Source organism: Arthrobacter sp. UCD-GKA (assembly GCF_001863355.1).
Lineage (GTDB): Bacteria > Actinomycetota > Actinomycetes > Actinomycetales > Micrococcaceae > Paeniglutamicibacter.
On sequence record NZ_MOLR01000018.1, the window covers coordinates 1 to 48,777 of the forward strand.

Consider the following 48,777-nt stretch of genomic DNA (forward strand, 5'->3'; position numbering starts at 1 on the left):
TCAGGTCCATGATCTTTTCCAGGGCCTGGTCGCGGTCGGGGAACTTGAGCAGGTTCCAGTCGGCGTAGGGGACCAGGACGTATTCGGCCTGGCCGCCGACCCAGCCGCCCATGTCGACGTAGCCGTAGGCGCTTCCGGGGCGGTCGGGGTTCACGTTCAGGCAGATGCCGGTCTTGGCTTCCTTGCAGTTGCGGCAGCGGCCGCAGGAGATGTTGAAGGGGACCGAGACGATGTCCCCGACCTTGAGGAATTCGACGTCGGGTCCGGTTTCGATGACCTCGCCGGTGATTTCGTGGCCCAGGACCAGGCCGGCGGGGGCGGTGGTGCGGCCGCGGACCATGTGCTGGTCGGAGCCGCAGATGTTGGTGGCCACGGTGCGCAGGATGGCCCCGTGGGGGACCTTGCGCCCGATGTTGGACGGGTTCACCCCGGGTCCGTCCTGCAGTTCGAAGGTGGGGTAGGGGGTGTCGATGACCTCGACGATTCCCGGCGACTTGTAGGCGACGGCTTTGTTACCTGACATTGAATGGCTCCTATGTGTTGGCGGTCAAACCTTGGTCGTGATGCTTGTCACGCTAGACTACCTATGAAGATAGTTATTGTCAGTTTCCGTGAAGACTTTTGCGTCGGCTGCTGCTCGTTGCGCATTCATCCGAGGGTGGCATGAGGCGGCGAAGAGGGCCCGAAGAAGCGGATTGAGGCGAAAGCGGCAGGTGCGCCGGCGAACCCGCCGGGCCCGCAACGCCACCCGTGGCCGTCCCGGCCACGGACGTTCGTCCACAAGGTGAAACCAGGCCTGTGCGGTGGTTTGTGCGGACCTGCCCCGATCAACTGTCAGTGGCTAGGCGTCGATCACCATGTCGGTCAACGCCGTGGAGCAGCAGGGCAGGAACTTGCCGGCCTCGATCTCCCGTGACCGGATCCCGCCCTGGTGGTTCATCTCGATGTCCCCCGAAAGCTTCACGACCTTGCACGAACCGCACATGCCTTCCTGGCAATTCGCCCCGATCCTGACGCCTGCCTGCTTGGCCACGCCAAGGATCTTCTCCTCGGGATTGATCAGGACGTTGAGGCCCGTGCGAACAAAGGACAGGGTGAGGGTTCCCGTGCCGACGGTGTCGAATGCCGAAACGTCCGGGGCGGAGGGCTCCGCTGTTACTTCGGGTTCCGCTTCGGCCGCCGGGACCTCGGAATCGACGGGGTCCGGTTCGGCAAGGTCGGGATCCGCCGCCTCGAGCAGCAGCCCCGTGGCCTCCAGCGGACCCTCGTCGTCGTAGGCCGGTTCGTACATGCCCAAGGCGGAAGGCTGGCTTTCGTAGTACTCCTCCGCGGAATCGGCGATTTCCTCGGCGATTTCCTCCGCAATCTCCTCGGCCAACGCGACCTCTGCCTGGTATTCCAGGGTCGTCTCGCGGTCTCCTGAGAAGAACTCCATGTGGATGGAGGTGTCGTCGACCCCGACCGCGGCGAGCAGTTCGGACACGTTGTTCAGGTAGCCCTCGGGGCCACAGGCGTAGACCTGGCGTCCGTTGGCGTCCGGCGCCACCTCGTCCAGCATCGCGGTGGACAGCCGGCCGGTGAGGCCGGCCCAGTCCGCGGGCGCGCTGCGGTCGCCCAGGGAGAAATGGACGGTGACGCGCGAATCCACGGTGGCGATGTAGCCCAATTCCTGGTGGAATGCGAAGCCTCCGGGCTCGGCCCCGTGGTAGAGCACCACCACGTCGGCCTGTCCGGGCAGTGAGTGGATGGTCCGCAGCATGGACATGATGGGGGTGATGCCGGCTCCCGCGGCCAGCAGGAGGTAGCGTGCCCGCCGGTCGACGTCGGGCAAGTGGAATGCGCCGACGGGTCCGAGCATTTCAAGCACCGTGCCGGGTCCGATGTTCTCGTGCACCCACGGCGAGACCCGGCCCTTGGGATCGCGCTTCACCGTGATGTCGAAGGTCCAGGGTTTCGTGGGCGAGCTGGACAGGGAGTAGCTGCGGTCCATCGGGTCCCCGCCCTCGCCGTTCACGGGAAAGGCGATGTTCACGTATTGGCCCGGACGGAACGCCAGGGGCGCGCCGTCAAGGCGGCGGAACACGAAGGTCAGCATTCCGCCGACCTCCGGAACGATCTCGACGCATTCGGCCAGGAACTCCTGCGGATGCCAGGGGCCCAGGGCGCGCGCGGCACTGGCCGGTCCCTCGGTGCTGCCCAGCACCCGGTTCCACGGCATTTCCAGGCCGCGGATGCGCTGTGGCTCCTGGTGGGGCGCGGTAATGGTCGTGGTTGTGGACTCGGTCGTGATCTCGGTGGTTGTCGTGGGCTCGCTCATGGTCTCGGTCGCAGTCGTGGGCTCGGTCATGGTCATGGTCACGACAGGTGCTCCTGCACCCGCTGGACGTACCAATTGATGAAGGCCTCGACCTGGTATTCGCTCTTCATGTACGGGCCGGGCTCGTAGGCGGGGCTGTTTGCGCCCTTCTGGCACAGTTCGACGAACGCCTTGTCCTGCAGGTTGGTCTGCTTCCAGGTGTGGGTGAGCTTCTCCAGGTCGTAGTCGTCGCCTTCGACGGCGTCGTCGGCCACCAGCCAGGTGGTGCGCACCAGGGTCTGGTGCTCGGTGACGGGGAATACCGCGAATGTGACGACGTGGTCGCCGAGGAAGTGGAACCAGCTGTTGGGCTGCAGGTGCATCGAGCAGCGGCCCAGGCGGAAGTCGCGCAGGTCCCCGAGCAGCTTCTTGGAGAGCCGGTGGCCGTCGGGCGAGAACGACTCGCCGTCGCCGTCGAGGGATTCGCGGGAGATCCGGATTCCCGCCACGCGGGTGTCGAGCTCCTCGACGACCTTGTAGGGAATGCCGTAGCGCTCGCAGCGCTTTTCGAGCGCGGCCTGGGCCTCGGTGTTGCGGTCCCACACCTCCTCGAGGTGCGGCGGGATGAGGCCCTCCGTCAGGCCCCAGGTGGGGAAGAGGGAGCAGGCGAGTTCCGGGTGGCCGTCGCAGTGGTAGCACTCCCGGTTGTTCTCCATCACGAGCTTCCAGTTGGCCTCTTCGATGATGTTCTGCTGGTAGGCCACCCTCGTCTTGGCCAGGTCGTGCGGCGCCAGGTAGGGCTCGAAGATCTTGGCCGTTTCGTCGAAATCGGCCGGCGGCTCGTCCGCCATGCAGACAAAGATGAGTCCGGCGTATTCGCGGCCGTGGGCGCGTTTGAGGCCGAAGCAGCTCTTGTCGAACTTGGTTTCCCCGGGAGCTGAGGCATGGATCAGGTCGCCGCTGGGGGAGTAGGTCCAGGAGTGGTAGCCGCAGACCATGTTGCCGGTGCTCCCGGCCGATTCGGTCAGGACCCGGGCCCCGCGGTGGCGGCAGACGTTGTGCATGACATTCACGCCGCCCTCGTCGTTGCGCAGGACGATCAAGGAGTAGGGGCCGTAGTCGACGGTGACGTAGTCCCCCGGCTCGGGGAGCTCGGCAACACTTGCGGCGAAGATCCAGTGTTGGCCGAAAACGGCCTGCATGTCTAGCTTGAAAATCGCCGGATTGGTGTAGAACGGCGCGTCGAGGGAGTAGCCTTCCCGCCGCTGGTCGAAGAGTTCGGTGATTTCCGCCAGCTGCTCAGCTGGCAATGGCGAAGCGAGCTTGCCGCGTGAATTGATCGGCACGGTCACTGAAGCAGACATCTGTTTACTCCTCGAAGAGCTGGGTAGGCGTGGGATACGCGGGAACTTACGAGCTTTTTGGTGCGCCGGTGCTGTTGAAAGCGTTGTAGTCATGAGATTAGGGAGGAATGACCTGCAATAAAAGCGCAAGATTTCGCCGGGAATGGTGCAGGATGGGTGCATGATCGATTCACGGCTCACCACGCTCCGGGTGTTTGCCCGATGCGGCACCGTCGCTGCCACCGCGGAGCTCACCGGATACTCGCCTTCCGCCGTATCCGCGCAGCTGCGGGAACTGCAGCGCGTGCTCGGACTGCAGCTGTTGACGAAGGACGGACGGGGCCTGCGCTTGACCGCGACCGGACGATTTCTGGTGACGGGCTCGGATCCGATGATTGCCGAATGGGAGCGCCTGCGGGCCGCGGCGATGGAGGCCGGAGGCCAGATGCAGGCCCATTTTGGGCTGGGGGGCTTTTCCAGCGCCGCCGCCCAACTTCTGGCGCCGCTTGCCGCCACGCTCCGCTCGGTGCACCCCCTGGTCGAAGTCCAGGTGCTTGAGGCCAATCCGGCACGATGCTTCGACCTGCTGGTCGCCGAGCGCATAGACCTGGCCGTCATCGTGGCCATGCAGTCCGACATGCACGCCGACGAAGACCAGCGCTTCGAACAGACCACCTTGCTGAATGACCCCCTCGACGTGATCCTCCCGTCCGACCACCGGCTGGCCACTCGGGAAACGGTGACCCTCGAAGAGCTCGCAACGGACCCGTGGATCACCGAAGCCCCCGGATCCGCCTATCACGCCCTGTTTACGGCGGCGTTCACCGCTGTCGGGGTGACTCCGCGAATCGCCCACGAGGCTGTCGAGTGGGAAACCCAGATTGCCTTCGTAGGTGCCGGGTTGGGGGTCGGCCTGTTGCCGCGGCTGGCCACCCTGGGAAGCGCGGAGAACGTGACCCGACTGCCCATTTCGGGCAGGGGAAAACCCTCGCGCAGGATCGTTGCTGCCGTTCGCAAGGGCAGCATCGGCTCGCCGCTGATCAAGGATTCCCTGGCGATCCTGCAGGACCGGGCGAAGCGAATCCTCACCGAGCGCCTCGAGGACGAGCTGTAACGCCGCGTGTCCATCGACCCGTCGTTCGGCGGCACAGGCAGGCACTTCCCATAACCTCGCCTGCATCGCGAGCGCTTGCTACGCAGGCCGCCGCGCCGGTCCTCGAAACCGCGGGCCGATCACTGGTTCGAGAGGTCGCCATGCCCGTTTCCAGGCTTGCCTCCAAGCGGCGCGAGTTCACCGCCTTCGAACCACCTGCCCCGATTGCCCGGAGTCCCCGCCGCGTCAGGTGGGCGCGTGCCGGGGTTTTTGGGACGCTTGACTTTCCCTTGTGAGGTGCGCCACGATTGTTGCTCGTAGCGCTTGCTGTTGATCCATGTGAACCACTGTCCACCCGTTCCCAACAGAACCACAGTATGGAAAGGACCGGGTCTACGATGCGCTAGGCCGGCCCTGACCGAATAAGTCTTGCCGGCCAACCGCTGGGTCGAATGCCGACTGCGCATCTCGGATTCCACCCTGCGCACCTTCGGGGTAGGCCCTTCCACGGCCTATCCGCCAGCGCGCTCCGAGGCTGCCGCCATGATCCGCGGCGCCAGCAGGTCCGAAGGGCCCACGCAACCGCCACCACTTCAGTTGGGTGTCGGCCCCGTGGCATAACCGAGCAGGGCGGCGGGCACGCCGTCCGTGGTCCAACCACGCCCACAGCATCCCCCAGGCAAAGGAATATTCCATGGCTTTGAACACCCAAGAAGTCCTCTCCGATGAGCCGGAAGGGAGCCCGCTTGAGAGTCCGGTCGAGAGCCCGGGGGTGGAGTCCCGGCCCCCGGACGATTCCGCGATCCTGCAGGAGCTGAAGGACAGCGAATCGGAGCGAACGGCCACCCGGAGCATTACCCGCCTTCCCGCGGGGCTGGACAAGGTGACCTTCGGCGTTGCCGGTGTCTTCGCCGTGGCCTTCGTGGCCTGGGGCCTGGTCAACACCGCCTCGCTCTCGTCTGCCTCCACCGCGGCCCTGTCCTGGGTCACCGAGAACACCGGGTGGTTCTTTGTCTCGCTGGCCTCCTTCTTTGTGATCTTCGTGCTCTGGCTGGCACTGGGACGCTTCGGAAACATCCCGCTGGGGCGCGACGGGGAAAAGCCCGAATTCCGCACCGTCTCCTGGATCTCGATGATGTTCAGCGCCGGAATGGGGATCGGCCTGGTCTTCTATGGCGTGGCCGAGCCGCTCTACCACTATGTTTCTCCGCCCCCGGGAACGGTTGACGGGAGCACTCCCGAGGCCATCCAAACGGCCATGGCCACCTCCATCTTCCACTGGAGCCTCCACCCTTGGGCCATGTTCGCAGTGGTGGGCATCGCGATGGCATATTCGACCTTCCGGTTGGGGCGCCGCCAGCTCATCTCCTCGGCTTTCACCTCCTTGTTTGGTCCGCGCGTCGACGGGCCCGTCGGCAAGATCGTGAACATCCTGGCCATCTTCGCCACGCTCTTCGGCACCGCCGCCTCCCTGGGTCTCGGTGCCATGCAGATTGCCAGCGGCATCGAATTCAACGGCTGGGTCGGCCATGTGGCCTCCCCGGTGCTGGTCGTGGTGATCGCGGTGCTGACCATCTGCTTCGTGCTCTCCGCGGTCTCGGGGATCTCCCGGGGCATCCAGTGGCTCTCCAACATCAACATGGTCCTGGCCCTGCTGCTGGCCGTGATCGTCTTCGTGCTGGGCCCCACCTTGTTGATCCTCAATCTGGTGCCCTCGGCCATCGGCGACTTCGTACGCGACCTGCCCTCGATGGCCTCGCGCACCGAGGCTGCCGGCGACGAAGCGGTGCGCGAGTGGATGTCGAGCTGGACCATCTTCTACTGGGCCTGGTGGGTGTCCTGGGCCCCGTTCGTGGGCATGTTCATCGCCCGGATCAGCCGCGGGCGCACCATCCGCCAGTTCGTCACCGGCGTGCTGCTGGTTCCGTCCCTGGTCTCCGTCATCTGGTTCTCGATCTTCGGCGGGGCCGCCTTCAACGTCCAGCTCAAGGCGGAAGCCTCCAACGGGGCCACCGGTTCGATGGTCGAAATGGTCAACGGGGAACCGTCCATCGACTTCGAGGGCGCGATGTTCGACTTGATCCAGCACCTGGGCACCTCCCCGGGCATCACCCTGGCCATTGCCATCCTGGCCATGGTGCTGGTGGGCATCTTCTTCGTGACCGGGGCCGACTCCGCCTCGATCGTGATGGGCTCGCTGAGCACCAACGGGCACATGCACCCCTCCAAGCGCGTGGTCGTCTTTTGGGGAGTGCTCACCGGGGCGGTGGCGGCGACCATGCTGCTGGCCGGGGGGAACAACCCCGGGCAGGCGCTGAACGGGCTGAAGAACATCACCATCGTCTCCGCGCTGCCCTTCGCGGTCGTCATGTTCATCCTGTGCATTGCCTTGGTCAAGGACCTGCGCCGCGACCCGCTGGCGCTGCGCAAGAAGCTGGCCGACTCGGTGGTCGAGAGGGCCATCCGCACCGCCGTGGACGAACACGGCGGGGTGCCCTTCGAGCTGGTGACCAAGCACGACTGCACCGACGCCTGTGAATCCGAGGACCGCTGTCCGGCCAAGTGCGCCGACGACTGAAGACCCGCAGCGGTCCGCGTGCCACGGGCCCGCGGCCCGCTGCCGCGCTAGGGTCGTTTCTCGGGCCCATGCCCCGGGACGTTCCTGCTGCCCCGAGCCATCCAGCACATGGCTTGGGGCAGACCCGTTTAAGCGGGGCATGTCAAGCGGCAGACCGATTCCATCAGTGCCGGGCTGCGCGGCCCATCACGCCGGTCCTGACGGTTCCAACCGGATGGAGTCCTACGCCGCGCTGGCCGGACCGTCGTTCATTCGGCGACCGGGTCCTTCCGGGCGCGTCGCTTCCCGCGTTCACCTTTGCTCCAAGGCCCGGAGCCGGAGGCCCGACGGGTTGGAACGTCGATTCCCCGGCCGGGCACCAATCCCGCGGCAGACCCCTTGTCCGGCCTGCGGCAAACTGATAAAGTTCATTTAGTGAACAAGCGTTCGCGATGCGAACATTTCAGATCAGGAAGCCAGGACCCCACACCATGAAGCAGGCGTACCTCTACGACGCGATCCGCACCCCCTTCGGCAAGATCGGCGGAAGCCTTTCCTCCCACCGCCCCGACGACCTGGCCGCGCACGTGGTCCGCGAACTCGTCGCCCGCGCACCGCAGCTGGATCCGGCCTCCATCGACGAATCGATCTTCGGCAACGCCAACGGTGCCGGCGAGGAAAACCGCAACGTGGCCCGCATGGCCACCCTGCTGGCCGGCCTGCCCACCTCGCTGCCCGGCACCACGATGAACCGCCTCTGCGGTTCCTCTCTGGATGCGGCCATCGCCGCCTCCCGCCAGGTCAACACGGACGACGCGGACCTCGTCCTGGTCGGCGGCGTCGAATCCATGAGCCGCGCCCCGTGGGTGCTGCCCAAGACCGAGCGCCCCTTCCCGATGGCCAACCTCGAACTGGCCAACACCACCCTGGGTTGGCGCCTGGTCAACCCGGCCATGCCCAAGGAATGGACCGTGTCCCTGGGCGAGGCCACCGAGCAGCTGCGCGAAAAGTACGAGGTCACCCGCGAAGACCAGGACGAGTTCGCCGCACTCTCGCACAAGCTCGCGGCCGAGGCCTGGGCCAATGGCAAGTACAACAACCTCGTGGTCGCGGTTCCCCCGGCCAACAAGCGCGGCACCGAGGTGACCATGGATGAAACCATCCGTCCCGGCACCACCGCCGAGACCCTCGCCGGGCTGCGCACCGTCTTCCGCGACGCCGCCACCGGAACCGTCACCGCCGGCAACGCCTCGCCGATGAACGACGGCGCCTCGGCGGCCTTCATCGGCTCCGAGCGCGGTGGCGAGCTGCTGGGAACCGCGCCGCTGGCCCGCATCGCCGGCCGCGCCTCCTCCGCCCTGGACCCGCAGTACTTCGGCTTCGCCCCGGTCGAGGCCGCCAACAAGGCGCTGGCCAAGGCCGGCATCTCCTGGTCGGACGTCGCCGCGGTCGAGCTCAACGAGGCCTTCGCCGCCCAGTCGCTGGCCTGCGTCCGCGCCTGGGGCATCGACGCTTCAATCGTCAACGCCTGGGGCGGCGCACTGTCCATCGGCCACCCGCTGGGCGCTTCCGGCCTGCGCATCCTGGGCACCCTGGCCCGCCGCCTGCAGGAGAACAACCAGCGCTGGGGCGTGGCGGCGATCTGCATCGGCGTCGGCCAGGGCCTGGCGGTCGTGCTGGAAAACCCGAACGCCACCGCCTAATCACCCTCGGGGGATTTGAACCCCCGGTGGTTTCGAAACCAGACTTAAGGAGAAACCCACGATGGCACCACGCATCGCCGCCACCGCTGCAGAAGCAGTGGCAAACATCCACGACGGGGCAACCGTCATGATCGGCGGCTTCGGCAACGCCGGCCAGCCGATGGAACTGATTGACGCGCTCATGGACTGCGGCGCCACCAACCTCACGGTCGTGAACAACAACGCCGGCCAGGCCGATGCCGGCCTGGCGCTGTTGATCAAGGAACGCCGCGTCGCGAAGGTCATCTGCTCCTTCCCGCGCCAATCCGACTCATGGCACTTCGACGAGGCCTACCGCGCCGGCGAGCTCGAGCTCGAGCTGGTCCCGCAGGGCAACCTGGCCGAGCGCATCCGTGCGGCCGGTGCCGGCATCGGCGGGTTCTTCACCCCCACCGGCTACGGAACCATGCTGGCCGAGGGCAAGGAGACCCGCGTGATCGACGGAAAGGGCTACGTGCTCGAGACCCCGATCAACGCCGACTTTGCACTGATCAAGGCGCTGCGCGCCGACGAACTGGGCAACCTCGTCTACCGCAAGACCGCACGGAACTTCGGTCCCATCATGGCCACCGCAGCCAAGCAGTCCATCGTGCAGGTTTCCGAGATCGTCTCCACCGGCTCGCTGGACCCGGAAAACGTCATCACCCCCGGTATCTTCGTCGATACCCTGGTCACCATCGGAGGCAACAACTAATGAGCACCGAAACCACCACCTTCACCACCACCGACGCCGCGTTGACCCGCGACGAGATGGCCAAGATCGTCGCCGCCGACATCCCGGCCGGCGCCTTCGTGAACCTGGGCATCGGCCAGCCGACCAACGTCTCCAACTTCCTCACCGCCGAACAGGGCGTCACCCTGCACACCGAGAACGGCATGCTGGGCATGGGCCCGGTCGCCACCGGCGATGACATCGACGAGGACCTGATCAACGCCGGCAAGATCCCGGTTACAGAACTGCCCGGAGCCAGCTACTTCCACCATGCGGACTCGTTCGCGATGATGCGCGGCGGACACCTGGACGTTTGTGTCCTGGGTGCCTTCCAGGTCTCCGGCGGCGGCGACCTGGCCAACTGGCACACCGGCGCCCCGGGCGCGATCCCGGCCGTGGGCGGGGCCATGGACCTGGCCATCGGCGCCAAGGCCACCTGGGTCATGATGGGCCTGTTCACCAAGACCGGCGAATCCAAGCTGGTCGAGGCCCTGACCTACCCGGTCACCGGGCTGGGCTGCGTCTCGCGCATCTACACCGAGTCGGCCATCTTCGAGCTGGCCGACGGCACCGTCACCGTGCGCTCCACGCACGGCATCACCTTCGAGGAGCTCGCCGAGCGCCTGCCGGTGGAATTGGTGAAGGCCGCCTAGGCAGTACATTGGTGGGTGCGGCTTGCGGGTTTTCCCGTCGGCCGCACCCCCGTCGCCCGCGCACATGCACGCGCGGGCACAGCTATTTATAGGCATAACCCCCGTAGGAGCAAGATCAGATGAGCCAGGAAACCGGCACCCCGTCCGCGGGCGGTTCGACCTCGGTCCAGTCCCTGGCCCGCGGCCTGGACGTCATCTGCGCCTTCGACGCCGAGCACCCCTCGATGACCCTGAGCGAGGTCGCCAAGCGCGTGAACCTCTCCCGGGCCACGGCCCGCCGCTTCCTGCTGACCCTGCAGGAACTGGGCTACGTGCGTTCGGACGGCAAGTTCTTCGAACTGACCTCCAAGGTCCTGCAGCTGGGCTACTCCTACCTCTCCAGTGCCACCCTGCCCCAGCTCATGGAACCTGTGCTCGAGGAACTTTCCTCGAAGGTCCACGAGTCGGCCTCAGCCTCGGTGCTCGAGGGCGCCCAGATCCTTTACATCGCCCGGGTGCACACCCGCTCGATCATGCGCGTGGGGATCTCGGTGGGCACCAGGTTCCCGGCGACCAACACCTCGATGGGCAGGGTGCTGCTGGCCTACCAGGCGCCCGGGGTGCTGGAACAACTGCTGGAAGGCGGCATGCCGAGCCCGACCGGGCACGGCATCGGCACCGTCGCAGAGCTGCGGGCCGAACTGGAACGGGTTCGGGCCCGGGGCTACGCGATCGTCGACCAGGAACTGGAGATCGGGCTGCGCTCGGTCGCCGTCCCGGTGTTCAGCCCCGACGGCAGCATCGCCGCGGCCATGAACGTGTCCATGAGCGTGGGCCCGGCGTCGCACACCGGCGCGCAGGAAGCCGCCGATGCGGTGCTTCCGGCGCTGCAGCAGGCCGCAGCGCAGGTCCAGGACGCGCTGGCCGCGAGCCGCTAGGAGGAACCGCCGGGGTTCCGGGCGAACTTCGCCGAGTCCATCCAGCCGCCCGGTGGCATTGTGCCGCGAATATTCCTGTGACTTGGGTCGGTTCGTCGGCGGCAACAAGGGCCGGAAGCATGCCGCCGGGTTGGCAACCTTCCTCGGAGGCGTGCGTTGCCGCACGAGCCATGTGCACAAACGGCTGCCCGAGATGCCAATGGAAGCCCTTCACGATTTCTGTGATCCGGGTCATACTCATGGGGTGATCGGCAGGCGGCAATTGCCCCAGGTGCCATCCATGGACCCCGGAGGTTGAAAGTGGCTTCATCCAACTCCAGCAGCACCAGCATTCAGGAACGCAAGGGACTCAAGCGCGTCGTTGTCGCCTCGATGGCCGGTACGGTCGTCGAGTGGTACGAATTCTTCTTGTATGCGACCGCGGCAACGCTGGTCTTCAACAAGATCTTCTTCCCCGAAGCGGCGAACGAGCTGGACAACATCATCAAGGCGTTCCTGACCTACGCCGTCGGCTTCATTGCCCGGCCCATCGGTGGCATCGTCTTTGGGCACTTCGGCGACAAGTACGGCCGCAAGCACCTGCTGCAGGTCGCCATCGTTCTGGTGGGTGTCACCACGTTCCTCATGGGCTGCCTGCCGACGTTCGATGCCATCGGCTATGCGGCACCGGTGCTACTGGTTATCCTGCGCTTCTTCCAGGGCTTCGCGGTCGGCGGCGAATGGGGTGGAGCTGTCCTCCTGGTTGCCGAACACGCGCCCGACAAGGAACGCGGGTTCTGGGCATCCTGGCCGCAGGCGGCGGTGCCGGCAGGCAACCTGCTCGCCACCATTGTGCTGTTGGTGCTTTCCTCGACGCTGTCCGAGGAGGCCTTCCTGGCCTGGGGCTGGCGCATTGGTTTCTGGCTCTCGGTGGTGATCGTCGCGGTGGGCTACTACGTGCGCACCCGGATTTCCGACGCCCCGATCTTCCAGGAGGCCAAGGCCGAGCTGGAGCAGAACGCGGAGGCCGGATACGGCGTGGCCGAGGTCTTCCGTCGCTACCCGCGCGGCGTGTTCACCGCCATGGGCCTGCGGCTGGGCGAGAACATCCTCTACTACATGGTGGTGACGTTCTCGATCACCTACCTGAAGACCCAGCTGAAGATGGACACCTCGACCATCCTGATGCTGATGTTGGTGGCGCACGCGATCCACTTTGCCGTGGTTCCGGTGATCGGCCGCTACACGGACAAGCTGGGCCGCCGGCCGGTGTACGCGCTGGGCGCCTCGCTGATGCTGGTCTGGGGCTTTGTGGCCTTCCCGCTGTTCAACACGCAGAACGACTTCGTGATCCTGCTGGTGGTCGTGGCGGGCCTGCTGGTCCACGGCCTGATGTACGCCGGGCAGCCGGCCATCATGGCCGAGATGTTCCCGACCCGCATGCGCTATTCCGGGGTCTCCCTGGGCTACCAGGTCACCTCGATCGTGGCCGGCTCGATGGCGCCGATCATCGCCACCTTCCTGCTGAGCATCTACGGGTCGTGGGTGCCGGTGGCCATCTACATCGGCATCGCGGCCATCATCACCCTGGCCGTCGTGTACTCGATGCGTGAAACCAATGGCATTTCCCTGCACGACATCGACGAGGCCGACCGGGCCCGGACGATCGTCATCAACACCGAGGCAACGGAGGCCGCCGCACGCGACAGCGTGAAGTAGCCGCGTGGCAACCATGCCCGGGGGAGCGGCGGTCGCCGGCCCCCCCGGGCATGTGCGTGCCCGGTGTCCTACGCTGCGGCCTCCGCCATTGCGGCAACGGCCGCCTGGACCGCGGGGTTGCGCAGTGCCTCCTCGCGTCCCACCACCCAGTAGGTGGCGGCGTGCGCGTAGTCGCCGGGCAACAGGCGTACCAGGTCGGGCTCGAGGTCGGCCAGGAAATCCGGCAGGATCCCGATCCCGGCTGCGGCCTTGGTCGCCGCGATGTGCGAGAACACGCTGGTGGAGGTGATGCCCCGGGGCATCGGCGGCAGCGACTCGGTCGCGCTGTCCAGCTCGTCGATGGTCAGTGCGGATTCCACGTAGTAGTTCAGCCGGTGCGACACGAGCTCGGCAATGGCCTGCGGTTCCCCGTGCAGTTCCAGGTACTCGAGGGAGGCGTAGAGCCCCAGGTGGTAGGTGAGCAGCTCGGTGGCCACCGCCTTGTGCACATGGGGCTTGCCCACGACCACTTCCAGGTCGACGCCCGAACGGGTCTGCCGGGCGCGCTGGGTGGCGCTCATGAGCTCGACGGCCAGCCGCGGGTGCCGGCGCTGCAGTGCAGCCATGGCCGGGGTCGCAAAATGCGCGGCGAAGGCGTCGGGCACGCCGATGCGGACGGTCCCGGCGAGCTCACCGCTGGTCCGCGTCTCGGTGAGTCCCGCGACCGCCCGTTCGATCTCCTCGGCCGCGCCCAGGGCCCGCCGGCCCAGGTCCGTGACCTCCCAGCCGGAAGGCGTGCGCGTGAGCACCCGGCCTCCCATGGCCTTCTCCAGAGCTGCAATGCGGCGCGAGACGGTCGAGTGGTTGACTCCCAGCACGTCGGCGGCCGCGGTGTAGCGCCCGAGCCGCGCCACCGAGAGAAAGGTGATTAGGGATTCCAGGTGGTGGTGGTCGATGCTGCGTTCCATGCACTCATTGTGCGTTGATGCACATGAATGGTGCAAACGTGGGTCCGTGATGTGCGTTGAACGCGAGGATATTCGCACCTAGTGTGGTGCCTATCACGGCCCGAGCGGGCAGGGAACGGCACAGGAGGAATCATGGCAGTTTACGGCTGGATCGGACTCGGGAACATGGGCGGTCCGATGACCGCGAATCTCGTGGCGGCCGGGCACCAGGTCAAGGGCTACGACCTGAACCCGGACGCCTGCATCGCGGCGAAGGAGCGCGGCGTCGAGATCGCCGGCAGTATCGCCGAGGCGGTGCAGGGATCCGACGCGGTCTTCACCATGCTGCCCAAGGGCGAACACGTCCGCGCCGTGTACGAGGGCGAGAACGGGATCTGGGCCCACGCCAGCGCCGACACCCTGCTGCTGGACAGCTCGACGGTCGACATCGAAACCTCGCGCTTCTGCCACGATGGCTCCAGTGCCCGCGGCCTGAAGTTCGTCGACGCCCCGGTCTCCGGCGGGATCTCCGGAGCCGCCGCGGCAACCCTGGCCTTCATGGTCGGGGGACTGGCCGAGCACACCGCCGAGGCCGTCGGGCACATCGAGCCCATGGCAGGAAAGACCATCGTCGCGGGCGCAGCGACGGCGGGCATCGCCGCGAAGATCTGCAACAACATGATGCTCTTCATCGACCTGATGGCCTCGGCCGAGGGTTCCCAGCTGGCCGAAAAGCTCGGGCTGGATCCGAAGGTCTTCTGGGAGATCGCCTCGGTCTCCTCCGGACGCTCTTGGGCGCAGCAGACCTGGTACCCGGTGCCGGGGGTCATCGACAGTGCGGCGGCCAACAACAACTTCGACGCCACCTTCCGGGTGGACCTCGCCCGCAAGGACGTGGGCCTGGCCCTGGACGCCGGGGAGATGACCGGGGTCAAGCTCCCCGCCGCGACCCTCGCGCGCGAGCACTTTGATGCGCTGATTGCCGAGGGGCTCGGGGAGAAGGACTGCTCGCTGATCGTCAAGAACGTTTCGCCCGACGGCACCGTTGCCGGCTACACCCAGGAGAAGAACTAACCCATGTCGCAGACCCTTGAACACCTGACCGTGTCCACCATCGGCCACCGCATCGGCGGCACGTCCGTCACCGACTCCGAACGCTTCGGCCCGGTCTACAACCCGGCAACCGGTGAGCAAACCGGCCAGGTCGCCCTGGCAAGCGCGCAGACCGTGCGCGATGCGGTGCAGACCGCTGCGGCCGCCCAGCGTGGCTGGCGCCGGCTCGGCCTGGCCAAGCGCAGCCAGATCCTCTTCAAGGTGCGCCAGCTCATCGACGAGCGCCGCGGCGAACTCGGCGCCATCATCACCGCCGAGCACGGCAAGGTCCTCTCCGACGCGGACGGGGAAATCGTCCGCGGCCTGGAGAACGTGGACTTCTGCACCGGGCTGATGCACCACCTCAAGGGCGAGTACGCCGAACAGGTTGCCACCGGCGTCGACGTGCACCAGACCCGGCAGCCCCTGGGCGTGGTCGCCTGCATCACCCCGTTCAACTTCCCCGCCATGGTCCCGCTGTGGATGATCACCACCGCCATCGCCGCCGGGAACGCGGTGATCCTCAAGCCCAGCGAGCGCAACCCCTCGGCGGCCAACTGGATCGCCGCGATCTTCGAGGAGGCGGGCCTGCCCGCCGGGATCCTGAACGTCGTGCACGGGGACAAGGAAGCCGTCGACGAGATCCTGGAAAACCCCGGGATCACCGGCGTCTCCTTCGTCGGCTCCACGCCGATCGCCAAGTACGTGTATTCCACCGCCGCGGCCAACGGCAAGCGGGTCCAGGCGCTCGGTGGCGCCAAGAACCACATGGTCGTCATGCCCGACGCGGACCTCGACGCCGCCGCCGATGCGGCGATCTCCGGTGCCTACGGCTCGGCCGGGGAACGCTGCATGGCCGTCTCGGTCGTGGTGGCGGTCGGCACCATCGCCGATGAACTCGTCGCCAAGATCTCCGCGCGCATACCCGGCCTGGTGGTCGGCGACGGCACGGACCCTGACTCGGAGATGGGGCCGCTGATCACCGCCGCCTCGCGGGACCGCGTGGCAGGATTCATCGCCTCGGCCCAGGAAGAGGGCGCCGCGGTGCTGGTCGATGGCCGCGAGCAGCGCTTTGACTCCAACGGCTTCTTCATCGGGGTCTCGCTCATCGACCACGTCAAGCCCGGCATGCGGGTCTATGACGAGGAGATCTTCGGACCCGTCCTGGCCGTGGTGCGCGTTCAGGACTACGCGGAGGCCGTCGAACTGATCAACTCCAACCGCTTCGCCAACGGCACGGCGGTCTTCACCCGCGACGGCAAGACCGCCCGCGAATACGAGTTCGACATCGAGGTCGGCATGGTGGGCATCAACGTGCCGATCCCGGTGCCCATCGGCGCCTTCAGCTTCGGCGGATGGAAGGACTCGCTCTTCGGCGACACCCACATGTACGGCCCGGAGTCCTTCAACTTCTACACGCGGCGCAAGGTCGTCACCAGCCGCTGGCCCGACCCCAGMGAATCGCAGATCGAGCTGGGCTTCCCCACGCACTGAGCAGGGATCCCTCCCCGGAGTCGTCGGCGGCCTGCGTGCTTGCCGACGGCCCCGGCCCGGGGATGCGGAGCGGAACCATACACTGAACCACATTTCAGCAATGCCAGGACAGGATGAAGTGCCATGCCCGAGACAATGAACGCGGTAGTGGTTTCCGCACACGGAGGCCCGGAAAACCTTGAATTCCGGCGCGTTGCGCGCCCGGCACCCGAGGCGGGCCAGGTCCTGGTGAAACTGTCCGTCGCCGGGGTGAACTACCTCGATGTCGCCCAACGCAACGGGGCAACCACGCTGCAGGCCCCGTTCCGCGCGGGTGTCGAGGGCGTCGGCGTCATCGCTGCCCTGGGCACGGAGGTGACCGGCTTCGCCGAAGGCCAGCGCGTGGGCTGGCTTGCCGGGGGCCAGGGAAGTTTCTCGGAGTTCACGGTGGTCGAAGCCCCACAGGTGGTGGCGATCCCCGAGGGCATCGACGATTTCACCGCCGTGGCGGCCCTGATGCAGGGTTTCACGGCCCACTACCTGTCCCACGACACCTATGCACTGGGTCCGGACGACACCGTCCTGATCCATGCGGCCGCCGGCGGGGTGGGGCAGTGGCTGACGCAACTGGCCAAGCTGAAGGGTGCTCGGGTCATCGGGACGGTTTCCTCCCCGGCCAAGGAAGACGCGGCACGGACCAACGGGGTCGACCACGTCATCGGCTACGACGGGTTTGCCGAAAACGTCCGCGGGCTCACCGGCGGGGAGGGTGCCTCGGTCGTCTACGACGGGGTCGGCCAGGCGACCTTCGCCGAGAGCCTGCGCGCCCTGCGAATACGAGGCATGTTGGTCGCGATCGGCGCGGCCAGCGGCCCGATCCCGCCCCTGGACGTGAACTCGCTGGCCGGCTTGGGCTCCCTCGCCGTGACCCGGCCAACGGTAAGCCACCATGTGCGCACGGCGGAGGAAATCTCCCGCCGCGCCTCCGACCTCTTTGGCTGGATCGCCACGGGGGCCATCAGCGTCCCGCCCGTGACGCACTACGACATCACGCAGGCCGTCCAGGCCTTCACCGCGCTCGAGTCCCGCCGGACCACCGGCAAGGTCGTGCTGGTGCATTCGTCATAGTGAAATGCACCCGCCGGGGATATCGGTCCACGGATTAACGGCGGGTGGGTGGTGCCGCCTTTTGGCTGCACCACCCACCCGCCGTTGCCATTTACCGTTAGACCCCTGCGGAGACGTGCTTGACGAATCGCTGGACGCGATCACAGCCGTCCGGTCCGAAAATGTGCTCCGGCGATCCGGCATCAACGACATTGCCCTCTTCCATGAAGACAACCCAGTCGGCGACGTCGCGTGCCAGTTTCATCTCGTGGGTGACAATGACCATGGTCATTCCATCGTTGGCGAGTCCTGCGATGACGTCCAGGACCTCCGCCACCAACTCGGGGTCAAGTGCGCTCGTTGGTTCGTCGAACAGCATGACCGATGGCTTCATCGCGAGCGCCCTGGCGATTGCCACGCGCTGTTGCTGGCCGCCCGAGAGCTGGTGCGGGTACTTGGAACCATGCTGCCCCATGCCGACGCGCTTCAAGAGTTCTCGCCCGTAGTTGTCCGCTTCCTCCTGCGTCATGAGCTTTCCCTGGACGGGCGCCAATGTCACGTTCTGCAGCACGCTGAGATGCGGGAACAAATTGAATCGCTGGAAGACCATACCGATATTCGACCGTTGTTTGGCCATGGCGGTATCGCCCAATGGAAGCCTTCGGCCGTCGCTCTCCATCCGGTATCCGATGGTTTCGCCGTTGACCACAATTTGGCCACCGTCGTGGGGTTCCAAGTGGTTTAGCGTACGCACAAGGGTCGTCTTTCCCGAGCCGGAGGGACCAATGACCACGACCACTTCTCCGCGGTGAACATCCAGGTCCACTCCCTTGAGGACTTGGTTCTCACCGAAGGTCTTCGTCACGGATTCGGCGCGAACCACCTTGTCCCCGGTATGGGGATGACGATCGCGAATTCGCATGGTGTGCTCTTCGATCTCGGCAGGGCCGCCTTCCAACTTGGTGTGGCGGCGAGTCACATCCAGCTTGCGTTCCAGTGCCGCGCGCATCAGGTCGAAGACGGTCACGAGAAGGACGTAGTACGCGGCGACCGCTGTCAGAGTCTCCAACACCAGGAAGTTCTGGGTGAAGAGACGCTGTCCAACCAACAGGATCTCGGGAAGCGAAATGACGCTTGCGAGCGAAGTCAGCTTCAAGATCGAAATGAACTCGTTGCCCAAGGTGGGAAGGGCAATCCTGAATGCCTGCGGCAGGACGATCCGCCGCTGGAACTGTCCGTACTTAAGCCCCAAGGCCTTGGCTGCCTCGCGCTGGTCAAGTCCGACCGACAGCAAGCCGCCGCGGTGGATCTCTGCCATGTAGGCAGCTTCATGAAGGACCATGGCGATCAAGGCCGCATTGAAGGACGAGCCCAAGACGACCTGTGACGCCGGGAAGACCTGCGGGATGTTGTAGGCGAAGACCAGCAGGACGAGCAACGGCAGGCTACGGAACAGCCAGATGTAGAGGCCTGCGACGACATTGAGAGCCTTCTTGCGCGACTCTCGCATGAGGGCCAACCCGATGCCGGCGACATTTGCGATAACCCATGACAACACGGCCAGGGCGACAACGACGCCGGCTCCCTTCCAAAGGTCGGGATCCAGGAACAATGAGAAGGTGTATCCCCAATCAAATACCACTGTGATCACCTATTTCCGGTTCAATGATTCTTTGAGGACTTCGGGGTCGACCGGCTCGAGGTTGTAGGAAGCCAGGAGCTTGTCGTAGCTTCCGTCGGCCTTCATGGACTCGATGGCGGCGGATACGGCCTCTTGCATTTCGGCATTTCCCTTGCTGACCCCGATGCCCACCGCGATGGGATAGATCAGCTCCTGGCTGGTCAGTTCCAGCCGATTGCGGGATTTCTCCACGGCAATCTTGGCCACCGCGCCATCTGTCATTTGTGCATCGACCTGATTGGCCAGAAGGGCCTGGGTTGCTTCGGGGTCCGTGGGGAATTCCTTGACGGTGATGGCACCCTTGCCGTTTTCCCTGCACTTTTCACTTTCGTCGTTCGGCATGATGCTGGCGATGACAGTGGCCGTCACGACTCCAACGGTTTTCCCGCAGAGATCTTGGGCAGTCAGGTATTTTTCTCCGTCAACGCGGCTGATGATCGAGTTGCCGGTTTGGAAGTAGGGAACGAAGTCGACTTCCTTGGCACGTGCCGCGGAAATGTAGAGCGTGGAGGCGATCACGTCGTAGCGGTTGGACTTGATGCCCGCAACGATCTGTGCAAATCGGGTATCTGTGTACTGTGCCTTGAGGCCCAGGTTTTCGGCGACGGCATTCATGAATTCAACGTCGAATCCGGCCGGCTTGCCGTCCTTGAGCATGTCGTATGGCGGGTACGTGAGGTCGACACCTACATTGAGGATGCCTGCATTGTTCGTGGAGACCTTGGCTTCCGGGACTTTTTCCGACGAGGAGGAACTGGCGTTGCCGGAGCCGCCGCATCCAGTCAACATGAGAGATGCGATGGCTGCGCAGCCGACGAGAGTCCTGCGAATGTTCTTGCCCATGATGTGCTCCTAGATATGAGTTATGGCGCCGATTGATGCTAGGCGCTCTGGTTGCACCAGTCGGCAACCGCCGCGGCGTAGATTTCGATAATTTCTTCGTATTTCGCCAGTTCCACCCATTCGTCTGCCCAAGAGTAGGGAGGCGTTCCAGGACCGATGTTCACGGAGGGAATGCCGGCCTGGTGGAGCGGAACCATATCGGTCCAGAAGGGAATTCCCTCAAAGACCGGCTGGGTTCCGATGCTTTCCATTGCGCTTGCAACGGTCCGCGCAATGGGGCTGTCCTTGTCGATTTCATATGGCAGACGAGGCCCGGAGAGCCAGTGCTCACTGAATTCGACCGTGGCATCAATGCGAGGGTCGGTTTCGGCGAGCTTCAAGATCATGCTCTCTGCCTGATCGCGCACGTCGTACGGATCCTGGCTTGGCAGCAAGCGGATGTCACAGGTCATTTCACACCTGTCAGGAACCTGATTGTGCTTGGTTCCTCCCCTGACGGTGCCAATGTTGAGCTTGGGGCCGCCAGGGAGTTCGGGATGAGGCACATAGGGCATCTCGGATTCGAACTGCCTCATGCCGACAAGGACGGGCTCCATGGTTTCAATGGCGTTGAGACCAAGTTCCTTGGCCGACGTATGTGCTTGCTTTCCATGCGTCGTGACCTTCAAGTAGGCGGCGCCCCGGTGAACCGTGCCGATCGTGTTGTCGGTGGGTTCGCCGCATATGCCTGCGTCAGCCGTAAACCCTGCTTCAAGCAGGGATCGGGTACCCACCCCTCCCTCAAAATGGCAGGAAACGCCCTGGAAAACAACGTCGCCCTTGGGCCGCTTCCCGGAGGCGGCGATTCGGCGCATGACCGCGAGACCCGCGGTCGTTGCTGCCTTCATGTCGGCAATGCCTGCCCCATAAATGCGACCGCCCTCGATGGTTCCCGCGAATGGGTCCTTTGTCCAGTCGGGTGACGCCTCGTAGGTGTCGATATGGCCGTTTAGAAGGAGCGACTTGCCACCGCCACTTCCCCTGATGCGTCCGCCGACGGAGTAGCGCCCGGGCATGGACTCGACGAGTTCCACTTCATCTACGCCCCACTCCCGCATCTGCTGGGCCATGTACTCGGCCAGCGGCGTTTCATTTCCCCATGTTGAGTCGATGGAAAGTACATCCTGAAGCAGCTGAATGTCAGCGCTGAGCTCTGTCATTGGTTCTCCCTTAGTGCTGGTCCATCGGTGCCTCACCGATTGCAGACCCTGACGTTGAGAAAACTATGCAACACTTTCCATGTGCTGTATATCACATGAATTAGAAGGRAGGTATCGAAAAAAGCGATGGCAGACATAACACTGAAGCAGCTTGAGTACCTGCTGGCGGCGGCGGAGGCCGGAAGCGTTACTGGTGCCGCGGCAAAGCTCTACCTCAGCCAATCGGCTGTCTCGACCGCGCTTGCCGACCTTGAGCAATCGCTGGGTGCGCAGTTGTTTGTACGCCATCCCCGCGGGATGAGTCTCACCGCGGTCGGGCAGGAGGTCGTGGCGGACAGCCGGCGGATCATCATGGGTGTTGAGGAGATGCACGAGTCTGCGCGTACGAGCGTTGAATCGATCGCCGGCAAGCTCCGCGTTGGATGCTACTCCTCCTTGGCGCCGGTTCTCCTGCCGATGGTCATCGATGAATTCCTTCGCCGCCACCCCAGGGTGGAGCTTTCCTTTCTCGAGGGAAACCAGCAGACTCTGGCGGATTCGCTGGCAAGCGGGGCGTTGGACCTGATCATCGTTTATGACTACCAACTGCATGAACTCAGGCAATCCGGGGCCTTTGCCATGACAAGGGTCTACGCTTCCAGGCCGTATGTGATCTTGCCCGTCGATCACCCGCTGGCTGAGCGCCGGCGGGTTTCGCTTCGGGAGTTGGCTCCCGAGCCGATGATCCTTTTCGACCTTGCCCCGGGCGGGGAGTACTTCCTTTCCTTCTTCCAGTTGGAGGGGCTGGAGCCGACGGTGCGCTTTCAGACGACAAGTTTTGAAATGGTCCGCGCACTCGTTGCTCGCGGACTCGGGTACTCGATCTTGAGTCAGAGGACCGCTATTTCCATGAGCTATGAAGGGCTGCAGGTTGCCACGCGGGAGATCGCGGCCGACATTCCACCCTTGGGAATTGCCACGGTCCACCTGGCCAGGGCGAAACCAACACTTCGCGTCCGCGCGTTCATGGAGCAGGTTGAAAACAGTCTTGCGCAGTTTGCCACCATGCATGACCTGGGATAACGAGGTATCAATTTATTAGATGGATAGCTACTAAATAATCTGCTTGTTCAAATGCGACTTGGATCACAGACTGATCTTGTGAACATTTCAGACCGACTCAACTTCGGTCGATCCAAGGAGGTTGAACCAATGTCTACGTCAGTTAAGCCATCTTTCACCGTTGGCCTCAAGAACGATCCGGAGGCATTGCGGAACGCGTTCATCGAAGCAATGGGTCGAGCCGCTACCGGCGTGACGATTGTCGGTACGGACGGCGCCAGCGGCAGGTTTGCCCAGACGGTCAGTGCCATGTGCTCGGTGACGGCCGACCCGACCACCCTTCTGGTGTGTGTCAACCGCAAGAGCCCGCTCAACGAAGCGATCGTCAAGCACGGGGTCTTCTCGGTGTCGTTGCTGGGTCGGCAACACGACCACGTCGCCGACACATTCGCCGGTCGCCCCTGGCCGGGTAAGGAACGCTGGGACTTTACCTGCGGTGAATGGACGCCGTTGCCGTCCGGTAGCCCCACCCTCGTGGATGCGCTGGCGTCGTTTGACTGCACTCTGCGCCAAGTCGTCGAATGCGGCACGCATTACGTGTACTTCGGAAACGTCACCGCAGTCGGCGGCCAACAGGGCGAACCGCTGACCTATCACGCCCGGACCTACGGCAAGCCGGAGCCGGTCGAACCCTCGGTTTTTCCTGAATACCCGGGTTCCGGCCCGGTGCGCTAGAGCGCAAGCAGTATCCAACTAATTTTCCTGCAAGAAAGGTGAGGCAGATGCTTCGTACTGGTGAAGAGTACCGCGATTCCATTCGGGACGGACGGAAGGTTTACGTCAACGGCGAGAAAGTCGAGGACGTGACCACGCATCCAATGTTCAAGCCGATCGTCGATCAGCGTGCCATGATCTTCGATCTCGCACATCAAGAATCCACTCAGCCGACCATGACGTACGTCGACGAAACGAGCGGCGAGCTCAATGCCATCGGCAACCGGCTCCCGCGGACGCAGGAAGACTGGTGGGACAAGCGACGTGCGGTTGACCTGACTCAGCGCGAGGCAGGAGGCGTCGTCACGCGGGTTGGCGATGAGACCATCGGTGAAATGTGGTCGCTGTTCGATGGACAAGACGTGCTCAACGAAGTGGATCCGCGTTTCTCGGACAATATTCGACGGCACATCCAGCAGACCATCACGGCCGACACCTTCCACATTTCGGCGAACACCGATCCCAAGGGCGATCGCTCGAAGGCGCCCCAGGACCAGGACCCCGACATGCTGCTCCATGTGGTCCGCGAAACCGACAACGGCATTGTCGTTCGGGGAGCCAAATACGAAACTGCCGCGGCGTATGCCAATCAAGCGTTCACGAAGCCTACGATAGCCAACTGGGGCAACGACAAGCTGTCCAACTACGCTGTCGGATTCGTTGCCAACCTTTCAAGCCCGGGACTGAAGTTCATTTCCCGCACCGGGTTCGCCGGTCGCGCGCCGGCACGTGACTACCCGCTGTCCAACAGGGTGGACGAAGTGGAGTCGCTGGTCATCTTTGACGACGTGGAAATTCCCTGGGAAGACGTCCTCTTCTACAGGCACACGCGTGCGGCAGCATTTATTCGCTCCACGCTCCACCGCTACAGCGCCTTCCCGTTCGTGCAGCGCACACAGCACCTCGCCGACCTGATGATCGGCGCAGCCCTCTGGAACATTAAGCAGACAGGGCTCGAAAAGCAGCCGGCAGTCCAGGAAAAGCTGGCCCAGCTGGCCTGCTACCGCGAGAACATCAACGCGCACCTGACCGCGTCCATTGCCATGGCGGAAACGAGCCCGGGCGGGCTGCTCATGCCGAACCAGTCGTTGCTCTACACCGGCCGGGTGACCGCCTTGTCGCAACTCCCGGCGATGATGCACATTGCCCGCGAGCTCTGCGGTGGCCAAATCTGCATTACTCCCGATGCAGCGTCGTTCGAGCACCCGGAAACCAAGGACTGGCTGGAAAAGTACTACAACGTCAACGAAAACTGGATTGCCGAGGACCGTCGAAAGCTGTTGGCCTTCGCTCGCGACCTGCTCAACAGCGACTACGCAGGGCACCGACTGACCTTCCAGCTCTTTGCCCAGTCTCCGCCCTTCGCCCAGCTCGGTGCCATCTACCGGAACTTCGACTTCGAAGGGCCGCTGGATCTAGTGCGCAAGGCAGCGGATCTGTCGGACCGGATCACCGCGGACCAGGACGCCGCCAAGATCGCCAGCCGCGTGTGATCCGGCGAGACAGCAGAAAGGATAATTGAGATGACATTTTCATTGGTTGCCCGTGACCCGCTCACCGGGGCATTCGGGATGGTTGTCACTTCGTCCAGCCCGTCGGTGGCCGCCCGGTGCGTCCACCTGAGAGCAGGCGTGGGCGGCGTCGCGTCCCAGAACGTGACCGACCCGGGGCTCGGTGACCTCATCCTGCAGGCCCTTGCCGCCGGTTCAAGTGCCCAGGAGGCACTGGATCGGGTGACGCTGGACGCGGAGCATATTTCGTATCGGCAGGTTGCGGTCGTCGATTCCCGGGGCAACACGGCCTCCTTTTCGGGCGAGGGAACACTGGGCACCAATCGGGTCGTCGCGCGCGGTGGAGCCGTGGCGGCCGGCAATCTGCTTTCCGACGAGGAAGTGCCCAATGCCATCATGGCCGCCTATCAGAACTCGGCTGCCGAGGCATTCGAGCGACGGTTGCTTGACGGCCTGGTCGCCGGTGTCAACGCCGGCGGAGAGGAAGGCCCGGTACATTCGGCTGGCCTAGTGGTTGTTGATGAACACAGCTGGGCTTCTACCGATTTGCGCGTTGACTGGGACGAGGAAGATCCCATTGGGGCACTAGAGGAACTTTGGGAACGGTGGGCTCCCGAGAAGGAAGCGTATCGATCCCGGGCGTTGAATCCGTCTCTTGCCCCCTCCTATGGAGTTCCGGGCGACTTGTAGAAAACCAGGGTGGGTCCCGGGAAGCAGTTTGGGACCCACCCCCAATTCCCGCCTTGTCCGGGAATCCTAGGCAATGAGGAAGAAGGCAAAAGTGCATGACCATGTGGTGCGCCGCGTTGGAGAACTACAGCGAGACCTGATCGATCTCTCGGAACGGATACATTCCAACCCGGAGCTAGGCTGGCACGAATTCAAGGCCGCCGAATGGACGGCGGATTTCCTGGAACAACACGGGTTCACGGTGGAACGCGAGTACCTGGGTTTCCCCACGGCACTGCGGGCAGTGTTCGGAACGGGGCGCTACCGGCTCGGGCTTTGCGCCGAATACGACGCCTTGCCTGAACTGGGCCATGCCTGTGGGCACAACCTGATTACGGCGATCTCCTGTGGGGCAGCTGTCGTGCTGGCGGATCTTGCCGACCGCCATGACCTGACGATCGAGGTATATGGAACGCCTGCGGAGGAAGGCGGCGGCGGAAAGATTGAAATGCTCAAGCGTGGTGCATTTCAAGGCCTGGATCTGGCGCTGATGGCGCATCCGGGGCCTGTGGATTCCGCGGAGGCAAAGCCCTTCGCCGTTGGCCACCACCATGTTTCCTACCGGGGCAAGTCGGCCCATGCAGCCGCCTATCCCGAACAAGGCGTGAACGCGAACGACGCCTTCGTCATCGCCCAGGTGGCACTAGGACTATTACGGCAACAGCTCCCGGGGACAACGAAGGTCCACGGCATCCAAACGCGCGGCGGGCAGGCTCCGAACGCCATACCGGAACACACCGAGGGACGTTGGTACGTGCGCGCCGAGACCCTAACCGAGCTGAGGGGTGCCGAGGAGAAGGTGCGCCGCTGCTTCGAGGCTGGTGCACTGGCGACGGGGGCCGAACTGGAAATGACCCCGGAATCCGAACCCTATTCGGAGTTTCGCACGGACGATCGTGCGCTTGACCTATATGTGCGGCACGCGAAGAATCTTGGTCGGCGATTTGATGCCCCGGCTGAACAGGCAACGATGAGCCGGGCCTCCACGGACATGGGCAATGTGTCCCAGATTGTTCCCGCCATCCATCCCTACATTGGCCTGCATTGTTACCCCGATTCCAACCATCAGCCGGAATTTGCCAAGCACTGTGTTGGACCGGCGGCAGAACGCGCCATTCACGACGGGGCCGCGTCCTTGGCACTCACGGCCCTGGACTTCGTCGGCAATCATCTTCGGTCAGAAAGGAACCAATATGTTGGGCAATAACGCGCGTGCCCTGCCCATCACGCGGCAGGAGCGCGACGCAATGGGTGAAGTCGAGTTGCCGGCCGGCGCCTACTACGGCATCAGCACCGAGCGTGCCAGACAAAACTTTCCGATCAGTGGCCGGACGGTCGGCGACTTCCGCCATTTGGTCTGGGCCTTCGGAGCCGTCAAGGCTGCCGCCGCGCGGGCCAACGAATCCACGGGATTGCTCACCTCCAGGCAGTCCGCTGCGATCCAGGCCGCAGCGGCCGAAGTCATGGACGGCGCATTTGACGACCAGTTCGTCGTCGATCGCATTCAAGGCGGTGCCGGAACGAGCACGAACATGAACGCCAACGAAGTCATCGCCAACAGGGCGCTGGAATTGCTCGGTCACGAGAAAGGCGAATACCAACACCTTGACCCGATCGATCACGTCAATCGCAGCCAAAGCACCAACGATGCCTACCCGACGGCGGTAAAGATCGCCATGCGGCGCGCGCTTGATGATCTGCTGGAGGAGCACAGCATGCTGGTGACTGCATTCGCCTTGAAATCCTCGCAATTTGCGGACATCCTCAAAATCGGCCGGACACAGTTACAGGATGCCGTCCCGATGACCCTGGGCCAAGAATTTGGGGCATTTTCAGAAACCCTGCGTGAAGACAATGACCGAATGCGCGAAATGCGCCTGCACCTGGCAGAGGTTAATCTGGGCGCCACTGCCATCGGAACCGGGATAACCGCATCACCCGCCTATAGGGAACGCGTCGTTCCCGAACTTGCAAAGATCACGGGGCTGCCCTTGGTCGCCGCGGTGAATCTCGTGGAAGCAACATCGGATACCGGTGTGTTCCTGCTCCTTTCGGGCATGATCAAGCGTGCGGCCGTCAAGCTGTCAAAGATCTGCAACGACCTGCGCTTGCTGTCTTCCGGTCCCCAAGCGGGATTCGGCGAGATTCAGCTTCCCGCCGTGCAGGCGGGGTCCTCGATCATGCCCGGCAAGGTCAACCCGGTGATCCCGGAAATGGTCAACCAGGTGGCGTTCCGCATTGTCGGTTCCGACATGACGGTGACCATGGCGGTGGAGGCGGGGCAACTGCAACTCAACGCCTTTGAGCCCGTCATGGCGGACGCGCTGCTGGAATCGATGGAGTGGCTGAGCCACGCGTGCAAGACCTTGCGGGAACGCTGTGTGGTGGGCATTGAAGCGAACGAAGACCTGCTCAAGCAACGAGTTGCAGGATCCCTCGCCGTCATCACCGGCCTGACCCCGTTGCTGGGATATGCCATGTCCGCCGAGTTGGCGAAAGAAGCAATGCATGGCCGGAGGAGCCTCACCGAGTTGATCCTCGAACGCGGGTTGTTGGCGGAAAGCGAATTGACCGCGGCGATTTCTCCGCTGAACCTGACCGGGGTGGCGACGGGACAATAGATTTTTCCTGCCAGTGTTCCGGGTTCCCCACGCTCAGGGAGCCGGAACACTGGCTCGACCGGTGGATGTAAACATGCATCGGGATATATATTGTGCACAACTAAGTTGTGTGCAATTATTTATTGCATGGCAATCGTCGATGACATGGTGTGCTTCTCCCTTTACTCCGCCACGCGCGCGACCACGCGTGCCTATGCGGAGTTGCTGGCCCCGTGGGGACTGACCTACCCCCAGTACCTGGTGTTGGTTGTGTTGTGGAGCGACGGCGAGCAGTCGGTCAACGAACTGGGGGATTTGCTGCAGCTCGACTCCGGCACGCTGTCGCCGCTGCTGCGGCGGATGGATAGCAAGCTCCTGATCGAGCGCAAGCGCGTGCATTCCGACCAGCGCATCGTCACCATCGCCCCCACCGCGCGGGCCGGCGAACTCCGCCGGGAGCTTGGGCACATCCCGAGCGCCATTGCGCACGCCACGGGGCTGCCCGACCTCGAGTCCGCCCGGGAGCTGATCGCCACCCTGCAGCGCCTCACCACCGCCATGGGCGAGCTCAATCCGAAGGATGCCTGAGCCCGCCCGAAGAACCGGCGCATCCGCCAAAGCCCCGGCAGCGACACCGCCGGGGGACGAAACCCCTCGAAAGGCACCACCCATGAATGCCCTGTACACCGCCGAAGCACTCTCCACCGGACACGGACGGGAGGGCAGGGTCTCCACCTCGGACGGAATACTTGACGTCGCGATGACGCCGCCACGGGAACTGGGCGGATCCGGGGAAGGCACCAACCCCGAGCAGCTTTTTGCCGCGGGCTTCGCCGCCTGCTTCCACTCGGCGCTGCACCTGGTGGCCCGCAGCAGGAAGATCTCCGTTCAGGACTCGACGGTTGGCGGCCGGGTGAAGCTGGGGAGCACCGGGGACGACGGATTCACGCTGGCCGTGGAGCTGGAGGTCGTCATTCCCGGCCTGCCGCACGAGCAGGCCCGCGAACTTGCGGACGCCGCACACCTGGTGTGCCCCTACTCCAACGCGACCCGCGGCAACATCGATGTCACCGTGCACGTCTCCGATGACTAGCAACGGCAGGGCGCTGCCTGCCGCGCTTACCCGGCCTGCCGACCCGACGACCCGGGGACGCACCTTGGTGCGCATCGCCCTGGGTGCCGCCCTGGCCTTCGCGGGTGCCAGCCACCTGACCGTGGCCCGCCGCGAGTTCCAGGCGCAGGTGCCCGAATTCGTTCCCCCCGACGCCGACCTGGTGGTTCTTGCCTCCGGCATCGCGGAGATCACCCTTGGCGCGGCTCTGATGCTGCTGGCGCGCCGACGCATCCCCGTCGGCTGGGCCGTGGCCTTGTTCCTCGTCGCGGTGTTCCCCGGAAACATCGCCCAGTGGCTGCACGCGCGTGACGCCTTTGGGCTCGACACCGACGCCAAGCGCCTCGTGCGGCTGTTCTTCCAGCCCGTGCTGGTCGCCGCGGTGCTGTGGTCCACCGGGGCCTGGCGGAATAGGCCGCGCCGCGGAACCGGCCGCACCGGCGCATCCGAGTAGGGCGGTGAAGCCGGTCACCGCCGGCGCGAGCGTACGCGGGATCTTAAGGCGCGGTTCACCTCAGCGTGGCCGCAGCGTTGTCCGGGGAGGGCAGCGTGGTGGGTGTCCATCCCCGACACCGAAGGAACCCCACCATGAAGTTTCGCACCCTCACGCTTGGCACCCTGGCCGCCTGCATGCTCGCCGGACTGGCAAGCCCGGCCGTTGCCGCCCCGGCCGCCGAGCAGGAAACCGCTTCGCCCATCCTGATTGGCCACCGCGGCGCCGCGGGCGTCGCACCGGAGAACACCCTGGCCGCGGTCAAGGCCGGCAGCCAGTCGGGTGCCGACTTCGTCGAGATCGACATCCAGCTCTCCAGCGACGGCGTCCCGTTCATCTTCCACGACGAGACCGCGGCCCGCACGACCAACGTCGCCGACGTCTTCCCGGACCGCGTCAACGACCCGATCACGTCCTTCACCTGGAACGAGCTGCAGCAGCTCGACGCAGGATCCTACTTCTCGGCCGACTTCGTCGGCGAGAAGATCCCGCACTTCGACGCGGTGGCCGACGCGCTCACCGGCGAAACCGGCGTGTTCATCGAGATCAAGTCCCCGGCCAAGTCCCCGGGCGTCGAGCAGGTCGTTGCCGAGGCACTTGCCACCGACCCCGAGTGGAGCGCACTGGAGAAGGCCGGCAAGATCGAGGTCCTGGGCTTCGACGCGACCTCCAACAAGACCTTCGCCGAGCTGGCCCCCGAGGTCCCGCTGCAGCAGCTGACCGGCACCGTTCCGAGCGCGGAAATCCTGGCCGACTACGCCAGCTACGCCGATTCCTTCGGGACCAGCTACCGCACGCTTGACGCCGCCGGCGCCGCGCGGGTCAAGGACGCCGGGCTGGGACTCGGCGTCTACACGGTGAACTCCACGCAGGCCGCGGATGCCTCCCTGGAACTGGGCGTCGAGCGCATCACCGGTGACTTCCCGCAGCAGGTCGACCGCCACCTGGACGGCAAAAAGGTGTTCCCGTCCAACAACGGCATCGTCGTCTCCGGTGCGGTCAACGACGTGCCGGGCAACGACCTGCAGCCGGAAACCGGCGAGCACGTCATCCTCGCCAACGAGGGCAACCGCACCATCGACGTCAGCGGCTACGTGCTGCGCGACGCCGCCAACAACATCCTGCGCGTGGGCGAGGGCTTCAAGCTCACGCCGGGCGCCGAGCTGCGGGTGTTCTCGGGACCGGGAACCAACAGCGCCGAGGCCTTCTACCTGGGCGGCGACACCGCAGTCCTGAACAACGGCGGCGACTCGATCGGCCTCTGGGATTCCAAGGGCCGGTTGCTGGACACCTTCGCCAACTAGTACCGGCTTTCCCGTAAGCCGCCCCCGGACGGCAGTGCCCACCCCAATCGCTCTACGGGTGGGCACTGCCTTGTGCGCTGCCTAGGGCTCGCGGATGTCCCGCCGGATCGGGTGGTCCGCCGGGACCTGTACCAGCACGATCCTGGTGCCGTCGGGGTCGCGGATCCACCCCTCGATCAGTCCCCACGGCTCGGTCAGCGCCTCCCGGTCGATCGTGATTCCGCGCCCGGCAAGTCGCAGGAGCTCGGCCTGCACGTCGCGGACCTGCACCCACAGCACCAGGGTGGAGGCGGTGCCCGCCTCGCGGGTGCCCGAGACCTCGAGCAGGCCGTTGCCCAGGAAGAACACCACCCCGCGGTGCCCGGCGGGCCCGAACTCGCGGGCCACCGCCAGGCCCAGCACGTCGCGGTAGAAGCCCTGGGTCGCGGGCAGGTCCACGGGCCGCAGCAGCACCCGGCTTGAGAGGATCTCCATGGACCCCAATCTACCTGCGGCCCGGGTCCCTAGCGCCAGGGAACCTCGTTGATAAGTGCCTGCCCCTCGGCCACGTAGCCGGCCATCTCCGCCGGCGGCACCATGGACCCGCCGGTGGACCAGACCACGTGGGTGGCGTTGGCCAGCGCTGCGTCGTCCAGGCCGAAGACTTCCAGGTATGCGGGGTCCTGAAGCATCCGCCAGGGGCCGGCGAACCCGGCCGCGGCGGAGGGCTCCACGGCGATGCCCTCGGTGTCGTGCAGCAGGCCGACGAAGGCCTTCATGCGCTCGTCGGTGACGCTCACGTAGCCGTCGATCAGCTGCTGCAGGTGCTCGCCGACCAGGCGGGAGGGGCGGCCCACGGCCAGCCCGTCCGCGGCGGTGAGCCCGTCCAACCCGATGTCCGCCACGGAAATGGCGTCGTGCAGCCCGGTACGCACACCCAGGGACATGCAGGGGGCGTGGGTCGGTTCGGCAAACACGCAGTGCACCGCGTCCCCGAAGGCCGCCTTGAGTCCGAACGTCACGCCGCCCGGACCGCCGCCCACCCCGCAGGGCAGGTGGACAATCAATGGGTGCTGCGCATCGATGGTGACCTGCAGTCCCTCCAACTGCCCGGCCAGCCGGGCGCCGGCCACCGAGTAGCCGGCGAAGAGGCTCAGCGAGGCCTCGTCGTCGACGAACCACACGCTCGGGTCCTCYTCGGCGGTGCGGCGCCCGGCTGCCACGGCGTCGGAGAAGTTGCCCGCGTGCTCCACGACGGTAACTCCGCGCGAGCGCAGCAGCTCCTTCTTCCAGGCGCGGGCATCCATGGACATGTGCACGGTGGTGTTGAAGCCGAGTTCGGAGGCGACGATGCCGATGGACAGGCCCAGGTTGCCGGTGGATCCCACGGCGATGCCGTGGGCGGAGAGCACCTCGCGGACCTCGGGGGCATCCAGCACCCGGGCGTCGTCGGTAGGGGACATCAGGCCCGCCTTGATCGCGATGCGCTCGGCGACCTCGAGCACCTCGTGGATGCCGCCGCGCGCCTTGATCGAGCCGCTGACCGGCAGGGAGTCGTCGCGCTTGAGCCACAGCCTGCCCGGCAATTCGCGTCCGAGGCGGTTGCCCAGTTCCGCTTGCATAGCGGGGATGCCGACCAGCGGGGATTCGAGGATGCCGTGCGTGGCGCGGGTGTCGTCAAAGTGCTCGGCGAACCAGGGCGCGAAGCGGCCGAAGCGTGCCCGGGCGTCCTCGATGATCGCCGGGTCGATGCCCGAGGCCTCGATCCCCGCAGCCGTGGCGGTCGGGGTGGCTGTGAACCAGGCGGTTTCCTCGGCCCGGGCCATGGCCGCGACGACGGGGTCGGTGAGGAGTTGCTCGAGGTCGTGGGTCTGGCGCATCGGGGCGGTGTTCTCCATGGTTGCGGGGTGGTTAGGTATCAAATGTAGGGCACCGGTCCCTTACCGGCGAGTCGGTGCCCTACGTGGCTTTAGTGCGATGCGGCCGGTTCGAAGGCCGGCCCCAGGGCACCAAGCCTGACGCCTCGGCGCAGGTTTCGCCAGGGCAAGGCAGCGGGGTCTGCGGGGAATGGGCCTGGGGCAAGCGCAACGAGTATTCGACCTGCCATGTCCGTGTAGTCACCACGGAAATGCACGGAGCTTTTGACCACCAGGATGTTCTGCTCCTCGGGATGGATACCTGCCGCCCGGAATTGGTTGCGGTCCATGACCTGGGCCTTGTGGTTGTTGACCACAACGCTGACGTTTCCCTTGCGCAGCAGGGCCGACGGACCGACAGCAAGGTCGTTTCCATTCATCATGGGGCCGTCGAAATGCACCTTGCCGTCGGTGATCTCTGCGACCTCGAAGGTCTCGGTGAGCGGCCCGTCCCCGGGAGACGCGGAACCGGGGAATGTCACCGTGACAGGATTCCCCCGGCCGGCCGCAATTGCTGCACGCACGATCTCCGGGTCCCACATGGCCGCCAATGCGCTGCCCGGTGCATCCCTGTTGAGCAATTCACGCAGCAGGCCCGTTGACGTCGCGTCCCCACCTGCTCCCGGATTGTCCTGGGTATCGGCTATGACGACTGGCCTTGTGCCTGCCTTGACCGACCACAGCGCCTCGTCCAGGGCCTGCTCGGTGGGCAAGGCCTCGAGACTGAAGTCGGGTTCAAGGTCGCGGAGAGTGGTGGAGATCTGCTCCACGGCGCGGGCCAGTTCTTCCTCGTCGACGCCATAGCCAAAAACGCATGGCTGGCATTCCTCGACGTCCGAAGCGGGGAATGCCATGGCGATCGAAAGCACGGCGTCCGCACCTGCAACGGGATCCAGCATTTCATAAGCAGTGCGGGCCGGGCCCGCCATGGTGCTGCCGGAGATGGTCGGGATCAGGAAGTCGATGTGCCGCACGCTCATCGCCAGACGCTCGCCCGCGATGAGCCGCCGGAGCAGGGCCGCGGCGGACCTGCCGGTGTCGGCCATGTCGATGTGCGGGTATGTGCGGTAAGCAACCATGGCATCCGCGGTGTGCAGCATCAGGTCGCTGACGTTGGCGTGCAGATCCAGGCTCACAACGATGGGCACCTCGGCCCCGACCACCTCGCGAACCCGACGAAGGATCTCCCCGTCCCCGTCCGGATGGTTCTCGGAGACCATCGCGCCGTGGAGATCCAGATACACGGCATCGGGCTTCTGCGTCGCGCAGGATTCGGTGATCATGGACGTGACGCGTTCGAAAGCCACGGAGTCAACGGGACCCGAGGGCGACGCCGCGCACCAAATGACCGGAAGCAGCTCCCACTCGGGATCGGCGTCTAAAACGAAACCGCCAAGGGGAATATTGACCGAGGAGAGATTCAATACGTCCGGACCGCGGTGCATCCGGGGAAACCCTTCCCCGTTCTCGAAATTCTCCCAACGCGCAGCTGACCGGGAAAAGGTGTTGGTTTCATGCAGGAACCCTGCGACGAGTACGCGGCTCACGGAGCGACCTCAATCTTGCGGTTGCGAAGGACAACGGGCAGGAAAAGCAAGGCAGCGATGGACATGAACAGCAGTCCGACCATGGTCAGCAAGCCGCCTTGGGTGCTGCCGGTTGCCTCGCGCACAAAGCCCATGATCGTCGGCGCGACGAAGCCGCCCAGAATGCCGATCGTGTTGATGAAGGCGATGCCGCCAACGGCGGCCGTGCCGCCGAAGTGGTGGGAAGGTACCGCCCAGAACACGGTGTATGCGCCCCACACTGCACAGACGGCGATGCACAACGCAACGAACGACAGGATGAAATTCGACGCAGTGAAAGCGGCCACCGTCAGCCCTGCAGCTGCAACCAGTGAAGGAACCACTGCATGCCATTTGCGCTCCTGGTGGCGGTCGGAGCTGCGCGACAGCAGGATCATGGCCGGAATCGTCAAGATGTAGGGGATGGCGGTAAGCATTCCGATGACAAAAGTGCTTTGGATCCCGTTGTCCTTGAGGATTGTCGGCAGCCAGAAGCTGACGGCGTAGATGCCGCACATGATGCCAAAGTAGGCGGCGGCCATGACATACACGCTGGGCTCGCGCAGCGCGTCGATGAACTTGTGTGTTGACTGCCCGGCTGCGGTCTCATCGATGGCCTTGGCCACAATGGACTTTTCCTGGTCGGTAAGCCAGGGGGCGTCGGCAGGTCGATCAGCCATTGACTTCCAGAAGATATAGCCCAGCAGGACGCAGGGGAGACCCTGGATCACGAACATCCATTGCCAACCGGCGAGGCCACCGAGATTGTCCGTGGCGGCAATAATGGCTGCGGAAACCCCCGAGCCGAGGATGGAACCTATAGGTCCGGCGAGCATGTAGATGCCCATGACTGCTGCCATTCGTCGCGCCGGGTACCAGTACGTCAAATATAGGATGATGCCTGGAGCGAAGCCGGCTTCGAAGATTCCGAGCAGGATGCGCAGGATGTAGAAGCTGGTTTCATCGCGCACGAACAACATAGACGAGGACGTTAGGCCCCACAGGATCATGATCCTGGTGATCGTGCGGCGGGCTCCGACCTTGTGCATCAGCAGATTGCTCGGGATTTCCAAGCAGGCGTAGGCCAAGAAGAACAAGCCTGCGCCGATGCCGAAGACTGCCTCGGTCAGGAGCGGGACGTCTTCCTGCATGTGCAATTTCGCGAAACCGATATTTACCCGATCGAGGTAAGCGAAGGTGTAGCAGAGCAGCAGGATCGGCAAGAGGCGCCGGTTGACTTTTCGAAAGACGGATTGTTCGCTGACGGAGGCCAAGTGGCCGTTGTTGACGCGGTTTGACGTGGTCGACATGTTCCACCCCTTTCTGAGGTGATACCAAGCGTAGGATGTTGATCACATGAACGTTTAGAACGATGGAAACCAGTCAAGATTGATCATCGTATGATGAATTCAACATGATTTCCAGAATGGAATGACGGATGGATACGTTGGAAGTGCACGCGACGGATCTTGAGATCGTCGATGCATTGCAGATTTCTCCGCGGGCAACTTGGGCCTCCGTGGGACGCGCCATCGGCGTTTCCGAAGTCACGGTTGCCCGGCGTTGGAAGAGTCTTGAATCGCGTCGGCTCGCGTGGATAGGTGTCGCTCTCCACCCGGCCGTGTCATATGGTTCCTTCATCGAGATCCGGTGCGAAGGCAAAAAGATGGATGCCATTGCCACTTCACTTGGGAAGCACCCCGACGTCATTACCGTCGGGTACACGACCGGTGACTACAACCTGTATTGCCTCACGATTGCCACGTCCTTGGACGGTGTCTTACGTTGCGTGCATGGTGGGCTTCCGGAACTGTTCGATGCCAACCAGATTCGGATCAGCCTCTATCGCCAGATGACCGGCGGCGTTGATTGGCGCCAGGGCATCCTTTCGGCATCCGACGAAAGGCAGTTGCACGGCGACAGCAAATCAAAGTCCCAGGATTCCCCGCCAGTCCTGACTGAACGAGACCGTGATCTGTTTCTGTTGTTGGGCCGGGATGGGCGAAGCTCGCCGACTGAGCTGGCTCGCGAACTAGGTGTTTCGCCCGGTGCGGTTGCTCGTCGGTTGGAACAGCTCCAAGCCGGCAACCAGATTGTTTTCAGGTGCGATGTTGCGCGCCCCGATTTTGACCTGCCCCTGAACATGATCCTGTTGATGAAAGCACCGCCGTTGCATGCTGAACGGACATCGCTGTTGATAGGACATTGGAGGGAAACACGTTTCTGCGCTTCCGTCGTTGGAAGCGCGAACATTATCCTGATCGTGGGTCTCCACGACCTGGTCGATGCGGAAGGTATTCTTAGGCGGCTCTCCCTCGAACATCCGGATGTCGAGGTGGCCGACCAACGGGTGGCGACCCGCATGACCAAGGTCTACGGGCGACTACTGGACGAATTTGGGCGGTCCAAGGGCATCGTGCCGGTGGATCCATGGTTTCGATCGCTTAAAGGTTAGTGAATCTGCCCAGAGGGCAACGTCATTGTAAGGTCCGCAGAACTTCCAAACATCACGATGGCGAGCCCTATGGGGTTGTACGCCCGCTACGCCCGAGTACGGACCGCGCATGGCGCAGCAGCGGCTCGTCGACCATCTGCCCCTCGAAGGTGAAGACGCCGGAGGCCTGCTCGGCCGCCGCGAGGATGCGCGTGGCCCGCTCGAGCTCCTCGGCGGAGGGCGCGAAGGCCTGGCGGATGACGGGCATCTGGCTCGGGTGGATCGAGGCCTTGGCCCCGAAGCCCGAGGCCGCAGCGTCAACCGATTCGCCCAGCAGACCCGCCTGGTCTGGGATGTCGATGTAGACCGAGTCGATGGCGACCTTGCCGTGTGCGCCGGCGGCCAGCAGCACCTGGGACCGGGCATGGCGTGCCACGTCCCGGTAGGAGCCAGAGGCCTTGCGGGAGGAGGAACCGCCCAGGGAGGCGACGAGGTCCTCGGCACCCCACATCAGGGCAACGACATTGGGCGCGGCGGCAATCTGCGGGGCGTTGATGATGCCCAGGGCCGTCTCGCACAAGGCAACCACTGCATAATCCACGAGCCGGTCAAGATCCTCGGCCCCCTCGGTCTTGGCCAACATGATCGTGCGGTATCTGGTTTGCTCGAGGGCCGCCAGATCGGCGGTGATGTCCTCGGTGCCCACCGGGTTGATGCGCACGATGGTGCGTTCCGGGTCCAGGGGGGTGTCGATCAAGGCCTGCCGTGCCGCCTGCTTGTTTCCCGCCGCGACGGCGTCCTCCAGGTCCAGGATCACCGCATCGGCGCGTTCCAGCGCCTTGGCGTAGCGGTCGGGCCGGTCCGCGGGGCAGAAGAGGATGGACGGGCCCATGCTGAAGTTTTCCATGACTACTCCTTTTCCTGGGTGTTCATGGATGCCGCATGGGCATCCTTGGTCCACATCATGCAGGTGCGCGTGGCAGTGGCGACGACGACGCCGTCCTGGTTCCGCCCGGTGTGTTTCATGGTGACGATGCCCTGACCGGGACGGGACTTAGAAAGCCGGACGTCGGTGACCTCGGTTTCGGTGTAGAGGGTGTCGCCGTGGAACATCGGATGCGGGAACTTCACCGCGTCGATGCCGAGCTGTCCGATGATGGTTCCCTCGGTCATCTGCGGCACCGACTGGCCGATCATGGTTCCCAGCGTGCCGATCATGGTTCCCAGCGTGAACAGCGAATTCATCAGCCGCTGCCCGAAGGGCTGGGTGGCGCTCCAAGCCGCATCCAGGTGCAGGCCCTGGTTGTTCATGGTCAGCGAGGTGAACAGGACGTTGTCGGTCTCGGTCAGCGTGCGCCCGGGACGGTGCGCGTAGACGACGCCCTCGCGCAGCTCGTCGAGGTAGAAGCCGCGCTGTTCCACGCGTTCGGGGGTTTGGGTGCTCATACGCTGTGCTCCAGATCGGTAAGGGTGATGTCGGTGTCGGCGGCCGGGGTTTCCAGGACCTCGACCGTGGCAATGAGCTGGTTGGCCTTGACCAGGTCCCCGGCCTTCAGATGGCTCATGGACACGACCCCGTCGGACGGCGAGAGCATCTGGTGCTCCATCTTCATGGCCTCGATGGTGGCCAGGATTTGCCCGGCCGCCACCTGTTCCCCGTCGCCGACCTGTACGGCGATGACGGTTCCGGGCATGGGGGAGCGGACCTCGGGGGACAGGGCGCCGGCGCCGCGGTCCATGGCGGCGAGCTCGCGGGCGAGTACCTCGGCGCGGTCAAGCGGCCGCACGCCGGCGGTCCACCCGTCGTGGCTCAGCCAGATGGTGCCGTCCGCGGACCTGGCGGTGGACGTGCGGTGCACCAGCCCGTTGACGGAGAAGCGGCCCGGGCCTGCTCCCTCCACCAGGAATTCCTGGCCATCGATGTCAATGGCGGAGCCGGAACCGGTGCTGCGGAAGGACAGGGAGCGGATCTGCGTCTCGACCTCGAATTCCAGGGCGGTGCCGACACGGGTGCCCAAGTGCCAGCCGTCCCCGCGCTGCCAGGGGTTGTTGGACGAGCCGCGCGCGGGGCGGGACAGGTGTGCGGCCAGGGCCAGCTCGGCATCGGAGAGGGCACGGAACTCCATGTCCGGCATCTTGCGTCCGATGAGGTTCGTGTCCAGGTGCCCCGCGGCCACATCCGCATCGGTGATGAGCAGGCGCAGGTACTCGATGTTGGTCAGCACCCCCAGGATCACGGTGGAGGCCAGGGCCGCATCCAGGCGGGCGAGGGATTGGGCGCGGTCGACGCCCCAGGCGATGACCTTGGAGACTATCGGATCGTAGAAGGAGGAAACCTCGAGCCCCTCGCGCAGCGAGGAATCGACGCGGAGGTGCTCGCCGGCCGCCTCGGTGACAGAAAGAATGGTGCCGATCGAGGGCATGAAGTCGTGCGCGGGGTCCTCGGCATAGACGCGGGCCTCGGTCGCATGCCCGTGCAGTTGAACCTGGTCCTGGGTGAAGTCCAGGGCCTCGCCGGCGGCGATGCGCACCTGCCATTGAACCAGGTCGATGCGCTTGTCCTTGATGCGGACGACTTCCTCGGTGACCGGGTGCTCGACCTGCAGGCGGGTGTTCATTTCCATGAAGAAGAACTCGCCGGGGTTCTCGTCGCTGACCAGGAACTCCACGGTCCCGGCGCCCACGTAGTTGACCGATTCGGCTGCGGCGACGGCCGCGGCACCGATCTCGGCGCGGATGCGTTCACCCTCGGCGTGGTTTTCCAGCAGCGGCGAGGGCGCCTCCTCGATGACCTTCTGGTGCCGGCGCTGCAGTGAGCATTCGCGCTCGCCGAGGTGCACGGTGTTGCCGTGCCTGTCGGCCAGGACCTGGACCTCGATGTGCCGGGGGTTGCGCACCAGGCGCTCGAGGAAGAGTGTGTCATCCCCGAAGGCGCTGGCCGCGGTGCGGCGGGCACTGGCCAGGGCCTCGGGCAGCTCGGTGGCGGATTCAACCACGAACATCCCCTTGCCGCCGCCGCCGGCCGAGGGCTTGATCAGCAGCGGGAAGCCCACTTCTCCGGCGGCGGCCATGAGTTCCTCGTTGCTCAGTCCGGCCTTGGCAATGCCCGGGACCACCGGAACGCCGTGGGAGGAGACGTGGTTCTTGGAGCGGATCTTGTCACCCATCAGGTTGATGGAGAAGGTGTCCGGGCCAATGAAGGTGAGGCCGGCATCATCCAGGGCGCGGGCGAAGTCGACGTTCTCGGCCAGGAACCCGTAGCCCGGGTGCACGGCCTGCGCGCCGGAGCGGCGGCAGGCCTCGAGGATCGCGGGGATGCTGAGGTAGCTTTCGGTCGCGGCCCCGGGCCCGATGCGCACGGCCACGTCGGCCTCGGCCACGTGGAGGGCGCCGGCATCGGCGTCCGAGTACACGGCCACCGAGCGGATGCCCAGGGCCTTGAGGGAGCGGATGACGCGGACGGCGATTTCCCCGCGGTTGGSCACGAGCACCGTGTCAAAAAGTTTGTTCGTCACGATTGGTCCTTATCTGGAAACAAGTGATCTTGGGAGGAAAGAAGTCGGTGTGGGACCACTTACATGCGGAAGACGCCGAAGGAGGTCTCGGGCAGCGGCTGGCGGGAGGCGACGTCAAGGGCCATGCCGAGCACGCGGCGGGTGTCTTGCGGATCGATGACCCCGTCGTCCCATAGCCGGGCGGTGGAGTAGTACGGGTTGCCCTGGGATTCGTACTGTTCCTTGATCGGCGTCTTGAAGGTTTCTTCGTCCTCGGAGCTCCAGGTGTCTCCCGCACCTTCGATCGCATCGCGCTTCACGGTTGCCAGCACGGAGGAGGCCTGGTTGCCGCCCATCACCGAGATCCGGGCCGCCGGCCACATCCACAGGAAACGCGGCGAGTAGGCGCGTCCGCACATGGAGTAGTTGCCGGCGCCGAAGGACCCGCCGATGACGACGGTGAACTTGGGGACCCGGGCGGTGGCCACTGCGGTGACCATCTTGGCGCCGTGCTTGGCGATGCCGTCGGCCTCGTAGTCCCGGCCCACCATGAACCCGGCGAGGTTCTGCAGGAACACCAGCGGGATGCCGCGCTGGTCGCAGAGCTCGATGAAGTGGGCTCCCTTGAGTGCGGACTCGGAGAAGAGCACTCCGTTGTTGGCGATGATGCCGACCTTGTGCCCGTGGATGCGGGCGAAGCCGGTGACCAGGGTGGTGCCGTAGTTGGCCTTGAATTCATGGAATTCGCTGCCGTCCACGACGCGGGCGATGACCTCGCGGACGTCGTAGGGGGCGTTCACGTCGGTGGGCACCGCGCCGTAGAGCTCTGCAGGGTCTTCGAGCGGTTCGGCAACCTGTTCGGCGATGTCCCAGGCCGGGGCCGGGGTGGGCGGCAGGGTCTCGATGATGTTCCGGACGATCGCTAGGGCATGCGCATCGTTCTCGGCCAGGTGGTCGACCACTCCGGAGGTCTTGGCGTGCAGGTCGCCGCCGCCGAGTTCCTCCGCGGTGACGATCTCGCCGATGGCGGCCTTCACCAGGGGTGGACCGCCCAGGAAGATGGTGCCCTGGTTGCGGACGATGACGGTCTCGTCGCTCATGGCCGGGACGTAGGCGCCACCGGCGGTGCAGGAACCCAGGACCGCTGCGATCTGCGGGATCTTGGCCGCGGAGAGGTTGGCCTGGTTGTAGAAGATCCGCCCGAAGTGGTCGCGGTCGGGGAAGACCTCGTCCTGCATGGGCAGGAAGGCACCGCCGGAGTCCACGAGGTAGACACAGGGCAGCCCGTTTTCCATGGCGATTTCCTGGGCACGGAGGTGCTTCTTCACGGTCATCGGGAAGTAGGTGCCGCCCTTGACGGTGGCGTCGTTGGAGATCACCAGCACGTGGCGTCCGTGCACCAACCCGATTCCGGCTATCATGCCGGCGCCGGGGCAATCCCCTCCGTACATGTCTTCGGCGGCGAGCGGTGCGATTTCCAGGAAGGGGGAGCCTTCGTCGAGCAGGGTGTTGACGCGGTCGCGCGGCAGGAGCTTGCCGCGGTCAAGGTGGCGCTGGCGGGATTTTTCGGACCCGCCCAGGGCTGCCCGTGCCAGGCGGCTGCGCAGTTCGGCAACCAGCCGGGTTTGTTCGGCGGCATTCTTCAGGAATCCGGGGCCGGTCGTGTCAATCGTGCTGGGCAGGGCTTCCATGGATCCTCTTTCGAAGCTGAAAACGTCGGGGATGGTGTGTCAGTGGGCGGAGGCAACGGGGACTCCCGGCGGTTCACTGGCCAGTTGCACGGGTGGGTGGATGAAATTAGTGCCCGCCAACATGGAGCGGTCGGCGGAGAGAATCTTGCAGGCCATCATCACGAAGTTGTGTTGGACCTCGGACAGCGTCAGCCGACCGTCGGGGCGGTACCAGTGGGCGACGCCGGTCCCCATTTCCATCAAGGCCAGGCGTGCCATGGTCGGGTCCTCCGTGCTGAAGTCTCCGACACGGATGCCGCGTTCGACGACCTGGGCGAAGAGCGACTCGTAGTCGTCGCGCAGCTTCTGCATCGCCTCGCGGTTCAGCGGTGACAGCACACGCATTTCGTATTCGGCCACCCGGGCTGTTAGCGGATTGGTGGCGGTGAAACCGACGTGGGCCGATACCAGGGCCGCCAATTGGATGGTTGGCTCGGCGCTGAGGCGAAGGGCCGTCGAGCCGGAGTTGATCATCTCACCAAGGCAAGTGCGCATCACCTGCACCAGGAGTTCTTCCTTGCTGCCGGTGTAGTGGTAGATCGTGGCGGAGTTGATGCCGGCGGCCGCGCCCAGCTCGCGGATCCCCGTCGCTGCGAATCCTTGCCGGGCAAAGAGCAGCACGGCCGCCTGCTGGACCTTGTCGATGTTCATCATTTGCTCCGTTGCCGGGGTCGCACGAGAGCCGATCGATTGATTGGCTCCTACGTCCAGCAAACACCGTGATGCGGGTCACTGTCAATCATTCGATTGGGAACCGCCCGGGGCGGGCTCGCCATGCAGGTGAGCTTCGAACTTGCCCGGGAGATGGACGGCAAGGCGTACCATGTGAAGCCGCTTGGTGCGGCCTGAATTGCATGAAAACACGGGTACTCTCCAAATCTCTTGAGAGGTGTGGAGAGTACCCGTGTTCGAGGCAGGTCGCAGCGATACCCGAGGTTGTTGGACCTACAGCGCCCGCAGGATTACGGCACTGCCCTGCCCGCCGCCTCCGCAGATGCCGGTGGCGCCCACGGCCCCGGCGCCAAGCTCGGCCAGCTGGCGTGCCAGCGTGCCAACGATGCGCGCACCCGAGGCCCCGATCGGGTGTCCCAGGGCTATGGCGCCGCCCTTGGTGTTGACGATTTTCCCGTCGATGCCCAGCTTCGCGGTGGAGCGCACGCCGACGGCGGCGAACGCCTCGTTGATCTCGACGGCCTTCAGGTCAGCGGTGGAAAGCCCAGTGCCCTCGAGCGCGGCCAGGATGGCGTTGGCGGGCTGCTCGTGCAGCAGCACGTCCGGTCCTGCCACCAGTGCGTGGGAGACGATCTCGGCCATCGGCGTCAGGCCTAGGCGCTCGGCGGCGGCCCGGCTGACCAGCACCAGGGCGGCGGCGCCGTCGGTGATCTGCGAGGCGTTTCCGGCGGTGATGGTGCCGTCCTTGGCGAAGGCCGGGCGCAGCTTGCCCAGGGACTCCGCCGTGGTGTCGGCGCGAATCCCGTCGTCGGCCGACACGACGGTGTCCCCACGCCGGGAAGTGATGGTGAACGGCGCGATCTCCCCGGCATGGAACTCGGCGGCAGCTGCTGCCAGCTGGTGCGAGCGGGCGGAGAACTCGTCCTGCTCCGCACGCTTGATGCCCATGGCGGTATTGCCGTCCTCGGTGGAGGAACCCATGGAGCGGGCCTCGAAAGCATCGGTGAGCCCGTCGAATTCCAGGGTGTCGATCATTTCGATGGCCCCGTACCTGGTCCCGGCGCGGGCCCGCTGCACGTGGGGTGCCAACGACATGGACTCCTGCCCGATGGCCACCACGATGTCGGCCTCGCCGGCGTCGATCATGCGGGTGCCCGCCACGACGGCCTCGGTGCCCGAGAGGCACACGGCGTTCAGCGTCAGGGCCGGGACATTGAAGCCGATGCCGGCCCCCACGGCGGACTGCCGTGCCGGGTTCTGCCCGGCGCCCGCCTGCAGGACCTGTCCGGCGAAGACCCGCTGGACGTCCTCGGCGGAGATCCCGGCGCGCTCGAGGGCGGCGGCTGCCGCGTGCGCCCCCAGCGCCGTGCCGGGGACGGTGGCAAAAGCCCCGTTGAATCGGGCGAACGGGGTGCGGGCGTACCCGGCGATCAATGCGCTCATGCTGCTTCTTCTTCCTGGAGGTCTATGGTGAATGCGGCCCCGGTGGCCTCGGTGAGGGACTCGATGGTGGTGCCGGGCGCCATGGCGCGCAGCACCAGGGCGGAATCGAGAACGTCGAACACCGCGCGGTCGGTGATGATCCGATCCACCACCCCGACACCGGTCAGCGGCAGGTCGCAGGCCTCGACGATCTTGGGGGACCCGTCCTTGGCCACGTGGTCGGTGATGACGATGACGCGCGGGGTGCCGGCGACCAGGTCCATCGCGCCGCCCATGCCCTTGACGAGCTTGCCGGGGATGGTCCAGTTGGCCAGGTCGCCGTTGGCGGCAACCTGCAGGGCGCCGAGGATCGCGGTTGCAACGTGGCCACCGCGGATCATGCCGAAGGAGGTGGCCGAGTCGAAGTAGCTGCCGCCGGGCAGCAGGGTGACGGTCTGCTTGCCGGCGTTGATCAGGTCGGCATCTTCCTCGCCCTCGTAGGGGAAGGGGCCCATGCCCAGCAGGCCGTTTTCGCTCTGCAGGGTGACGTTCACGCCCTCGGGCAGGTTGTTGGCCACCAGGGTCGGGATGCCGATGCCCAGGTTCACGTATTGGCCGTCGGTCAGTTCGCTGGCGGCAATTGCTGCCATTTCATCGCGTGTCCACATGGTTCTTATGCCTCCTGGCGGACGCGCACGGTCCGCTGTTCGATGTCCTTGGTGCCGTCGGTTTCGACGACGTGCTGCACGAAGATGCCGGAGGTGTCCACGAGCGACGGGTCCAGGTAGTCCTCGTGGATGACCTCGACCTCGGCGAAGGTCACCCGCCCGGCCGCGGCGACGAGCGGGTTGAAATTCCGTGCGGTCATCCGGTAGCGCAGGTTCCCCTCGCGGTCCGCCTCGTGGGCGCGGACCAGGGAGATGTCGGCGACGATGCCGCGTTCAAGGATCGCGGCGCGGCCGTCGAATTCCATGGTTTCCTTGCCCTCGGCGACCGGGGTGCCCACGCCGGTGGGGGTGTAGAAGGCGGGGATTCCGGCGCCACCGGCACGCAGGCGTTCGGCCAGCGTGCCCTGCGGGACGAACTCGACCTCGAGCTCGTTGTCCAGGAACTGCCGGGCGAAGAGCTTGTTCTCGCCCACGTACGAGGCCAGGACCTTGGAGACCTGCTTGTTTTCCAGCAGCAGGCCCAGCCCCTTGCCGTCCACGCCCATGTTGTTCGAGACGATGGTCAGCCCGGTGGCGCCCGAGTCGCGCAGGGCGGTGATCAGCCGACTGGGGATTCCGCTGAGGCCGAATCCGCCCACCGCGATGGTCATGCCGTCGCGCACCTGGGAGGCCAGGGCCTGCGCGGCGTCGGCCAATACTTTCGTTGCCATGATTCTCCTTGAGTAGTCCACGATGTGGATTGAGCCACCATCCTGCTTCGACGGTACATATCCCGCTGGTTATGGGTCAACGAATGACATAGATTCCTCCCAGACCGTTCGAGTGGTGGCTGGAATGCGCACTCTCGTCCATAATATGGACATGAATACTTCGTTTCCCGGTGCCCAAGTCGTGGGCAGGATGGCCGCGGTGCTGCGCGCCGTGAGCACCGCGATGCCCAGGGGCATCTCCACCGCGGAGGTCGCACGAGGGACCGGCCTGGCGCGGCCCACCGTCCACCGGCTGCTCGCGGCGCTGACCGCGGAAGGCTTTTGCGACCACGACAACAAAGCGGGGTTGTGGATGCTGGGCCCGGAAATGTACCTGATGGGAACCGTGGCAGCCGAACGCTACGACATCACCGATATTGCCCGCCCCCATGTTGCCGCGCTGGCGGACGCCACCGGCGAGAGCGCATTCCTGTCGGTGCGCCGGGGTGAGGAAACGGTCTGCCTGCTGCGCCAGGACGGGTCGTTTCCGATCCGTTCGTTTGTGCTCTACGAGGGCAAGAGGTTCCCGCTGGGGGTGGCCTCGGCTGGGCTGGCGATACTTTCCTTCCTGCCCGAAAAAGCCATCGAACGCTACGTGGAAGGCCACGACCTGGCGGAAGGCCACGGCAGCGAGCACAGCCAGGAGTTGCTGAGGCACCGCATTGCCCAGACCCGGGAACGGGGCTGGGCGGTGAACCCCGGATTGATCGTGGAGGGGAGCTGGGGGATGGGAGCGGCCGTCTTCGATACGGCAGGCCAACCTGCATGGGCGTTGAGCCTGACCGGCATCGAGTCCAGGTTCACCGAGGAACGCCAACCCGAACTGGGTCGGCTGCTGCTGCACCACGCCCACGAGCTGTCCAAGAAGCTGCGCGGCGAGCAGGTTGTGGCTACTCGATGAGCCTGGGCCCCGACGATCCGCACCGGTGGGCACCGGTCAGAAGTGGTGGCCTGAAGACCTCTCAAGCCCTGCTGCCAGCAGTTCCCGGGCAGGCAGGAAGCGCCTCCAGGGCGATGACAGGATTTTCGGGAACCCCGGTCCGATACGTTCCGGTGTGAGGGAGTGCGCAACGGCAGCCCATCGTTGACTCCGCCAATTTGGCGTTCGAGACGGATATCTCTGACCTCACCGCCGCTATTGCGGGTGCCGACTGCGACGCCCGATTTGAGGGACCGCAGGACGGTTCACTGTACTGGATCATGGTGAGGTTTCGTCGTGTACTTTTGATGTCCCGGTGGACCATCCGTTTTTGATGGAAACCGTCGCCGGATCGGCAGATTTATCAGTTACCGCGATCGCGGTAACTGAAATGGGCGTCACATTCGAAACCCCCTACTCTAATTGAACCCCACACGCGGGCTCCCCACCCGGATTTTATTGAAAGGCTGCGCCATGATTTCGAAACGTAGTGCCGTGAAGATCGGTGCACTGCTCTGTGCTGCTATGGCACTCTCTGCCTGCGGCGGTGCACCAACGCCGGATGCTGCTGCTGGATCCAGCGAACCGGTCACCGGTGGTGAGCTTGTCGTTGCGTCGCTCCCATCGATGATCGACCCATATGTCACGACCTCGCGGTCGAACTGGATGGTTGCAGCCTCAACGTGTGAGGGCCTCTTCGCCAACGCCGCGAACACCTCGGTAGAAGGCGGGCTTGCCGAAAGCTATGAGTATGACGAAAAAACCGGTGTCTACACCATCAAGATTCGCGAAGGCGTCAAACTTCATAGCGGCGGTGAACTGACGGCTGCCGATGTGGTCGCTTCGCTAGAGCGCTATGGCAGCGCGGATGCCGGCGAGCTTTTCAGCTCATTGACCAAGGAAATTTCCGCGGTTGACCCGTTGACCGTTTCCATTTCCACGAAGCAACCGACGGGTGCGATCCCAGCGCTGCTCGCAACGCCGGACACCGGTGCCTACATCATGTCGGCCGCATCGTTGGAAGAGGCCGGTTCAGATGACCTGACCTCACTGGATTGCACCGGTCCCTACAAGCTCGACAGCTTCGCCACCGACCAGCAAGCCGTGATCTCACGTTTTGCTGACTACACCGCACGCAGCGAAAAAGCAGACGGTGCAACCGGGGCCAAGACAGCCTATGCTGACACGATTAAGTTCATCCCCTTTAACGACGCCAATGCCCTGAACCAAGTTCGTACCGGTCAGGCACACATCGTGCCACAGTTCATGAGCATGGATCAGCTTTCTGTCTATCAGGCTGACCCATCACTGAAACCGGTGGTGAGTGAGGATGCTGGATTCTCGATACTGCAGCTGAACAACAAATCCGGACTCATGGCAGACCTGAAAATGCGTCAAGCTGTTTTGAACTCCGTAGACCCGGTAGCGATTGCTACCCAGCAACTTGGCGGGACCGAGTACTTTGCTGATGACTCAAGCCTGTTCCCCAAGAGCTCGCCATGGTATTCGGAGGCCGGTTCAGATATTTACAAAAACAAGAACGTTGATGCCGGTAAGGCTCTGCTGAAAGAGGCAGGATACGACGGCACTCCGGTCCGTGTGCTCTACCGCCCCGACTCCGATGGCTACGGTCCCCTGCTCAAGCAGCAACTGGAAGGCATTGGCTTTGCCGTCGACCTGCAGGCCATGGACGCAGCCACATTCGGCTCCACCCGTACCGATCCCTCCAAGTGGGATATCTTCCTTGCTGGCGGTACCGCCTATTCGGACCCGCTGACCGTAGTCTTCCTCAACGATGATTTCCCGGGATGGTGGACCACGGATGAAAAGAAGTCACTGATGGCTGATGTCACTGAGGGTAAAAACATCGAAGCCCGTCTGCCTGCCTGGAACAAAATGCAACAGCTCATCTGGGACGAATTGCCATTTGTAAAGCTCGGTCACGAACCGCGGTTGAGTGTAATCGGAGCCAATGTCGGTGGATTTGAACCGACGCAAGGAACTGTGCGCGGCTTCTACAACGTATGGATCGGCAACTAACCCGGCCTTTTCATGAAGCGGGGCGTCATTAAGTGCCTTTAACGTCGAAAAGGTGAGCTGATCTGGGAAAATAGAGGTACCACACCTTTTTATCCACCAGAACAGGGCTCACCTTTTCGATGCTTAACGATACCCGTGTTTTCCCGTCCCTCCCGGCAGCCCCGACCGGCCAGTCGCTGGTTTCCCACGCCGGCCTGAACGTGCTCACCTCCTTCCTGGACGCGACCGGCTTCGGCGCCCTGTGCGAAGAGCAACTGGCCGGGTTCGTTCCCGAGACGGCCACCCACCGCCCGG

The 48,777-nt window shown here is 64.6% G+C and carries 42 protein-coding genes and 1 pseudogene; 24 read left to right on the forward strand and 19 right to left on the reverse strand.

Annotation, left to right across the window (positions count from 1 at the left end; genetic code table 11):
* From BLJ79_RS21190 to BLJ79_RS21200, 3 genes are all read right to left on the reverse strand, one after another.
* A partial coding sequence (locus tag BLJ79_RS21190; RefSeq protein WP_175475564.1) for an alcohol dehydrogenase catalytic domain-containing protein occupies positions 1-523 on the reverse strand: 523 nt, incomplete at its 3' end.
* 318 nt (positions 524-841) lie between these two features.
* Positions 842-2,218, reverse strand: coding sequence for a ferredoxin reductase (locus BLJ79_RS21195; protein ID WP_286135857.1), 1,377 nt, complete (start codon positions 2,216-2,218; stop codon positions 842-844).
* 137 nt (positions 2,219-2,355) lie between these two features.
* On the reverse strand, positions 2,356-3,660 hold the full coding sequence (locus tag BLJ79_RS21200) for an aromatic ring-hydroxylating oxygenase subunit alpha (RefSeq protein WP_071216802.1): 1,305 nt from the start codon (positions 3,658-3,660) through the stop codon (positions 2,356-2,358).
* A gap of 160 nt (positions 3,661-3,820) precedes the next feature.
* Between BLJ79_RS21200 and BLJ79_RS21205 the strand changes: the two genes are divergently transcribed.
* The 7 genes from BLJ79_RS21205 to BLJ79_RS21235 all read left to right on the forward strand — a co-directional run bounded on the left by BLJ79_RS21205 (position 3,821) and on the right by BLJ79_RS21235 (position 13,011).
* Positions 3,821-4,753: a LysR family transcriptional regulator gene (locus BLJ79_RS21205; protein WP_071216835.1), complete on the forward strand. Its 933-nt coding sequence runs from the start codon at positions 3,821-3,823 to the stop codon at positions 4,751-4,753.
* A gap of 673 nt (positions 4,754-5,426) precedes the next feature.
* Positions 5,427-7,310, forward strand: coding sequence for a BCCT family transporter (locus BLJ79_RS21210; protein WP_071216803.1), 1,884 nt, complete (start codon positions 5,427-5,429; stop codon positions 7,308-7,310).
* 470 nt (positions 7,311-7,780) lie between these two features.
* Entirely contained in the window at positions 7,781-8,992 is a 1,212-nt protein-coding gene (locus BLJ79_RS21215; RefSeq protein ID WP_071216804.1) for a thiolase family protein, read from the forward strand.
* A 61-nt stretch (positions 8,993-9,053) separates the two neighbouring features.
* Positions 9,054-9,725 carry a 3-oxoacid CoA-transferase subunit A gene (locus BLJ79_RS21220; RefSeq protein ID WP_071216805.1) on the forward strand — a complete coding sequence of 224 codons (672 nt, stop codon included), beginning with the start codon at positions 9,054-9,056 and terminating at the stop codon, positions 9,723-9,725.
* Complete coding sequence (locus BLJ79_RS21225; RefSeq protein WP_071216806.1) at positions 9,725-10,396, forward strand: 3-oxoacid CoA-transferase subunit B; 672 nt, start codon at positions 9,725-9,727, stop codon at positions 10,394-10,396. The genes BLJ79_RS21220 and BLJ79_RS21225 overlap by 1 nt, the downstream gene beginning before the upstream one ends.
* A gap of 119 nt (positions 10,397-10,515) precedes the next feature.
* A complete protein-coding gene (locus BLJ79_RS21230) occupies positions 10,516-11,313 on the forward strand; it encodes an IclR family transcriptional regulator domain-containing protein (RefSeq protein ID WP_071216807.1) in 798 nt (265 codons plus the stop codon).
* A 300-nt stretch (positions 11,314-11,613) separates the two neighbouring features.
* On the forward strand, positions 11,614-13,011 hold the full coding sequence (locus BLJ79_RS21235; RefSeq protein WP_071216808.1) for an MFS transporter: 1,398 nt from the start codon (positions 11,614-11,616) through the stop codon (positions 13,009-13,011).
* A gap of 68 nt (positions 13,012-13,079) precedes the next feature.
* On the opposite strand, the gene BLJ79_RS21240 is transcribed toward BLJ79_RS21235, so the two are convergent.
* Complete coding sequence (locus tag BLJ79_RS21240; protein WP_071216809.1) at positions 13,080-13,958, reverse strand: LysR family transcriptional regulator; 879 nt, start codon at positions 13,956-13,958, stop codon at positions 13,080-13,082.
* A gap of 132 nt (positions 13,959-14,090) precedes the next feature.
* Between BLJ79_RS21240 and mmsB the strand changes: the two genes are divergently transcribed.
* The 3 genes from mmsB to BLJ79_RS21255 all read left to right on the forward strand — a co-directional run bounded on the left by mmsB (position 14,091) and on the right by BLJ79_RS21255 (position 17,630).
* On the forward strand, positions 14,091-15,011 hold the full coding sequence (gene mmsB, locus BLJ79_RS21245) for a 3-hydroxyisobutyrate dehydrogenase (protein WP_071216810.1): 921 nt from the start codon (positions 14,091-14,093) through the stop codon (positions 15,009-15,011).
* Positions 15,012-15,014: 3 nt separating this feature from the next.
* The gene (locus tag BLJ79_RS21250; protein WP_071216811.1) at positions 15,015-16,523 is read left to right on the forward strand and encodes a CoA-acylating methylmalonate-semialdehyde dehydrogenase; all 1,509 of its coding nucleotides are present in this window, start codon (positions 15,015-15,017) and stop codon (positions 16,521-16,523) included.
* 123 nt (positions 16,524-16,646) lie between these two features.
* A complete protein-coding gene (locus BLJ79_RS21255; RefSeq protein WP_286135843.1) occupies positions 16,647-17,630 on the forward strand; it encodes a quinone oxidoreductase family protein in 984 nt (327 codons plus the stop codon).
* Positions 17,631-17,727: 97 nt separating this feature from the next.
* Here BLJ79_RS21255 and BLJ79_RS21260 read toward each other — a convergent pair whose 3' ends face one another.
* The 3 genes from BLJ79_RS21260 to BLJ79_RS21270 are packed head-to-tail and all read right to left on the reverse strand — an operon-like array spanning position 17,728 to position 21,332.
* The gene (locus tag BLJ79_RS21260; RefSeq protein ID WP_217641951.1) at positions 17,728-19,260 is read right to left on the reverse strand and encodes an amino acid ABC transporter permease/ATP-binding protein; all 1,533 of its coding nucleotides are present in this window, start codon (positions 19,258-19,260) and stop codon (positions 17,728-17,730) included.
* Positions 19,261-20,133: an ABC transporter substrate-binding protein gene (locus tag BLJ79_RS21265; RefSeq protein ID WP_083411535.1), complete on the reverse strand. Its 873-nt coding sequence runs from the start codon at positions 20,131-20,133 to the stop codon at positions 19,261-19,263.
* Between the two features lie 38 nt (positions 20,134-20,171).
* A complete protein-coding gene (locus tag BLJ79_RS21270) occupies positions 20,172-21,332 on the reverse strand; it encodes a M20 family metallopeptidase (RefSeq protein ID WP_071216812.1) in 1,161 nt (386 codons plus the stop codon).
* Between the two features lie 126 nt (positions 21,333-21,458).
* Here BLJ79_RS21270 and BLJ79_RS21275 point away from each other — a divergent pair, with 126 nt between their 5' ends.
* From BLJ79_RS21275 to BLJ79_RS21320, 10 genes are all read left to right on the forward strand, one after another.
* A complete protein-coding gene (locus BLJ79_RS21275) occupies positions 21,459-22,394 on the forward strand; it encodes a LysR family transcriptional regulator (RefSeq protein WP_071216813.1) in 936 nt (311 codons plus the stop codon).
* Positions 22,395-22,523: 129 nt separating this feature from the next.
* Positions 22,524-23,108: a flavin reductase family protein gene (locus BLJ79_RS21280; protein ID WP_071216814.1), complete on the forward strand. Its 585-nt coding sequence runs from the start codon at positions 22,524-22,526 to the stop codon at positions 23,106-23,108.
* A gap of 47 nt (positions 23,109-23,155) precedes the next feature.
* Entirely contained in the window at positions 23,156-24,640 is a 1,485-nt protein-coding gene (locus BLJ79_RS21285) for a 4-hydroxyphenylacetate 3-hydroxylase family protein (RefSeq protein WP_071216815.1), read from the forward strand.
* Between the two features lie 30 nt (positions 24,641-24,670).
* Positions 24,671-25,348 carry a DUF1028 domain-containing protein gene (locus tag BLJ79_RS21290; RefSeq protein WP_071216816.1) on the forward strand — a complete coding sequence of 226 codons (678 nt, stop codon included), beginning with the start codon at positions 24,671-24,673 and terminating at the stop codon, positions 25,346-25,348.
* 73 nt (positions 25,349-25,421) lie between these two features.
* A complete protein-coding gene (locus BLJ79_RS21295; protein WP_083411536.1) occupies positions 25,422-26,594 on the forward strand; it encodes a M20 family metallopeptidase in 1,173 nt (390 codons plus the stop codon).
* Positions 26,581-28,008 carry an aspartate ammonia-lyase gene (locus BLJ79_RS21300; protein ID WP_071216817.1) on the forward strand — a complete coding sequence of 476 codons (1,428 nt, stop codon included), beginning with the start codon at positions 26,581-26,583 and terminating at the stop codon, positions 28,006-28,008. Before BLJ79_RS21295 ends, BLJ79_RS21300 begins: the two co-directional genes overlap by 14 nt.
* A gap of 126 nt (positions 28,009-28,134) precedes the next feature.
* The gene (locus tag BLJ79_RS21305; RefSeq protein WP_071216818.1) at positions 28,135-28,575 is read left to right on the forward strand and encodes a MarR family winged helix-turn-helix transcriptional regulator; all 441 of its coding nucleotides are present in this window, start codon (positions 28,135-28,137) and stop codon (positions 28,573-28,575) included.
* 82 nt (positions 28,576-28,657) lie between these two features.
* Positions 28,658-29,080: an organic hydroperoxide resistance protein gene (locus tag BLJ79_RS21310; RefSeq protein WP_071216819.1), complete on the forward strand. Its 423-nt coding sequence runs from the start codon at positions 28,658-28,660 to the stop codon at positions 29,078-29,080.
* On the forward strand, positions 29,073-29,552 hold the full coding sequence (locus BLJ79_RS21315; RefSeq protein ID WP_083411537.1) for a DoxX family protein: 480 nt from the start codon (positions 29,073-29,075) through the stop codon (positions 29,550-29,552). Before BLJ79_RS21310 ends, BLJ79_RS21315 begins: the two co-directional genes overlap by 8 nt.
* 134 nt (positions 29,553-29,686) lie before the next feature.
* Positions 29,687-30,895: a glycerophosphodiester phosphodiesterase family protein gene (locus BLJ79_RS21320; RefSeq protein ID WP_071216820.1), complete on the forward strand. Its 1,209-nt coding sequence runs from the start codon at positions 29,687-29,689 to the stop codon at positions 30,893-30,895.
* Between the two features lie 81 nt (positions 30,896-30,976).
* On the opposite strand, the gene BLJ79_RS21325 is transcribed toward BLJ79_RS21320, so the two are convergent.
* From BLJ79_RS21325 to BLJ79_RS21340, 4 genes are all read right to left on the reverse strand, one after another.
* Positions 30,977-31,369, reverse strand: a complete 393-nt coding sequence (locus tag BLJ79_RS21325; RefSeq protein WP_071216821.1) for a VOC family protein — start codon at positions 31,367-31,369, stop codon at positions 30,977-30,979.
* Positions 31,370-31,398: 29 nt separating this feature from the next.
* Entirely contained in the window at positions 31,399-32,754 is a 1,356-nt protein-coding gene (gene dsdA, locus BLJ79_RS21330; RefSeq protein WP_071216841.1) for a D-serine ammonia-lyase, read from the reverse strand.
* A gap of 89 nt (positions 32,755-32,843) precedes the next feature.
* Positions 32,844-34,337, reverse strand: coding sequence for a M81 family metallopeptidase (locus tag BLJ79_RS21335; RefSeq protein WP_071216822.1), 1,494 nt, complete (start codon positions 34,335-34,337; stop codon positions 32,844-32,846).
* A complete protein-coding gene (locus BLJ79_RS21340; RefSeq protein ID WP_071216823.1) occupies positions 34,334-35,665 on the reverse strand; it encodes an MFS transporter in 1,332 nt (443 codons plus the stop codon). The genes BLJ79_RS21335 and BLJ79_RS21340 overlap by 4 nt, the downstream gene beginning before the upstream one ends.
* A 128-nt stretch (positions 35,666-35,793) precedes the next feature.
* On the opposite strand from BLJ79_RS21340, the gene BLJ79_RS21345 reads away from it, so the two are divergent.
* Positions 35,794-36,810: an Lrp/AsnC family transcriptional regulator gene (locus BLJ79_RS21345; RefSeq protein ID WP_071216824.1), complete on the forward strand. Its 1,017-nt coding sequence runs from the start codon at positions 35,794-35,796 to the stop codon at positions 36,808-36,810.
* Positions 36,811-36,877: 67 nt separating this feature from the next.
* On the opposite strand, the gene BLJ79_RS21350 is transcribed toward BLJ79_RS21345, so the two are convergent.
* The 8 genes from BLJ79_RS21350 to BLJ79_RS21385 form a co-directional block, all read right to left on the reverse strand.
* On the reverse strand, positions 36,878-37,696 hold the full coding sequence (locus tag BLJ79_RS21350; protein WP_071216825.1) for an HpcH/HpaI aldolase/citrate lyase family protein: 819 nt from the start codon (positions 37,694-37,696) through the stop codon (positions 36,878-36,880).
* Positions 37,697-37,698: 2 nt separating this feature from the next.
* Positions 37,699-38,235, reverse strand: coding sequence for a MaoC family dehydratase (locus BLJ79_RS21355; protein WP_071216826.1), 537 nt, complete (start codon positions 38,233-38,235; stop codon positions 37,699-37,701).
* On the reverse strand, positions 38,232-40,307 hold the full coding sequence (locus BLJ79_RS21360) for an ATP-binding protein (RefSeq protein WP_071216827.1): 2,076 nt from the start codon (positions 40,305-40,307) through the stop codon (positions 38,232-38,234). The genes BLJ79_RS21355 and BLJ79_RS21360 overlap by 4 nt, the downstream gene beginning before the upstream one ends.
* A gap of 56 nt (positions 40,308-40,363) precedes the next feature.
* The gene (locus BLJ79_RS21365; protein WP_071216828.1) at positions 40,364-41,974 is read right to left on the reverse strand and encodes a carboxyl transferase domain-containing protein; all 1,611 of its coding nucleotides are present in this window, start codon (positions 41,972-41,974) and stop codon (positions 40,364-40,366) included.
* A gap of 39 nt (positions 41,975-42,013) precedes the next feature.
* The gene (locus BLJ79_RS21370) at positions 42,014-42,664 is read right to left on the reverse strand and encodes a TetR/AcrR family transcriptional regulator (protein WP_071216829.1); all 651 of its coding nucleotides are present in this window, start codon (positions 42,662-42,664) and stop codon (positions 42,014-42,016) included.
* A 294-nt stretch (positions 42,665-42,958) separates the two neighbouring features.
* Positions 42,959-44,128, reverse strand: coding sequence for an acetyl-CoA C-acyltransferase (locus tag BLJ79_RS21375; RefSeq protein WP_071216830.1), 1,170 nt, complete (start codon positions 44,126-44,128; stop codon positions 42,959-42,961).
* Positions 44,125-44,775: a CoA transferase subunit B gene (locus BLJ79_RS21380; protein WP_071216831.1), complete on the reverse strand. Its 651-nt coding sequence runs from the start codon at positions 44,773-44,775 to the stop codon at positions 44,125-44,127. Before BLJ79_RS21380 ends, BLJ79_RS21375 begins: the two co-directional genes overlap by 4 nt.
* A gap of 5 nt (positions 44,776-44,780) precedes the next feature.
* Positions 44,781-45,485, reverse strand: coding sequence for a CoA transferase subunit A (locus BLJ79_RS21385; protein ID WP_071216832.1), 705 nt, complete (start codon positions 45,483-45,485; stop codon positions 44,781-44,783).
* A gap of 151 nt (positions 45,486-45,636) precedes the next feature.
* Between BLJ79_RS21385 and BLJ79_RS21390 the strand changes: the two genes are divergently transcribed.
* From BLJ79_RS21390 to BLJ79_RS23865, 3 genes and pseudogenes are all read left to right on the forward strand, one after another.
* Positions 45,637-46,425, forward strand: coding sequence for an IclR family transcriptional regulator (locus BLJ79_RS21390; protein WP_071216842.1), 789 nt, complete (start codon positions 45,637-45,639; stop codon positions 46,423-46,425).
* A gap of 492 nt (positions 46,426-46,917) precedes the next feature.
* On the forward strand, positions 46,918-48,483 hold the full coding sequence (locus BLJ79_RS21395; RefSeq protein WP_071216833.1) for an ABC transporter substrate-binding protein: 1,566 nt from the start codon (positions 46,918-46,920) through the stop codon (positions 48,481-48,483).
* 119 nt (positions 48,484-48,602) lie between these two features.
* A pseudogene (locus BLJ79_RS23865) lies at positions 48,603-48,777 on the forward strand (IS1380 family transposase); the annotation flags it as partial.

Coding starts and splice junctions, on each gene's coding strand:
- BLJ79_RS21215 (WP_071216804.1), top strand. CDS start 7,781: ATGAAGCAGGCGTACCTCTACGACGCGATCCGCACCCCCTTCGGCAAG.
- BLJ79_RS21255 (WP_286135843.1), top strand. CDS start 16,647: ATGCCCGAGACAATGAACGCGGTAGTGGTTTCCGCACACGGAGGCCCG.
- BLJ79_RS21220 (WP_071216805.1), top strand. CDS start 9,054: ATGGCACCACGCATCGCCGCCACCGCTGCAGAAGCAGTGGCAAACATC.
- BLJ79_RS21375 (WP_071216830.1), bottom strand. CDS start 44,128: ATGAGCGCATTGATCGCCGGGTACGCCCGCACCCCGTTCGCCCGATTC.
- BLJ79_RS21210 (WP_071216803.1), top strand. CDS start 5,427: ATGGCTTTGAACACCCAAGAAGTCCTCTCCGATGAGCCGGAAGGGAGC.
- BLJ79_RS21280 (WP_071216814.1), top strand. CDS start 22,524: ATGTCTACGTCAGTTAAGCCATCTTTCACCGTTGGCCTCAAGAACGAT.
- BLJ79_RS21195 (WP_286135857.1), bottom strand. CDS start 2,218: ATGCCGTGGAACCGGGTGCTGGGCAGCACCGAGGGACCGGCCAGTGCC.
- BLJ79_RS21205 (WP_071216835.1), top strand. CDS start 3,821: ATGATCGATTCACGGCTCACCACGCTCCGGGTGTTTGCCCGATGCGGC.
- BLJ79_RS21355 (WP_071216826.1), bottom strand. CDS start 38,235: ATGAGCACCCAAACCCCCGAACGCGTGGAACAGCGCGGCTTCTACCTC.
- BLJ79_RS21315 (WP_083411537.1), top strand. CDS start 29,073: ATGACTAGCAACGGCAGGGCGCTGCCTGCCGCGCTTACCCGGCCTGCC.
- BLJ79_RS21340 (WP_071216823.1), bottom strand. CDS start 35,665: ATGTCGACCACGTCAAACCGCGTCAACAACGGCCACTTGGCCTCCGTC.
- BLJ79_RS21200 (WP_071216802.1), bottom strand. CDS start 3,660: ATGTCTGCTTCAGTGACCGTGCCGATCAATTCACGCGGCAAGCTCGCT.
- BLJ79_RS21240 (WP_071216809.1), bottom strand. CDS start 13,958: ATGGAACGCAGCATCGACCACCACCACCTGGAATCCCTAATCACCTTT.
- BLJ79_RS21365 (WP_071216828.1), bottom strand. CDS start 41,974: ATGGAAGCCCTGCCCAGCACGATTGACACGACCGGCCCCGGATTCCTG.
- BLJ79_RS21325 (WP_071216821.1), bottom strand. CDS start 31,369: ATGGAGATCCTCTCAAGCCGGGTGCTGCTGCGGCCCGTGGACCTGCCC.
- BLJ79_RS21265 (WP_083411535.1), bottom strand. CDS start 20,133: ATGGGCAAGAACATTCGCAGGACTCTCGTCGGCTGCGCAGCCATCGCA.
- BLJ79_RS21380 (WP_071216831.1), bottom strand. CDS start 44,775: ATGTGGACACGCGATGAAATGGCAGCAATTGCCGCCAGCGAACTGACC.
- BLJ79_RS21270 (WP_071216812.1), bottom strand. CDS start 21,332: ATGACAGAGCTCAGCGCTGACATTCAGCTGCTTCAGGATGTACTTTCC.
- BLJ79_RS21230 (WP_071216807.1), top strand. CDS start 10,516: ATGAGCCAGGAAACCGGCACCCCGTCCGCGGGCGGTTCGACCTCGGTC.
- BLJ79_RS21310 (WP_071216819.1), top strand. CDS start 28,658: ATGAATGCCCTGTACACCGCCGAAGCACTCTCCACCGGACACGGACGG.
- BLJ79_RS21370 (WP_071216829.1), bottom strand. CDS start 42,664: ATGAACATCGACAAGGTCCAGCAGGCGGCCGTGCTGCTCTTTGCCCGG.
- BLJ79_RS21295 (WP_083411536.1), top strand. CDS start 25,422: ATGAGGAAGAAGGCAAAAGTGCATGACCATGTGGTGCGCCGCGTTGGA.
- BLJ79_RS21225 (WP_071216806.1), top strand. CDS start 9,725: ATGAGCACCGAAACCACCACCTTCACCACCACCGACGCCGCGTTGACC.
- BLJ79_RS21320 (WP_071216820.1), top strand. CDS start 29,687: ATGAAGTTTCGCACCCTCACGCTTGGCACCCTGGCCGCCTGCATGCTC.
- BLJ79_RS21345 (WP_071216824.1), top strand. CDS start 35,794: ATGGATACGTTGGAAGTGCACGCGACGGATCTTGAGATCGTCGATGCA.
- BLJ79_RS21395 (WP_071216833.1), top strand. CDS start 46,918: ATGATTTCGAAACGTAGTGCCGTGAAGATCGGTGCACTGCTCTGTGCT.
- BLJ79_RS21390 (WP_071216842.1), top strand. CDS start 45,637: ATGAATACTTCGTTTCCCGGTGCCCAAGTCGTGGGCAGGATGGCCGCG.
- BLJ79_RS21290 (WP_071216816.1), top strand. CDS start 24,671: ATGACATTTTCATTGGTTGCCCGTGACCCGCTCACCGGGGCATTCGGG.
- mmsB (WP_071216810.1), top strand. CDS start 14,091: ATGGCAGTTTACGGCTGGATCGGACTCGGGAACATGGGCGGTCCGATG.
- BLJ79_RS21350 (WP_071216825.1), bottom strand. CDS start 37,696: ATGGAAAACTTCAGCATGGGCCCGTCCATCCTCTTCTGCCCCGCGGAC.
- BLJ79_RS21285 (WP_071216815.1), top strand. CDS start 23,156: ATGCTTCGTACTGGTGAAGAGTACCGCGATTCCATTCGGGACGGACGG.
- BLJ79_RS21385 (WP_071216832.1), bottom strand. CDS start 45,485: ATGGCAACGAAAGTATTGGCCGACGCCGCGCAGGCCCTGGCCTCCCAG.
- BLJ79_RS21275 (WP_071216813.1), top strand. CDS start 21,459: ATGGCAGACATAACACTGAAGCAGCTTGAGTACCTGCTGGCGGCGGCG.
- BLJ79_RS21305 (WP_071216818.1), top strand. CDS start 28,135: ATGGCAATCGTCGATGACATGGTGTGCTTCTCCCTTTACTCCGCCACG.
- BLJ79_RS21300 (WP_071216817.1), top strand. CDS start 26,581: ATGTTGGGCAATAACGCGCGTGCCCTGCCCATCACGCGGCAGGAGCGC.